The following is a 45666-nucleotide window of genomic DNA, read 5'->3' as shown; positions in this document are numbered from 1 at the left end:
GGAAATAGTACGGATTTACGGTCGGCGTTGGGACATTGAAGTTTTTTTCCGTACGGCTAAACAACACCTTGAACTGGAAAGAGGATGCCAAGGCAGGGATTTTGATGCCCTCATCGCCCATACAAGCATCGTAATGGCCAGATATATCTTTCTCAGTATAGAAAAGCGGCGGACAGATGACCCAAGAACTCTGGGCATCTTGTTCCATCATTTCTGCGAAGAAGCTGCAGACTGCACCCTGATCGATGCACTCGGCAGAATCCTCGGCACAATCGTAGAAAATCTTCATAAAATCAAACTAGTACCGGCAAATATCCTCAACAAAATTTTGGAGACAGTTCAAACTAATATGGATAATTTCGCCGGTAAAAATTCATTTATTGTCAATAAAAACATTCAATTAGTTGTCAGTGATTAACTCCGAAAGTCGAGTTAATCATAGCTCTTTACCGCAAAAAAGATCTTGATAACATGCCAAATTCTGAGTTATCAGGTTGAAATTACCTACATTCAATCTTAATTTTGTCAACGGCAAGGTTTCCTGGGGTTATCAGGAAAACATATAATAATGTTAAATATTAAATCAAACCGAATTTTAAAGGGATATAATGAATGAGGAAGTCAATAAAAATGATAGAGAAAATGAGGTTGTTCCATTTTTTAAATCTGATAAAAATCAAATAATATTTGAATTTTCATTTCTAATAATAACTTTTTGGCTAGCCATCCTTTTAACAATTCTCATTCACTTCAAGATATGGATATTTGGCGTTGACCACCATTCAAAGGTTTTGTTGTTTGCTGGGTTAGGAGGTTTTTTAGGTGGTTGGACTTTCGATGCAAAGTGGTTCTACAGGGTAACCGCCAAGGGAAAAGACAATCAATATAAATTTTATTGGGAAAGGCATAAATTCTATTGGAGAATATTTATACCGTTTCTAAGTGCGATCGTCGCATTTGCAATTTTCATTTTGGCCTCGACGAATGTTTTACCAATAAATATTGGTAAAGGCGAATCTGGCAGAGTTTCTTTCGGTCTTTGCTTTATATTTGGTCACTTTTCTGATATTGTAATGACACAATTGGCAAAATGGGTAGAATCAACAGTTCCTGTCAAAGATTCAAGTAAATAATGCATTGTTCAATATGTAATGAGTTACTTGGTGTATGTGACCCTTCCCAACATGGTCTCTATGCAGAAATTGTTGCCAATCAAGGTACAATTTTATTTTCAACAGATAATTTTTCCATAATCCCAAGTATTGGAGCAATAAACAAATCACATGTATTGATTGTCCCAAATCGACATCTCTTGTCAATTGCAAGTACAAATCTAGAGTATCACGAAGAGTTAGTTTACATAAAAAAAATACTTCAAAGATATAATATAGAACGTTGTGGCCAATCTTTGCTGTTCTTTGAACATGGCACCGGATCAGAAAGCAACAATGCTGGTGCCTGCGTTGAGCATGCTCATTTACATGGTATTTTTGATATTGAAAACTTCCACCGGGTTATTCTTGAAGAAATTGAGATGATATATTTGTCAAGCAGTAGTGAAATTTACAGCTTAGCTGATTTTGACAATGGTTATTTGTACTACGAAGATTCTTCTGCGAATTGTTGGCTAGCAAACAACCCTGATGCTCCTTCTCAATATTTTCGTTATTTATATTCTAAACTAAGCAATGTTGATTTGGAATGGAATTGGAAAAAAAATGCTAATATTCAGTCAGTTAATGAAGTAATAAATTATTACAATGATATAAAAAGTATTATATAACAAACGAGTAGACACGGACTTGATGAAGCTCACCGGTATCCCCTACCCGTTGTTGTCGGACGCTTCACGCCGGCAACAACGGGTAGGGGATACCATTACAAAACACCTAGAAGGGGAAAGATTTGGGTAGAAAAAGAATATCCTGTAGTGAGGTGGACCAGAAACATTGGGTAATTGGAAGCTACCATTAAGATCAGCCTGCTCAATTTGAGATTTGCCCATGCCACCCTGTGACGACTTATGAATATATAGTATCCTTTACATTGCTTCGTTGTATGCGAGTGCAAGCACACGCATCAACTCCGTATTGCAGGCAGTCCACTCAGCCGCATTATCCCATCTTACCGAGATCCTCCACAAATCCATCCACAGCCTTTTCCGGGGTTGCCCAGGAGGTCACCAGGCGGACAACAGCCTGATCCGGTCCGGCCTTTTCCCAGGTATGGAATGCATATTTCGTGTTCAGCTGCCGGATCAGCTCATTGGGAAAAACGGGAAAAACCTGATTGGTCTGGGGAGGGGTTGCAAAGGAAAACCCCAGGTCTTCAATGCCCCGGGCCATCCGGGCGGCCATGGTGTTGGCGTGCTCGGCAAGTCTGTAAAACAGACCGTCCGTAAAAAGCCCTGCGAACTGGGAGCCCAGGACCCTTCCCTTGGCCAGCATGCCGCCACGCTGCTTGATGTGATATCTGAAATGGGACTGAAGCTCCCGGTTGCTGATGACAATGGCCTCGCCGAGCAGGGCACCGTTTTTTGTCCCCCCAATATATAAAACATCCGTGAGTCGGGCGATATCGGCCATGGTCACATCCGAATGGGTACTCGTCAAAGCGCATCCCAGCCTGGCCCCGTCCAGATGGAGATACAATCCCAGTTCCCGGCACACGGCAGCGATTTCCTCCAGTTCATCCAGGGTATACACCGTGCCCAATTCCGTGGAATCGGAGATGTACACGGCAGCAGGATGCACCATGTGCTCGTCCCCATGCTCTTCCACCACGGCGCGGATGCTTTCGACCCGGATCTTGCCCTCCAGGGCGGGCACGCCGTGAACCTTGTGCCCTGTTGACTCGATGGCCCCGGTCTCATGGACATTGATGTGCCCGGAATCCGCGGCAATGACCGACTCGTAAGGTTTGAGCATGGAAGCCAGAACAATGAGGTTGGCCTGGGTTCCGCCTGACACGAAATGGACCTCGGCTGCGGGGTTGCCTGTTTCAGCAAGAATCAGTTCCCGGGCCTTCTGGCACAGGGTATCTTCTCCGTACCCCATTTCCTGCTGCTCATTGGTGGTTGCCAGAATCTTCAGAAGATCGGGATGGGCCCCTTCGGAATAGTCGTTGAGAAAGCTGTACACATACATGATTCACGAATCTCCAAATCTATTAAAATCTATTATTGTTCACTGCCTTGTCGGCACAGGGCCACCATGTCCGATACCCAGGCCTCCTTGGCCCGCTGCAGGGTGGGCAGGGGATGAAAATACTTGTCCACAGTGCCTTGCTTGAGCAGGCCGAGCACCCTGCGCCCGGCAATCTGCTGCATGCAGCGCCCAATAAGGGGATCAAGCTCGGAACTCACTCCCCAGGCACAGATCACCGGAACCCTTTCCTGGGGGCCGAGACGACGGGCCAGTTCCTTTTTTCTTTCTCCGGAAAACACACAATGAATTTCGCTTTGTTCCTCGGCCTCAAGAACCGTAAAGCGTTCCACGAATTTTCCGCTTTTGGGATCCCGAAGATCAGAAAGGTTCACAACCCGCACATGCTGCCATGAAAGATAGTGCATGAGTCGCATCACCTGGTACTGGGTGATGTCCGGGTGCGTGGGGACAAGGGACGCATGCATGATGTCGTGGGGTCGGCTGGCAGGGATCACCGTATCAACCTTCACAAGAGGCCGGGATGACCCGGGATTCATCATGATGCACACAGCATCGGGACATGTCTCGCTCAATCCGGACACATCCTGCGGGACATCCCTCTTGGCCACGATTTCAAGAACGCTGCGGCAGTCCACAGTCCGTCCCGAGGAAAAAGCAAGGGAATAAAAATGGCCGAGCACGTTGTATCTGCTCTTGAGTTGGCTTGCCGGAATAAAGGGAACCAACAAATCCTCCTTGGGGTATGAACATGCACATCAGAAGACGACATCATCAACAAACAAAACTTTCCCCATGAACCTTTGGCTCATGGGGAAAGGGCCGCCTTTTCCAACCGGGTTTGTGGATATGCGGGGAATGAGAGTGCGCCCCCGGCATCTGTGATTCAGGGAGATGCACCCTTGGGATCAGGATGTTTGCCCAAAGGAAATCAGCCCCGGGACCATTCCTGCCTGCTACCTCCAGCCTCATGGATTCCGAGCTCTAAGGGGTCTCCATCTCGTTGAGCAACCCGAGAAAATGCCCCACCATGGCCAGCTCCTGGTCAAAACCTCCCTGATCCGTCAATTCCTGCCAGACATATTCCAGAAGGGACCGGGCCATGTCGATCTGGTTCTCTCTCACGAGACTTTTGAACACGTACCCATAGACGGCAGCCTGCGATTTCGTGTCCAATTCAAAAAAATGTTGAGCGGTCTCATCCCAGCGATGCTGATCCGCCAGCCAGCGGACGCCCAAACGTTGCCTGGCTGCCTCATCGGAACCGTTTCTGAATTCCAGGGCAAAAGGCAGGACAGCATCTATATCCTCCTTGAGATCCAGGGGCGGTTTGGGAGAGCAGTAAAAACAGGGCTCAAGCATGCCCGGGGTCATGCGTCCATGAATATGGGCCTCCTCTTGGGAGGCATTATTCTGAACCATGCGATGCAGCGGTGTGCCCTGATAGATGCGTGCCCCAATGGTGTACTCATACCGCCGCCAGGAAGTGGGTGGCCGGTCAAGCATGAGGGACAAGGTCTCATCCAGGGTTTTCCGGGTTTCCCCGGGCAGCCCGAAAATGAGATCCACGGTATGATCAAGCCCCAGCTTTTCGCATATGTCCAGAGTGCGCAGGATATCCTCCTGCCTGTAGGACATGCCGTTTTGGGCAAGGACCGGGTCTGCAAAGCTGTCACAGGTGAAAATCAGGGAAAAATCAGCTTGCTGCAGCAACCGGGCAAACTCCGGGGTAAAGGGACGGGGCAAGAATTGCGAGGCAAACCGGAACCGTTCATGCAGCCCGGCCTGCACCAGCCCCTCCACCAGAGCGGTGGCATAGGTGAGATCGGGAATGTTGAATTCCGTGTCCACGAAAAAGATCTTGCGCACATCCGTATATGTTGAGGCATACTGCTCAAGCTCTTCAATAACCTCGGCAACGGGTCGATGAACGATCCTGCGCCCCTCAAGCATGGGCTCCACGCAAAAGGAGCACCCCTGGTTGCAGCCCCGTTTGAGCTGAACCGGCAGGGCCACATGTTCCAGGGCATAGCGAAAGCTTGGTTCCCGGTGCCAGGACAAGGGTTTGTCAAAGGTATACAAAAGACGCGGATTGCTTCCACCGCCCTGTTCGCGCCAGACAAGACCGGGGATGGTTTTCACCTTGTTTTTGTCGGGCCAGCAACGCAGAAATTCCGCAAAGGCCAGCTCTCCTTCACCGCGGATGCCAAAGTCCAGGCCCAGCTCTTCCAGCATGGCCTCGGGAGAAATGGTGAATCCCCCCCCTCCGGCCACAAGGGGCACGTCAGGCAGTTCACTTTTGAGCCAGGAACAGATGGTCTTGATCTCGGGGAGAAAATACCTGGTGGAAAATCCAGGGCCATGAAAATTGCCATAGGCTTCACAGGCCATGGTGGTATCAATGTTACGAATGCCCAGACCGATGCAATGGGGCCGGAAACGGCTGATGGTGGCGGCCAGGTTTTGGGCCACAGAGGGACCTGGAAGAAAGGGGTAATCCAGTTGAACCTCGTAACCATGAGAGCGCAGGCTTGCAGCGATTCTGTCCAGGCCCAGAGGATAGACCTGGTTCACCAGATACTGGGGGTCAGTATAAAGGAGAAGAATATTTCTCATCAGGTATCCCGCCGTGCTGTTGAAAATCCCGGGATCCACTGGGCCAGGGTGTTGCTGTAGAACATGCACAGGACACGAGCTTTCCCACCCATGGCGGATATGATTTCGGCCAGAAATTCAGCTGAATCATATCCTTTGCGAAAATGCGGACTCGGCCCATCCTGGACAACATACCCGTCCTCAAAGGTGCCGACAATGCGATGTCTGTTCAGGACCGGCCATTTTCCTTGAACACAGAGATAGGCCCTGCCGCAGGGGGCAGTGCATGTGGCAATATCCGTATACACAAGCTTTCGTTCCACAGGGGGAAGGACATTCAGAACATAGTTGCACACCACCACGTCATAAATCTTCCCGAGCACTGAACGGTCGGGAAAAAAATTGGGATCATAGTCGGTTACCGACACGGCCCCGGCATTGAGCATTGTTTTGCCGGCAAACCGGTCCAATCCCGTACCTAGGTGCAAAACCCGCTTTCCGGCGACCAGTCCGTTTTTGCAGATCCAGACCACGGGCCGGGAAGGATGTTTGGTATGGTCCAGGGCCGTGGTCCGGGACAGGGTACGTGAAGGATCAAGATTTCCTGATTCCAGGGCCTTGACGTCCTCCTGGAGCACCCGTTCTATTTCCTGCAGGGGAACCGACCAACCCGTTTGCGGAGAAAAGACATAATTCCGGGCCTTGGAAGCTTGAACCGTCCATGATCCGTTCTCCTGCCGTTGTATGATCCACCCGACCCGTTTCATGGTTTCCGACAATCTGGTCATGCTGGCACCTGGCTACCCGGCAGAATCCCGTGGGGCGTCTGCTACTGCCCATCCCCGAAAAGATGTTCATGAAATCCCATGATGGAAGAACAACCGCTGTCCCGCCCCTTGCCCGTTGTGGGACAAAACACCGGATCATACCCCAAGGTGCGGGCCTGCTTGAGCCGGACCCCCTGACCCACAACCGGCCTGACCTGACCGTTCAGATCCACTTCGCCCCAGAACACGGATCGTTCCGGCAGGGGTCGATCATAGACCGAGGAAAGAATGGCCGCCACCAGTCCCAGATCCACGCCTGGATCATTGAGTTTCAGCCCGCCGCCGATCTTGGCGTAGATATCCAACTGCCCGAGATTGATCCTGAGGCGTTTTTCCATGACCGCCAAAAGAAGATTCAACCGATTGGCGTCAAGGCCCAGGGCCGTGCGCCTGGGAAAGGTCAGGTAGGTTTTGCTGGCCAGGGCCTGAACCTCCACGGCAAAGGGACGCTGCCCATCCAGACCCATGACCACGGCAGTGCCGCTGAGTCGCTCGTCCCGGGCCTGGAGAAAAAAAGTCGAGGGGTCGAGAACAACCCGCATGCCTGATGACTGCATCTCAAAAAGAAGCAGCTCATTGGTGGGGCCGAACCGGTTCTTGAGCACCCGGAGCATGCGGAAAAGACGGTGGCGATCTCCTTCCAGGGAAAGGACCGTGTCCACCATGTGCTCCAGAAGTTTGGGGCCTGCAATCTGCCCATCCTTGGTCACGTGGCCCACAATGACCACACAGACACCGGTTTCCTTGGCCTTTTCAATAATCTGCATGGCCACGGAGCGAACCTGACTCACGGTTCCGGGAATGCCGTCCACAGCCCCCGAAGCCATTGTCTGGACCGAGTCAAGGATGATCAGATGGGGACGTTTGGGACCGTCCATGACTTCCAGTACATCCTCGATCTGGTTGGTGGCCATGGCCATGACGTTGCCCAACTCAAGGCCCAGACGGAGAGCCCGGCCCTGAAGCTGACCCAGGGATTCCTCTCCTGAAACATACACGCTTTTCTGTCCGGGCCCGGCAGCACTGGAAGCCAACTGCAAAAGCAGGGTGGATTTGCCAATGCCCGGTTCACCGCCCAGGAGCAGGACCCCTCCGGGCACAAGTCCCTTGCCCAGCAGGTTATCCAGCCCCTTGATGTGGGTGGGGAGAGGTTTGAGCCGGGTTTCTGGCGGAGGATTGTCCAGGCTGACCAGTGCTGCGCCCTCCTTGAGGGAACGAACCGGTTTGTCCTTGACTACCACATCCGGTTCCAGGGTGTTCCACTGCTTGCATCCTGGGCACTGCCCCATCCACCGGGGCGAGGTGGTTCCGCATTGGGAACAACGATAGATTTCCTTGGTTTTCATGGCGTCATTGTGATTGTTGCAAAACAAAAGGGCGACCTGAAGGACCGCCCTTTATCTGGTTGGCATGGGGAACAGCGTTGGAGCTTATACAGGAAGCAACCGGCCATGCCGGTGATGGGCCGTCACGGTCCGGACATCTGCCCGGTACAAGATCTTTTTCCCCTCATGCCCGCGCCTCCCGGCTTTTGCCTAGGCCGGCGGATCCTTGACCTCTATGGGTTCCAGGGCGAATTCACTCAATGTCTTGGGCGGATTGGGAAAAACCACCATGAACGGTACACCAGCGCCGGGCTTGAGATTGGTGTTGTTGGTCAGAATACCCACCTTGGCGGTGAGGGCAGATTCAAGCTCTTCCCGTTGCAGCACCTGCAGCTGAAAATAGGAAACAACATTGCCGCACAAGAATTCCTTGTTCTCAATGACCTTGCCTGTATCGTCGAACAGCTTGATGCGCAGTTTGATCAATTCCTTGGGAACGTCAAACTTGTTCACGGCCTTGCCTTCAACCACAAAGACCTGACCGATCTTTTCATTCTTCACAAAATACTGACGAACATTTTCCAAGGCGATTTCAGGAATGACCGCCTCGGTCTCCTTTTTCTGCTCTTCCACCTTCTTGCCCACAAAGGCGCCGGTTCCGGTATTGTCCAGAAGTTGCGGGGCATAATAATAGGTGCCAATGCCCACGCCTATGACAATAAGGACCACCAGCAACAGCCAGAGCACTATCTGTCTGGCGCGTCCTTTTTTCACGGGCACGTCGTGTTCATCAACAGGCTGTTCGCTCTCTTTGCTGGCCGGTGGCTCCAGGCCTTCCGGAGCATCGGCAGCATTGTCGAAAACATCCGGAGCCTGGCTGAAAAGCTGCTCAACGGTCTCCTCCACGGAAGAGGCCACCGGACGGGCTACTCGAAAAACATGCTTGCAACGTGTGCACCGGACCTTGCTGCCCTGGGGACCGATCCGATCTTCATCAAGATTGTAGCGGGTATCGCACTCGGGACATTGTACAATCATACCGACCTCACATCATGATTGGGAAAAGTATCGCCAGTCAACGTAACAGGTGTCATACACCCACAAGGAATTCGGGTCCTGGTTCCCGACCGGTTCAATCGTTGACTATCAACTCGTAAATACCTTCCAGACCTCGGTATTTTTCATCGTAGTCAAGCCCATATCCCACAATGAATCCCTTGTCCAAGGAGAACCCGGGAAAATCAACGGTCACGTCCAGTTCCCTGCGCTCGTTCTTGTCCACCAGGGCGGCAATGGCAATGGACCGGGGGTTGCGGGTCTCAAGGACACGGGTCAGATACTGCATGGAATGACCGGTATCCACGACATCCTCCACAATGAGAACATGCTTGTCCTCAATGGAAACCTCCATGTCCTTGGAAAAAATCATCTTGCCCTGCCTTGACGTGCCCCCGGCATAACTGGCCAGGCGCACGAAATCCAACTCCGGGTCTATATCCAGACTGCGCATGAGATCGGCAAAAAACACGAACGCTCCCTTGAGTACACACACGCAGACCAAAGGTTCGTTTCCGTAGCGTTGGGAAATGGCCTGGCCCAGTTCCCTAACCCGTTTGGCTATGACATCCTTGTCAAATACAACTCTCTTGTTCATTGATTCTCCATGCAGTGCCCATGGGACACAAATGATTGTTTCCCGAAAATATCCTCATCCTGTCTCAAAAGGTCAGCTGCATGGCCACTTCATTGCACTGATCCGGATACTTGGGACAATTGAGACAATCGGCCCAGACTTTCTGGGGCAGGGTTGCCTGATCAACCAGGGAAAACCCGAGTTTTTCGAAAAATTCCGGCTTGGCCGTCAGGGTGAACACATTGAACAGCCCAAAGGTCAGGGCCTCGCTCACACACGCCTCCACAAGCCTGCGTCCCCACCCCTGTTTGCGCAGGGGTCTGGAAACCACCAGGGAGCGGATCTCCGCAATGTTGTCCCAGGTGATGGCCAGGGCGCAACAGCCCACGATATTCCGGGTTGCATCGTCTTCAACCACATAAAAATCCCGCAACCGGTTGTACAAATCGTTGTAGGATCTGGGCAGCACAACCCCCTCGCCCGTGGCGGCCTCGTTCATGAGCAGCTCATGGATCAACCTGACATCCTTGACCATGGCCTTACGCAAAATAAATGAATCCATATCCAGTCTCCGGCACCGGCTTACGCCGTATGCACCTATTGCGTTTCCCGAGCAAAGATATCAATGGTTTTGCGGATCTGCCCGGGAAGCATCAACCCCTTGTGAGTCCAGCCTTTTGTGCCGTTTTTCTTGTAAAATACCAGCGTGGGCAACGCCACAATGTCCCGGAACCCATGGCTCTGGTCCTCGGGAACACGGTATATATCGTATGCAAAGTCCACCATATCCATGAATGCTTCAAGCTGACCGGCATCCCTGTCCATGGAAATCCCCATGATCTTGACCTTGTCCTGGGGATAGGCAGCACGGATTTCATTGAGAACCGGGATTTCCTGCCGGCAGGAACTGCACCACGTGGCCCAGTAGACAACCAGGGTTACCGCTCCCTTGTTGGCACTGATCATGGCATCCAGATCCTGCCGGGAAAGGGTCTTCACCTGCGAAGCACCGGCAGATCCCGACAGGATGGTGGTCAGGACCACCAGACCCACCAGGACGGATGCCAGGACCTTGTTGACGGGCGTCAGCATGCTCATTTCTCCCTTGTGCCGGCTCATGCCTTTGATGCGGCCCCGCAAAGGCGTTGCGCCAACCTGACCGCAGCAACAGCGTCTTCGGAATATCCGTCCGCGCCGATGCGCTCGGCAAAAGCCTGGCTGACAACCGCTCCACCCACCATGACCTTGCAGGGAAGTCCCTTTTCCCTGAGCAAATCAACCGTATCCTGCATGCGGACCATGGTGGTGGTCATGAGGGCGGAAAGCCCCACAATGCGGGCACCACTCTCTTCCACGGCCCGGACAATCGTTTTGGCCGGCACGTCCTTGCCCAGATCAATGACCTCGAAACCGTGGTTGCGAAGCATCAGACAGACAATATTCTTGCCGATATCATGGATATCCCCTTCCACCGTGGCCATGACGATACGGATTCTGTTCGATCCCCCGTCCTTTTCCAGATAGGGTTGCAACACGTTGAACCCCTTCTGCATGGTTTCGGCCGAACGAAGCAGCTGGGGAAGAAAGTATTCCCGACGCTCGTATTTTTCGCCCACAGCCGTGATCCCGGGAATGAGCTGGGCATTGACGACTTCAAAGGGATCGGCGCCATCTTTGATTGCGTCCAGAACCATGGCCTCAATGGCATCCTTTTCTCCCTTGATCACGGCCCGTTCGATGGAACTGCGACCGACATCCTCAACATCACCATCAGCCTTGCGGGCCGGTGACAGTGTCCCTCCTTTGGGTTGCCAGTCGGAAAATCTGTCAATGAATGAAGCCGCCTGAGGGTCACGTCCAAGCAGTACCTCGCTGGCGGCCAGGGCCTCCTGGAGTCGTTGTGAATTGGGATTGGCAATGAAGGCGCCCATACCCGCAGCCATGCACATGGTCATGAAATGGGTATTGAGGAGTTCGCGTGCCGGGAGACCAAAAGAGATGTTTGAAAGCCCCATAACCGTGGTCAGGCCCAATGCCTCCCGGCAGTAACGGATCACGTCAAGGCAGGCCCTGGCTGCCAGAGGCTTGGAAGAAACCGTCAGGGCCAGGGCGTCCACCAGAATCAACCGCCGGGGAATGGACAAGGAATCGGCCTGGTCAACGAGTTCATCGATAATGGCGATGCGTTCGGCCGCAGTCACCGGAAGCTTGCTTTTCTTGAGGGGCAACAGGATGAACGGGGCCCCGTAATCCCGACACAAGGGGCCAAGCCGTTCCATCTTGCCGGGCTCGCCGCTGATGGAATTGACCAGTGGGGAACCGGGGTAAACATTCAGGGCCTCGATGACCGCCTGTTCATCACTGGAGTCGATGCACAGCGGCGTCTGCATGCGGGATGCAAGCTCACGGACCAGAAGGGGCAGAAGTTCCTGTTCATCAGCCATGGGAGCGCCCACGTTCACGTCCAGTGCGCCCACACCCATATCCACCTGTTCCTGGGCCAGCTCCAGAGCACGGGTAATCTCTCCATTCTGAAACTGGGCAATGAGGTCCTTCTTGCCGGTTGGGTTGATGCGCTCGCCAATGATCTGGCTGGGGTACTCAAATCCCAGAGAAAGAGAAGTGGAACGCGAAGTCAACACAATGCACGGATGCGCGGATTGCTCGGGAAGGGTCGGGGTCAGCGCCTCGGTTTCCGCCTTGAGGGCCCGGATGTGATCGGGGGTTGTCCCACAGCACCCGCCCACGCATTGCACGCCTGCGCGAACAAACTCCCGGGTCTGCACGGCAAAGGCCTCCGGATCCAGCCGGAAAACCGTTTTCCCGTCCACCAGTTCGGGAAGACCGGCATTGGGCTGTACCAGAAGGGGTGTCCGGGTTCCGGCAAGCATCTCTTTGGCGGCCACGAGCAACTCTTCAGGACCAGCGCTGCAATTGGTGGCCACCAGATCCACGCCCATGTTCTCCACGGTGTCGAGAAAAACCCTGGGAGAGGTTCCCGTAAGACTGACCCCTTCTTCAAAGGTCATGGAAATACCCACCGGAAGATCGCACACGTGGCGGGCCGCCACCACCACGGCCCGGGCTTCGGCCAGATCAAAATGGGTTTCCCCGAGGATGAGATCCACTCCACCCTGGACAAGACCACGAATCTGCTCCTCAAAGGCCTGGACCAGTTCCCTGAAGGTCACATCACCCAGGGGCTCGATCATGCGCCCGGTGGGCCCGATACTTCCGGCCACAAACCCCTTGTCGCCCACGGCCTTGCGGGCAAGAGAAGCCCCGATGCGGTTCATTTCGACCGGATCCACATCTCCTCCCAGCTTGAACCGGGTCCCTCCAAAAGTGTTGGTGGTCACCACATGGGCTCCTGCCTGCCAATAGTCCCGGTGGATCTGCTCCACCACGTTCGGACATCGCAGGCTGAACCGTTCAGGCGATTCCCCGGGAGCAAGGCCCCGGGCCTGCAAAAGGGTGCCCATGCCCCCGTCGAAAATAATGGTTTTGCCCGATGCGAGAAATGTTCTGAAGGATTGCAAATCATGCTCCTCGTACAACATAGGTACCTTTGTAAAACCAGGACGCGCAGGCAGAAAACAGGCAGAATCCCCATCCGCTGGCCTGCGGAAAAAATCCGTGTCCAAACCATCACATCCCAGAATGCTTTTTCTGGAATGAAAAAAGCCGGTTTTTCCTTCCAACCGGCTTGCCACCTTGGTTTGCGTCCGAATCGCTTACTGAAAAAGATTGAAAAGGACAAATAAAAAATATATGTTGTTTTTTTGCCTTCACAGTATACATGGAGCAAAGAGCGGACGATTGCCGATTTCGCTCATAACCATCACGCCACAATGACTCAAAAAACAACGCCCGATCCTCCTTTGGACACAACCACCTCCCAAGGCGGGACCGGTGAGGACGATACCTTTACCCTGATGCCCGCCCCGGCCAAGAGCCTGGCGACCATTGATCCCCTTCGCCTCTATTTCCAGGAGATTAAAAAATTTCCGCCCCTGGAACCGGGCGAAGAATTTGAACTGGCGCGCAGGATACGGGACGAAAACGATCAGGAAGCCGCCTTCAGGCTGACTTCGGCCAACCTGCGTCTGGTGGTCAAGATCGCCCTGGACTTCCAGAGACGATGGATGAAAAATGTCCTTGATCTCATCCAGGAAGGCAATGTCGGCCTCATGAAGGCCGTCCAGAAATTCGATCCCGAAAAGGGGATCAAGTTCTCCTATTACGCCGCCTTCTGGATCAAGGCGTACATTCTCAAATTCATCATGGACAACTGGCGCATGGTCAAAATCGGGACCACCCAGGCCCAGCGCAAACTGTTCTACAATCTGGGCAAGGAGCGCAATCGACTCGAAGCCCTGGGCTATACCCCTGACGCCACCCAGATTTCCAAGAATCTCCAGGTCTCCGAGGACGAAGTCATTGAAATGGGCCAACGTCTCGGCCAGAAGGACCTGTCCCTGGACATGAGCGTGGGCGGTGACGATTCCACCTACACGCCCATGGACTTTATCCCGGCCGAAACAACGGATATCGAAACGGGCATGGCCGAAGGCGAAATCAGCGACCTGCTCAGGGACAAGATCAAGGCCATCCTCCCCGACTTGAACGACAAGGAAAGGGACATTCTCCACGACAGGCTCCTGGCTGAAAAACCATTGACCCTCCGTGAAATCGGTGAAAAGTACGGGATTACTCGTGAACGGGTTCGTCAGATCGAGGCCCGATTGCTCAAGAAACTCAAGATTCACCTCTCTCAGGAAATCACGGATTTTTCCGAGGAATGGATCAGTGACAACTAACCTTCAGGAAAAACTCACCCGTGAAGCCCGACCCATGGCTTCGAACGACAGCATCACTTTTTATCGGGATTTCCAAAAATTTTACCAAGCCAGCAAAACTTTTTTTTTCACCAACCCCCTTGTGGGTCGCTGCAAACGGGACGTGCTCGCCTATCTTCACGAGGATCAGGATCATTGCATCCAGCACGCCAAGCAGGTGGCCATTGACGCTGGCACCCTCATGCTTGTGGAAGGGCGGGGATGGGATCCGGCACAGATGAGACAATGGTCGTTGCTGGCCCAGATTGCAGGGCTTCTGCACGACATCCATGCTCCCCAGTCCGATCACGCCAGGACAGGAGCCCATGTGGCCCGAACCATCATTGCCTCTTATCCCCTTGAGGAAGAAGAACAGGAAGCCATTGTCTTTGCCGTACGGCATCACGAAAAACCGCTTTCCACGACCCAGACCCCGTGCGTTTGCCACTGGGTAAGCAATGCCCTTCACGATGCGGACAAATTTCACTGGAGTCTGGACTGGATGCCGACACCCCTTGGGGAAACCAGGCCGGAAACCAGGCCCTGGGCCGACCAGAACACCTGTTGCAAGGTTCCCGCTGACATGGAGACAATCCGGGCCATGGCATCGACCTTCAGAACCCGGACCGGGCAACAATACGGTCCCCAGTTCATCAACGCGGGTCTTGCCACAGGGGAACACCTGCACCAGCGTCCCAACGACCATATCTTACCATAAGGAACAGAGGCCACGCACCGTTGCATCCGGTCATGCCCTCTTGTGATTACAATGACGACAATCCGCCTCCATACGCTTCTGGCAGTTGCCCTTCTTGCCTGCGCCCTGGCCGGGTGCGCCTCCCATATTTCCTCCAAAGATCCTGTCAACTGGAATCTCTCACCCAGCGCCCAGGCCTCGTTTGCCTACCTCAAGTTCCAGGAGCTCAAGCAGCAGGGCAAAACCCAGGAAGCGATCCAGGCCCTGGACGAGGCTCTGGACACGCTTCCCAGTCCCTACCTGTACCTGGAAAAGGCCGAAATTCTCTGGCAGGCCAAGGAATTCGGTGACGCCCGGGAAGCCCTCAAGGACGGGATCGAACACTTTCCCGACACCCCTGATCTCTACATCTCCCTGTCCAAGACCTATGAGGCTGTCCGCCGCTGGGACGATGCGTCCATCACCCTGCAGGACTATCTCCGCCTGCATCCTGACAACTGGACCATGGTGCAGGAGGTGGGCGCGTTGCTCATCAAACAGCAGCAATATGCCCGGGCCCTGGACACCCTGCAGACCATTCCCGAAACAGCCCGGACCGCACAGACCTGGTATCTCATGGGCAAGTCGGCTTCCAGCATCGGCATGCAGGACCGGGCCATTGAGGCCTTTACCACCGCCTTGGCCAAGGATCCCGGATTTTTTCGGGCCAAGGCCGAGCTCGGCTATCTGTACGAACGGGACAAGCAGTATGTGGAGGCCCTCAGGATCTATGAAGATCTGGCAACCCAGGGAGAACCGGATTCCCCGTTGTTGCTGACCATGATCAGACTCCATCTCAAACTCAATGCACCGGACAAGGCCTTCAATCTGACCAGGCAGCTTCCCGGAGACATGGAATTTCAGGTGGACGCGGCCAACCTGTTTCTCAATCAGCGCTTCTACTCCTATGCCGCAGGGATCCTTGAACCCCTGGCCGACGAAAAGGAACTCCCCTCCAAGGGATGGTTCACCCTGGCCCTGCTGGCCTATGAGGGACAGGATTCCCTGCAAAAGGCCCAGGCCTACCTGGCCCATATCCCGGAAAACGACCCCTATTTCGAAAGGGCCCTTCTTTTCCGAAGCGAACTGCTCTACGGTCTGGGGAAGATCGACAAGGCCATGGAACTCGCAAATCAGGGCATGCAGATGTTTCCCCAACAACCCCGATTTTTTCTTCTCAAGGCCTCGTTGCTCAAGGCCAAGGACCAGTGGCAGGAAGCGGCCGCCCTTCTGGAAAAGGGCCGGACCACCTGGCCTGAAAATATTGACATTCTCTTCAGCCTGGGCGTGCTCTGGGATGATCAGGGAGACAAGAACAAGGCCATGGAATACATGGAACAAATCATTGCCATTGATCCCGATTACCCCGAAGCCCTCAACTATCTCGGCTATTCCCTGGCCGAACTGGGGCAGCATCTTGATCGTGCCCTGGTTCTGGTGAATAACGCCCTCAAGGCGGACCCGGACAATGGCTATTACATGGACTCCCTTGCGTGGGTTTTGTTCAAGCAGAACAAGCTCCACAAAGCGTGGGAAGCCATCGGCCAGGCGGTCAAGCTGGTTGCCGAAGATCCCACCATTTGGGGACATTATGCCGACATAGCCGAGGCCTTGGGCAAGCAGGACCAGGCCCGTAAGGGAAGGGCCCAGGCCACCAAGTTCCAGAAGCCGCAATCCGATGATTGATCCACACGGTCCCTGCCCTGTCCTGGGATCCGAAAGGCAAACCCTGCCACCAGTCGGTGAGTTCATGAGTGCTGCGACCCCCCTGAACCTTTCCCCGTGCTGCGCAGGCCCTGACGCATCTGTTGTGCCGGGCCCCGAACCTCAGGGGAGAACAACCGGTTCGACACTGACCACCCCGTGTCTCCCCCCTGGCGCTGCCCTTTTGCATGCACAGGCGCGCGGTCTACTTGCCGTGCTCCTGCTCGTGGGCTGCCTGTTTGCGTGCGCGCCCCAACCGCCTCATGGCACACCTGTTGACTCTTCCTTGTGGGCGATGTTTGTCCGGCAGCAGCAGGCCATCACTCCACTGGAACATTTTTCAATCCGAACCAGCATCAATTACTCGTCCCCACGTTCCAAACATCGCGTGATCATGCGTCTTTTCGGCAATATGGACTACCCCATCCGCATGGACCTGGAGGCAGGCATAGGACGGACCATTTCCATGTGGCGGGAAGATGCCACGATCTGGCAGGCCTATTTTCCCCAGGAACAACGCATGTACACGGCATCAAACGCCCACAAGGGGCTTCAGGGCCTGGGATTTCCCTCCCCCTTTGATCTCAGGGAGCTGGCCCTGGTTCTTCAGGGCAAAATCGCGCCCCTTCTCCCGGACCAGCCAATGCGCGAAGAATGGCAACCAACGGGCAACCGGATCTTTTTTGGTCAGGGGAGTCGGATAACATCACTGCTTCTCGATTCGCAGGGACGGGTTCTGAAACTGTGGGGAACCCGTGGATGGACGGTTGCTTTTGACTACCGGGGCACATCGCCGTATGCGCATGCCGTGCATGTGGTCATGGATGCAACCACCCGGGCCACCCTGTGGATCAAATCCATCGGACCGGGTACGTTGACCACGGATCTGACCATGTATCTCCCGGATGATACCGAAACGGTCAGTCTGGATGCTCACCGTGCCCCAACAATCCAGACAAACGGGTCCCTGGACCCCCATGCACACCATCCCGATCAATGACACGATCAAGCAACCCGCAACCAACGAGGTTACCCATGGATGCCGACACCAAAACGTATCAGGAACAATCGTTTTTCAAGGGTTTGTGGAACAATCTGCTCACCGGCTGGAAGGTCATCTTCAGTGAATGCAAGTGGCTGTTCATCAAGGCGTTCAGACGCTGGGAGATCAAGCAGCTGCACAAACGCCTCAACGAAGAATACCGGACCCTGGGCAAGGTCTATGCAACCTCTGTGGAAGAGAACAAGACATTGACCCCCGAGGACGTCGAGGCAGACATCCCCTTGAAGCAGATCTCCTTTCTCAAGGAGGAAATCGAACACATGAACCAGGAACTGGACAATTCACGCAATGAGTACGTCAAGCGACGCAGCCAGTCCTGACCCGTACGTCGCCCGGACACAATCCCCAACCCGTCTGTTCACCAAACGCTCTCACGAGGACATCATGCGCAAAGCCCCCATCATCATCGGTTCCGACCACGCCGGATTCCCCCTGAAACAGGAACTTGTCGCCCATCTCCAGGACAGGAACATTCCCGTCCTGGATATCGGCACCCATTCCCTGGACAGCTGCGACTATCCCGTTTATGCGCAGGACCTCTGCAAGGAGGTTCTGGACCAGAATACATTGGGCATTCTGGTATGCGGCTCGGGCGTGGGCATGTCCATGGCCGCCAACAAGGTGGCTGGCATCCGGGCGGCCTTGTGTACCAATGAATACCTGGCCCGTATGACCCGCAGGCACAACAACGCCAATGTTCTTTGCCTGGGCGGACGGGTCACCGGCATCGACGTGGCCAAGGCCATTGTGGATGCATTTCTGGACAATGATTTCGAGGGCGGACGGCATCAGCGCCGCATCGACCTCATGGAACCAACCATCTAACCGCTTCGTCATTACGACAAGGACCACCCTCATGAGTACGACCCCCAAAACCGGGCAGGAAATGGACGCATACACCGTCAACGTGATCAAGGGACTGATCATGGACGCGACCAGAAAAGCCAATTCGGGCCATCCTGGCGGAGCCATGTCTTCGGCTGATTACGCGTACATTCTGTTCAAGGAATTTCTGAGCTTTGATCCGGATAACCCCAACTGGTGGAACAGGGACCGCTTTGTACTTTCCGCGGGACACGAATCCATGCTTCTGTACAGCCTGCTCACCCTGAACGGCTATCTGTCCATCAAGGATCTCATGGAGTTCCGGCAGTTCGAAAGCAAAACCCCGGGCCATCCCGAGCACGACCAGACCCCGGGTGTGGAAGCAACGACAGGTCCCCTTGGTCAGGGTTTTGCCATGGCCGGCGGCATGGCCGTTGCCGAAACCTTTTTGCGCCACAAGCTGGGCCAGGACATAACCAACCACTATACCTATGTGCTGGTTTCCGACGGCGACCTGCAGGAACCCGTGGCCCTGGGAAGCGCCGCCCTTTTTGGCCAATGGGGATTGGGCAGACTCATTGCCTATTACGACAGCAACAAGATCCAGCTGGCCGGGCCCACCAAGCGAGCCGACTGCTCGGACACCAAAAAACTCTTTGAAAGCCTGTGCTGGCAGGTCATCGAGATCGATGGCCATGATCACGAGGCCATCCGTACGGCCATCAGGGAAGCCCGGGCAGAAACCGACCGCCCGACCCTGATCATCGGCCACACCACCATGGCCAAGGGGAGCGCCACTCTGGAAGGCAGCGAAAAGACCCATGGATCGCCCATGTCTCCCGAGGAAATCGTGGCCACCAAAAACAAACTCGGCCTGCCGGCAGACGAATCCTTTTTTCTGCCCGAGGACGTGATTGCCCACTTCAGGCAGCGTTTTCCCCTTCTGTCGGATCGTTCGGGCCAATGGTCCGAAGAGCTGGCCGCAAAACAGGCCCGCGATGCGTCCTTTGCCGCCTTGTGGGAAGCCATCCACACCCCTGCTTCAAAGCGCAACATCCAATGGCCGGATTTCGAACCGGGGACCAATCTGGCCACACGCAAGGCCTTTGGGGCCTGTCTCAATGGACTCATCGACCAGTTCCCCAACCTCATGGGCGGATCAGCCGACCTGGATCCCTCCAATCAGACCGTCCACTTCAGGGAAACAACCGGCATCTTCGGCAAGGACAACCCCTTGGGGCGCAGTTTCAGCTTTGGTGTCCGAGAGTTCCCCATGGGTGTTATTCTCAACGGGATCGCCCTGCACGGCGGGATCATCCCCTTTGGAGCCACCTTCCTGGTTTTTTCCGATTACGAACGCAACGCCATCCGCATGTCCGCCCTGCAGAACCTGCCGGTTCTGCACGTTTTCACCCATGATTCGTTTTTTGTGGGCGAAGACGGTCCCACCCATCAGCCTGTGGAACACGTCAGCTCCCTGCGCCTCATCCCCAATCTGCTGACCCTGCGCCCGGGCGACGCATGGGAGAGCGCGGCCTGCTTTGATGTGGCCATGAAACAGGAAACACGACCTTCGGTGCTCATATTCACCAGACAGGGGCTGCCGGTCATGGACCCGGCAACCCATCCTCACATCAGGGAAGGCGTTGGCAAGGGCGGCTACATTCTGGAAGATCCCACGGACGGCAAGCCCGAGATCATCCTTCTTGCCAGCGGTTCCGAGGTCCATCTGGCCGTTGGAGCTGCCCGGGCACTGCCCGATGCCAAGATCCGCGTGGTCTCCATGCCATGCATGGAACTCTTTGACGAGCAGGACGCAGCCTACAGGGAATCGGTTCTCCCGAAAACCGTGCGCAAGCGCATGGCCGTCGAGGCCGGAAGCCCGGACATCTGGTACAAATACGTGGGCCTGGACGGCGAGGTCATCGGCATGAACCACTTTGGCGCCTCGGCACCGGCCGAAGTCCTCAAGAAGGTGTACGGTTTTACCGTGGACCACATTGTCGAGCGCCTCAGGGAGACGTGGCTCAAATAGCCTCAAGGCACACCTTGGGGCGTACAGCTCCCTGTCCTCCAGACAACACCTGCCGGGAACAGACCATGTGCCTGTTCCCGGCAGAAATGGAACATACACCAAGGATACAGGCATTCCAGCCCCAAGCCGCATGTTTGCAGGCAATCCCGTGCCTGTCTGCAACACGGTGCGGGTATGAAATGTCTCCTGCATCTTGCACATCTCAATGCGAGGAATTCCCATGGAAGCACCCCAACGCAATCTGGCCATGGATCTTGTCCGGGTGACCGAGGCAGCCGCACTGGCCTCGGCCAGATGGCTGGGCAAGGGCAACAAGGAAGCGGGCGACGGCGCGGCAGTGGATGCCATGCGCCTGTCCTTCGACTCCGTTGACATTGATGGTACCGTGATCATTGGCGAGGGCGAAAAGGACGAAGCCCCGGCCCTGTACAACGGTGAACGCCTTGGTACCGGTAAAGGCGCCAAGGTTGATATTGCCGTGGATCCGGTTGAAGGGACCAATCTGCTGGCCTATGGCCGCCCCAATGCTATTGCCGTCATCGGTCTGGCCCCGGCCGGGACCATGTATGATCCGGGTCCCAGCTACTACATGAAAAAACTGGTTGTTCCCTCCCAGGCCAAGGATGTGGTCGATCTGGAGGCCCCTGTCGAGGATAACCTCACCAAAACCGCTCGGGCCCTGGGCAAGGACGTCAACGATCTGGTGGTTTTTGTGCTGGACAAACCCAGACACAAGGAACTCATCCGGCGCATCCGCGAAGCCGGAGCCAGAATTCAGCTGCACACCGACGGTGACGTTGCCGGTGCCCTCATGGCCGTTGATCCTTCCAGTGAAGTGGATATGATGCTGGGCACGGGCGGCACCCCCGAAGGGGTCCTGGCGGCCTGCGCCATCAAGGCCCTGGGTGGTCAGATCATGGCCCGCCTTGATCCCCAGCTGGACAAGGAGAAAAAGGCACTCCGGCAAAGCGGCCACGATCTGACCCAGATCCTGGATGTGGATACGCTCATCTCCAGCGACGACGTTTTTTTCGCGGCCACCGGCATTTCCGGAGGCACCTTTCTGGGTGGGGTGCATTACACGGGCCAGGGCGCATCCACCTCATCCATGGTTCTTCGTGGCAAGACCGGCACGGTCCGCCGTGTCCAGTCCTGGCACAAATGGGACAAACTGATGAAATTCAGCGCCATAAAATATGATTAAAAAAGAGCACAGTGCGCAGGACACAGTACGCAGAAATGCTGTGGCAAATTTTCAAGCATTGCTAGATATTGAATTTTCCCTTTGCAGGTGCATATAACACTCTCAGTAAGAACAGAACTGTGCCCTGCGCACTGCGTACTGCCTTCTCCTGCGCCCTGCGCACTGTGCACTGCGTACTTAATATTAAAGGACCAAACCATGATCGACATCCTCGGATCCCTTGAATCAGGAGAAAAGTACTCCCTGCGTATGGATGGACTCCCGTACGCCATTGAGCTCCCCTACGTGTACATCGACAAGGAGGAAGGCCGGTTCAAAATGGTTTCCCTCAACCTGGTGGGTCAAACGCGCCTCAACCGAGATATCGGCAGGCTTTTGGCCCGCAAGATCACCTCGGTCTTTCCCGATCTCACAGGCATTGGTGTCCTGACCGTTGTCGAAAAGGCCCTGCAACTCAGCCAGGTGGTTTCCCAAGAGCTCGACCTGGATGCCATGGCTGTGGCCTACAACCGGATCAAACCGCACATGGAAGCGGCACGCCGGCCGGTCATCCAGGTGGCTGTGGACAATATTGCCACCTCTGCCAAGAGCGGCTTTTTGTACATGTACGAACGGGACATGAATCTGTTGGCCCAGGCAACACGGGGTGTGATCATCATTGATGACGTTGTCAGCTCGGGCAGCACCATTGCCGCATTGAGCAGCCTGGTGGAAGAGGCCGCCCAGCTGGCTGGCCTTGCAACACCACCGGACATTCTCGGCGTGTTCTGCGTGGCCAAGGAAGGCGAAAACAATCCCTTTTTCACCACGCGAATCCATAGCCTGGCCAGACTCCCCCAGCCGGAACGCGTCAACGGCTAAGGGGGACAAGACAGCGTGCGACAGAAAACAACACGCAAATCTTGTTTTTCCAGCATCCCCACAGACACAAAAAGCTTTCCACCTCAAACATAAACCAAACCCATGACAACCCCCGCATCCCCGGTTCTTCAGCTCAAAAAGATCACCAAACGGTTTGGCAGTCTTGTTGCCAACGACCATATCACCCTGGATATTCACGCAGGAACCATCCACGCCCTGCTGGGTGAAAACGGAGCCGGCAAGAGTACGCTCATGTCCGTGCTGTCGGGGCGGTATCAGCCGGACGAGGGGGAAATCGTACTCAACAACGAAACCGTCCGGTTCACCTCGCCGTCCCAGGCCCTTGCCCGTGGAATCGGCATGGTTTATCAGCGATTCATGCTCATTGAGCCCATGAGCGTCGTGGAAAACATTGTTCTGGGGACCACCTCGGATTCCCCCTTTCTCGACCTCAAGGGCGCGGCCATCCGCATCCGCCAACTTTCGGAACAATACGGTCTTGCCGTGGATCCCAACGCCCGCATAGCCGATTTGTCCATGGGTGAACGACAACGGGTGGAAATCCTGAAACTTCTTTTCCGCAATGCCGAAATTCTCATTTTTGACGAACCCACGGCCATCCTGACCCCGCCCGAAATAACCGCCTTTTTCAAGACACTGAAAAAACTTGCCGAGCGCGGCCATCCCATCGTGTTCATCACCCACAAGCTCGACGAGGTCATGGAGCTGGCCGACCGGATCAGCATCATGCGCCGGGGCAAGATGATTACCCACATTCTTCCCCAGCAGATCCGCAGCAAACGTGAACTGGCACGACTCATGGTCGGCCGGGAAATCGTACTCAAGGTGGACAAGAAGGATATCACACCGGGGGAACCGGTTCTTGAAGTCAAAGGCCTCAAGGGGATCAATGAAGAGGGCAGAACTGTCTTTGAAGAGATCAATCTGGAGGTCAAAAAGGGGGAAATTCTGGCCATCACCGGTGTGGCCGGCAATGGTCAGGAAGCGCTCATTGCCGGACTTGCCGGACTTGCGCCCTTGCAACAGGGAAGCATCTTCTGGCAAGGAAAAACCTATACACCCCAGACCTGGGTCGGGGCCAACAAGCAGGATTTGGCTTATGTTCCCGAAGATCGTCATACCACGGGAACCATCGGGGCCATGGATCTGGCGGAAAATTACATGCTCACCCGGATCAATGAATTTTCCCAAGGCCCCTTCCTGCAGTCTGCTGCAGCACGGTCCATGACCGCCAAGGCCATTACCACCTACAACATCCGCACGCCCAGAGGCATTGATTCCAAGGCAGGACAGCTCTCCGGAGGCAATCTCCAGAAAATCATCCTTGCCCGGGAACTGGAAAAGAATCCCCGATTGATCATTGCCGAACAACCCACGCAGGGTCTGGATATCGGAGCCACCGAAGAGGTCTGGCAGACCCTCATTGCCCAGCGCGAACACGCCGGCATTCTCCTGGTTTCAGGTGATCTCAAGGAAGTCCTTTCCCTGGCCGACCGTATTGCGGTCATGTTCCGAGGCAAAATTCTGGAAATCATCCCGGCTACGGACACCGATGGCATTGCCCGCATCGGCCTGCTCATGGCCGGTACATCCGATCACAATTAATTCCACAGGCTGCCCATATGCGGCGGCCTGTTTGACTTGACCATCTCCTTTGGGAAGCAGACTTCCTCCCTGTCTCCACCGGTTCGGGCCCCCCTTTTTGGCCGTGCCGTTGCCTTGAGCGGTTGTCATGCGCAAAAAATGCGCGTATCCGCATTTATCCCTTGCATTTCACCAATATAATACAGTATCCACCTGATTCTTCGATCTATTCGTCAGTATTATCCATAGTCTCCGGTCAGACAAACCACTCTAACAACAAGACTCTCCCACCAGGCAACTGCAACCAAGCCTGATCGACAGGCGTTATGTTACAGCGTTTTACCACCATTATTCCTCCATCAGACTGCAACGTTCACCTTTTGCAAAGAGAACTCAAATGGAACCATCTCAAGGGCATTCTCATGCCCAGACAATACAATCGAACCTGACTCTTCCGGCACGCATCGATTATATTGAACCCCTGCAGCAATATCTGCACAGCCTGTGTCATATACATGGTTGTGATCAACAGGACATCCTCATGATTGTTCTTGCCGTGGAGGAAGCCGTCAGCAATGTCATACAGCATGGATATGCAGACGATGACCAGGGAACACTGGAAATAACGTTTGCCATGGGCACGGCGGACATGGAGATAACCATCCATGAACAGGGTCTACCCTTTGATCCGGCCATGCTGGCCACCTACGGGCAGGAAGCAATCAGCTCGCCTGCGGATGTGGAAAAGGGATTGGGCCTGCGTCTCATGAAAGGGGCCATGGACCGGGTGGAGTTCGTCAACTTGGGGAAAAAGGGCAAGCTTGTAAAAATGTCCAAATATTTCAAGAATCATCGCGTAGACGCCTATGATTCTTCCCACAAGCTGCAACGGGAGACAGCCCCTGACACCCCGCCCGTAACCCCTCCCTTTACCATCCGCCCCCTGGCCCGGGAGGAAGCCCTTGAGGTCTCCCGCTGTGCCTACAGGGCCTACGGCTATACCTACCGAGAATTTATCTATTATCCCCAGAAAATCTGGGAAATGAACCAGGAAGGAACACTGCAGTCCTTTGTGCTCGTGGATTCCCAAAACACGCTTTTGGGTCATCTTGCCCTCTCCCGTGCAACGCCCGGAGCCAGGTCGGCCGAACTGACGGCAGCCTTTATCGATCCCGCCTGCAGGGGCAGAAGACTTCTCAACGATCTGACCACAGCCGTGCTGGATGCCGCGCAACACCAGGGGATAGGGGAAGCCTTTGTCCACGCGGTCACCAGTCATCCAGCCTCCCAAAAGGGAGGGGCCAGGTCCGGTTTCCTGCCCACAGGCCTTCTTCTGGCAGCCCTTTTTCCTGATCTGGAATTCAAGGCCTTAACCGGCAGGGTTGTTCAGAAAGAAAGCGCCCTGCTCATGTTCAAACTCCTCAAAACCCGTCCTCCTCTGACCCTGCATGTTCCCAAACGGTACGCGCAACTGATTTTGGACCTGGCAACAAGTCTCGGCCGGGAGGTTTGCATACGGGAAACGATCATGCCCCTGCCCCACAGGTCCGACGGAGCCGGGAACCACTATTACCAGGTGGATGAATTCAATTTCACGGAAATACGCATCCGAACCTTTGGAGAAGATGTGTTCGAGGAATTGCGTCACCGGGTACGCGGCTACATCCAGCAGAAAACCGATGTCATCTACCTGTACCTGGACATGGAAAACCCCCTGTCCCCGGCTTTTACCACCCGCTGTTTCCATCTTGGTTTTTTCTTCTGCGGGTATGCGCCCGGAGAAATGGACGGACACGACGCCCTGATCCTCCAACGCACCAACGCATTGCACATTGATTTTTCGGCCATTACCCTTGCCCATGAGCAGGCCCGGAAAATTATGGAATTCATTAAGGCGGATATGCCCGCAACCTTCCAGGAGGATGTATGACAATGGCTTTTGACCACATCCGGAACTATGCCCATCAAGCGGCAGCGTTTCCTTCCACCCATGAACATGATGCCATCTTCCTGGCGGCCATGCAGGAAAATTATGCCTTCCAGTATGCGCACCAGCCCTATGTACGTGCCCTGGGCCAGCGCTATGGATTTTCTCCCGATGATCTCCAGACCCCCGAGGATGTCTACCGGATTCCCCCCATTTTTGTGGAGACCATGAAATATCACTGTTTTCTGTCCATTCCCCAAAGCGAGGTGGCCATGCGGCTTACCAGTTCGGGTACGGGAGGACAAAAGACCCAGGCCCTTTTCGATGCCCAGGGAGTAGCACGGATACAGACCATTGCCGCCAGAATATTCAAGGATGTGGGTTTTTGTTCGGATCAGCCTGCCGGCTATCTCATGTTCAGCTATGCACGTGAAGACGCCCGGGAAATGGGAACCAGCTGGAGTGATGAGCAGGAAATGGGGTGTGCGCCCGTACGGGAAGCCCGCTGGCTGTTGCGCAAGGGAACAGCCAACGGTCAGTTTGATTTCGACCCGCAGGAGGCGGCCCGGTCCCTGTATGAACTGGCCCAGGAAGGTCCCATCCGCATGCTGGGATTTCCCGCGTTCATGTTTCAGACCCTCATGGAAATGGAGCGCATGCACCTGCACGTCAGGGTGCATCCCCAAAGTTTTGTCATTGCCGGTGGAGGCTGGAAAAACCATGCCGGCACCCCCATGAGCCAAAAGGAATTTGCCCGGGAGCTGGAACAGCGGCTGGGCTTGCCCCGAAGCCATGTCCGGGATCTTTACGGCATGGTGGAACACGGTATTCCCTACTGCTCCTGCCCGGAAGGACACCATCACGTCCCGGCTTTTGCCCGGGTCGCTGTCAGACACCCGGTGACCCTGGAACAACTGCCCCACAACAGTGAGGGTCTGCTCCATCTTCTTGCTCCCTGGAACGTGGCCCAACCCAATTGTTCCGTTCTTTCCACCGATCTGGTTCGCATCAAAACCGGGTGTCCCTGCGGCATTCCAGGCGAATATCTCGCCACCATCCGGCGGGGAGGCAACAGAAAGCACAAGGGATGCGCCCTGTCGGCACAAGAAATCCTCGACCGAATCCGTTCAAGCAGAAAGGGGAACTAGGCCATGGAAACAATGCAGCACTTTTTCTTTGGAACATTTCATGAAGCGCCCAGAGACCTTGATGTCCGGGACGGGCGCAGGTTTTTTTCCGCATCAGCCATGAAACAGCGTGTTGATGCCCTGGCCAGGATCCCTTTGGACGATATCATCTCCCTGCTGGACAGGGTGGGCACCAGGCTGACCCGACCGGGAAGATACCGGGATCGTATCCTTGAAATCATGCCCCGGATAACAGGCTATTCACTCCCCATGATGGAAAAGGCCATGGAGGCTTTGCAGGGAATTTTGTGTCGGGAATCCCTGGAAGAACGCCTCTCCTGTCTTGGCGACAGAAGGGCTCTGGACGGCTGGACCATCTACCGGGGCAAGGCAGCCCGGGCCCTGCCCCTGGGGGCCATCTGCCACGTGGCTCCGGGCAATATCTTTCTGGGCTCCGTGGATTCCGTGATCACCGGAATGATCACCAAAAACATAAATGTCCTGAAGCTTTCCCGGCATGACCCGATTTTCCCCTTCCTTTTTCTGGAAGCCCTTCTGGAAGAAGATCCCACAGGTGCAATTGCCTCCACCCTGGCCATCACCTCATGGAGTCACACCAATGCGGACATGATGCATCTGGTGGGAGAAGAATTCGACGGCATCCTCCTCTTTGGCGGAGAAGAGGCCGTGCGGGAATATGCCGCCATCACCTCCCCCACGACCCGCCTTTTGGCCTTTGGCCCCAAATTGAGCTGGGGACTCATCCGCAAGGGCCTGAAAAAAGACGACCTCCAACAGGCCATAGAGGGCTTTGCCATGGACACGGCCCTTTGGGAGCAAAAGGCCTGCACCAGCTGTCAGAATCTGTTTGTGGAAGGCAGGGACCTGGCTCACCAGGTGGCTCACGGTCTGCACCAGGAGCTTCAGCGTTTGGCAGACACCCTTCCCCAGGCCGGTATGGATCTGGATGAAGGCGTGGACATACGCAAGGCCAGAGAACAGGCCTTTTGGGACGTTTTCAAGGGCCGGGGACTGCTTCTGGAAGGCAGGACGCATTCGGTCATCCTCAGGGAAGGGACCGGCGTGATCCCTTCGCCCCTGAACCGGACCATCTATGTCAATACAGTGGAAAACTGGAAGGATGTGCTCAAAGGCAACATGCCCTCCATGACAGACCACATGTCCACCGTGGGGCTGGCCGTACCCGAATCCCTGCTTGAAGACACCCTGCAGGGACTGGAACCCCTGGGCATACCCCGTTTCTGCCGTCCGGGAACAATGGGCGTGGGAGTCGATGCAGGCGCACCCCATGACGGTTCCTATCTGATCCTTGGACTGGTGAAGATGCTGAGCAAGGAAGATCTCCCCCTTGAGCGTCTGGGCCGGACCTATGATGCGCCCGCACGACGTGAGGCGCGCCTTGTGGCCGAACTGAACCGGCTGGTCAATCACGCCCTGAAAAGTCCCTTTTACAAAAAACTGTATGCGGATGTACAACTTCCCATTACCAGTCTTGAAGATTTCAGCAGACTTCCTGTGCTGGAAAAACATCATCTGGAAACCCACTGTCCCCCGGCCGACACCTCCATGCTCACGGCTCCTGCCGGGGCAAGCTATCTTTTCAGCTCCGGCGGAACCTCGGGCACGCCCCGCAACCTTTGCTGGTCCGTGGAAGAGTTCAAGCAATCCCAGCGGCTGCTGGGACAGGGATTTCGGGCTCTGGGGATTTCTTCCGGAGATCGGGTGGCCAATCTCATGCGGGCAGGTTCCCTGTACACGGGTTTTCTGGCCACCAACGGCGGACTGGAACAGACCGGTTGTCAGATCCTGTCCATAACGGCCAATCAGAGTATTGAAGAAACCCTGAACCTTGTGGAGGGGTTTCGTCCCAATGTGGCCATGGGCATGACCAGCACCCTGGTTGAACTGGCAGAACAAGCCCGCAAGGAGCAGCGCACCATTCGCTTGGAACGCATTTTCTACACGGGCGAGGCCATGTCCGAATCATCAAGAAATCTCCTGCGTACGGTCTTCCATGCCTCCCGGATCGGTTCCCTTTCCTATGGAGCCGTGGAAATCGGACCACTGGGATATCAATGCGATCAGTGCAGACACGACGAATTCCATCTTTCCGAAGACTGGGCGTATCTCGAATTCGGCGAAAACGGAGAGGTGTTTGCAACGGGAACCGGACGCCTGCTCCATCCCATCATCCGTTACCGCATCGGCGACCGGGCCGCCTGGGTGGATTCCCCCTGTGCCTGCGGCCGCACCTCCCCCAAGTTTCGTCTGCTGGGACGGACCGACCATTATGTCCGCCTGCTGTACAACGACCTGTACATGGCAGAAATCGACAGGACCCTGGCTGCTTTTCCCGGGCTGACACCGGTCTACCAGATTATTGTCAGAGACGGGGAAAAAGGCCTGGAGGCGCATCTGATCATCGAAGGACAGGATCACCAGGGATTGGAGACAGAAGTGTGGAACGCCCTGAAGAAAGAAGCCGCCGAATTCAAGGATCTGCCGGATTTTGGCTGCCATTTCACAGTCAGCATTCGTCCTCCTGGGAGTATTGAACGCATGGGCCGAACTGGAAAAATCCGGCGCATTGTGGATCTCAGGGTGGCCCCATGAACATGGCCGCCCTTGGATCTCACCCGTTGGTACGCTTTCCCGATTTCCGTCTTTTTTTCGGAGCCCGGTTCATATCGGCCATAGGAGATAAATTTTTTACCATTGCCCTGTCCTGGTGGGCGGTCAATGAAACAGGAGCTCAGGGAGCCCTCAACCTGGGGCTGCTCATGGCTTTGACCCTGCTGCCTTCGGTCCTTTTGGGTCCTCTGGCAGGAACTCTGGCGGACCGGTTTGACCGCAAACGGTGCATGATCCTTGCTGATGCCTGCCGGTTTGTACTGGCGATGGTCATGACCCTGCTCCTCATGCACGGAACCATGACCCTTTACCGCATGTACGTCCTGGTCTTTGTTCTTGCCTGCTTCATGCCCCTTTTTGAATCCTCGGCCGAGGGCTCTCTGGCCTCCCTGACCGATGAGGAAGGGCTTTTTGCCGCGGTGGCCCTGGACTCGTCGGTGGTTGCCCTTTCCAGCGCGCTGGGTGCCGCCCTAGGCGGTATCGCTCTGGCCGCAGTGGGCACGGCAGGGGCCTTTGGCTGCAACGGAGCAACCTTTGCCCTGTCGCTTCTGCTCATCGCCTGCGTCAAAACATCTCTGGTCCCCAAACCCCTGGACACGCTTCAGCCCTCCAATACGGGAAGTACCCGGGAAAGCCTCAAGGAAATCCTGGCATGGCTCAAGGGCAACCAGGATGTCTTGGGTATGCTGATCCTTTTCGGGGTGCTGAACTTCTTTGCCGCCCCCCTGATGATCTCCATTCCCCTGATGGTCAAATATGCCTTTGCCGGCGACGTGTCCTGGGTGGCGTTTCTGGAAGCGGGACTGGCTCTTGGAACCGTGATGATGGCCTGTACCCTGAGTTTTGTGGCCCAGGGACGCATGCTGCAGCGGATCATAACCGGGGTTGTGGGCCTGGGAGCGTCTGTCCTTGCGTTTGCCCTTTCGCCCACCCCCTGGCTGGGACTTCCCCTGGTGTTTGGTGCAGGAGCCGGGCTGGCCCTGGCCAGCGCCACGGCCCTGGGATTTTTTCAACGCACGGTTCCGGATGCCCTCAAAGGACGATTCTTTTCCATTCTCACGGCAGTGGCCTATTCGGTCATGCCTCTGGCTTTGGCCCTGAACGGACTGATATCGCAATATTATTCCGTACGCCTTGTCCTGGCCGTGGACGGGGCCATGGTCTGCCTGCTTGCCGGGTGCTTCATGCTCAAGCCGTTTCGAACCTCAACACGGCTGCACTAACCCCATCTGCCCGACGCGTTCTTCCCTCTTTCACCCAAATACCCTTTGCTGTTGCCTGCGTGCACAACATAAAAGGCCGATACAGGTGACATCACCTGTATCGGCCTTTGCAAAGCCCCCTTCCTCGCCTCCCCATTATTCAAACATATCTGACAATCATGGCCACGGCGCTGATGGAGGAGAGCAGAAACACGGCCGGCCGGGTGCACCGTTTGTCAAAATACTCGGCCACAGGAAACGAAAACACATAGCCAAGGACAACTCCTGGGGCCAGACAAAGGGCCAGCTGCAGTTCCTTTATCCCGAGACGCCCGACCAGGGCCAGGGCAATGGTTGACAGGATAACGGAAAGAAACCCCACGCAGGCAATGGTCCCGCGCAGCTCCGGACCGGGGCGGTTCTGCAGGGCCAAAGCCAGGGGAGGCATGCTCACCCCGCTGAGGGTTCCCATGAAACCACCCAGAACCCCGGCAGAAAAAAGTATCTTTTTGCCAGGCCGTATGGCGGGCCCCACAAGACTCATGCCCACGGCCACAAAGATGAGCCCCCCGAAAAGCAGGGCGATCTCGCGCTCCGGAAGCCGGGCCGCAATCAGGGCCGCAAGGGCTGTACCCGGAATGAACCCGCCCAGGGCCTGCTTGACGCAGGAGCAGCTGACGGCTTTGCGTTCCCTGATCATGACCATGGTGGTGATCAACCCGACCAAAAGAATGATGGGCCCTGGAAAAAAGGCGGGATTGATCATGAGCAAAAAAGGCCCGATGAGCAAAGCAAGCCCGAATCCGGCCAGACCGTTGCCAAAGGCTCCGAACACCGCGATGCAAAAGGCCAGTATGAATTGATGGGTTGTGATTCCAAATCCGTACACAAAATTACTCCTGGGGTTGAAATGCTGAAAACCAGCCTGAATCATGGCAGAAAATCATTTAACCGGTTCAAATAACGGGCAATTAAAGCAATATTCAGGCCATTTCAACAGAGATCACTGTACAATCTGGCTGCATCAAAGCTTACAATTCCCCGCGTCATCACGGCAATACGCCGCGGTACACGATGACATCTCCCCCGCCACATCCTTCACCCCAGTACAGAATCACCTGCCGGTCACGACACCCGCGGGTGATCCTGTCTCCAGACATGTTCTCTTGTATCTGGGCACTTCAGATCAGTACTGCCGGCCTTCCTGGCCCTGTCCCGCAACCACCAAGAAACGCCTTGTGCCGTTTCGATCAAACTTCTGCTGCTGATCTTTGTCCGGATGACCAAAGCAGGGAGCAGAGAGGATTGAACTCTTGTCTGTTTTCTCACATGCCATGCATCCGCCCACAATGTTGCGCCACTGCAATATACATTTCAAATCCCCGAAATTACTGACTTGAGGCCACATGGTGTTGCATTGATGCTACAAGCACATACAAACGCATGCCCACTATTCAAAAAACAAAAAAACAATATTTAATCATACATATCAAGCAATTAATAGTTTGGCACTGGTATTGCTGCTAGCGAAACATCCTGCACGTAAAAAACATCGTGCACAGAAAATTCAACGGGTTGCGTCTCTTTTTTCAAAGACGCCTCTCACAACATAATCAGGAGAACTACCATGACAGGTTGCTGCACCCTCTCTCCCCAGGAAGATCGTCTCATCAACAAGATCGATACTCGTAAGGGCCGTGAACGCGTCTACGGCATTCTTGACACGTTTCACATGACTGTACCCTCCATCGACATCGAACGTGCCCGGTATTTTACCGAATCCATGAAGACCACCGAAGGGCAGGTTCTTGTTCTCCGATGGGCCAAGGCACTCAAAAACGTTGCCGAGAACATCACCGTCTACATCACTCCCAATTCTCTTCTGGCTGGCCGTGCTGGCAAGATGGGTCGTTACGGGATCCTGTACCCTGAAATCGACGGCGATTTCTACAAGGTGGTCATGAAGGATCTGCACAAGCGGGCCAAGAGCCCCTTTCTCCTTTCTAAGGAAGACACGGATCTTCTTTTGAACGAAATCGCTCCCTACTGGGAAGGCAAGACCTACCACGAGCATCTGAATCACGCCATGCCCGAGGAACTGCGCACCGTCACCTACGATGACGACGAAGGTCTGAAGTCCAAGTTCGTTGTCAGCGAGACGTCTTCCTACCGCTCCGCCCTGCAGTGGGTCCATGACTTCGAAAAAGTCATCAAGCGCGGTTTCGAGGACATCAAGGCCGAAGCCCAGGCCAGACTGGACGCCCTTGATCCCTTGAGCCCCGTGCAGAACGTGGAAAAACGTCCCTTCTACCAGGCCATGATCATCGTTTGTGATGCCGTTATGATCTGGGCCAGGCGTCACGCTGTTCTGGCACGCGAGCTGGCTGCTGCCGAGACCGATGAAAAACGCAAGGCCGAACTTCTGGAAATCGCCGAGATCTGCGAACAGGTGCCTGCCAAGCCCGCTCGCAATTTCCGTGAAGCCTTGCAGTGCCAGTGGTTCGTGCAGATGTTCTCCCGTATCGAGCAGAAATCCTCTGCCATCATCTCCAACGGGCGCATGGACCAGTATCTGTACCCCTTCTACAAGAAGGATCTTGAAGCAGGTATCATTGACGAAGACAAGGCCACTGAACTGCTGGAAAACATGTGGGTTGAAATGGCTCAATTCCTGGATCTGTACATCAATCCCACCGGGAACGAGTTCCAGGAAGGGTATGCCCACTGGGAAGCCGTAACCATCGGCGGCCAGACTCCCGAAGGTGAGGATGCCACCAACGATCTCTCCTATCTCTTCCTGCGTTCCAAGAGAGAGTTCCCTTTCAACTATCCCGATCTGGCCACGCGTATTCACTCCCGCACTCCCGAGCGGTTCCTGCACGAGGTTGCCCTGACCATCAAGGATGGTTCCGGGTATCCCAAGCTGATCAATGACGAGGAAATTATCCCCCTGTACACGGCCAAGGGAGCTCCTTTCAACGAAGCCCTGGACTACGCTGTTTCCGGCTGCACCGAAGCACGCATGCCCAACCGGGACACCTACACCTCGGGTTGCGTGTACATCAACGCTGCCACAGCCATCGAGATGACCCTGAACAATGGTCGCTTGAAGCACTACGGCGATGAGCTCATCGGCCTGGAAACCGGCAATGCAACGGATTACAAATCCTGGGACGAATTCTACAAGGCATTTGTGGACCAGTACATGAACCTCATTTCCAAGGCCTTCTACCAGCAGGCCCTGGTGGACAAGCTGCGTCCCCAGCACTTTGCCTCCCCCATGGCCTCCGTGCTCCACGACCTGTGCATGAAGGAAGGCAAGGACCTGCAGAATGAGAAGATCGAAGGTGGCGTGGACTTCTCCTACTTCGAGATTCTGGGTTACGGCACCGTGACCGACAGCTTGTCCGCCATCAAGAAGCTGGTCTTCGAGGACAAGAAATTGACCATGGAAGAAGTCATGGAAGCCCTGGCGACCGATTTCGAAGGCCATGAAGATGTTCGCGAGATGCTGCGCAACGCTCCGGCCTACGGCAACAACGATCCCTACGCTGATTCCATTGCCAAGGAACTGGACCGCATCACCCAGGTGTACGCGGAAAAGTACTCCGAGGAACGCGGCATCAATTGCGACGTGCGCTACGTGCCCATCACCTCCCACGTCCCCTTCGGCAAGATCGTTTCCGCAACCCCCAACGGACGTCATGCATGGACCGCTCTTTCCGACGGTACCTCCGCATCCCATGGCGCGGACCACAACGGCCCCACCGCCGTTCTCATGTCCAACTACCACACCAAAAACACCGGCATGAAGAATCGTGCATCCCGTCTGCTGAACCTCAAGCTCTCCCCCAAGGCTGTTGAGGGTGAAGAGGGTACGCGCAAAATCATGGACATGATCCGGACATGGTGTGACCTGCGCCTCTGGCATCTGCAGTTCAACATCATCAACAAGGAAACCCTCCTGGCTGCCCAGAAGGACCCCGACAACTACCGTGACCTCCTGGTCCGCATCGCTGGCTACAGCGCCTACTTCTGCGACCTGTCCGAGGACCTGCAGAACGATGTCATCAACCGTACCGAGCACGCCGCTATCTAGCGTGTCCTGAACACACCAGCGGGAGGACGGAAGTGACCCGTTCTCCCGCTTTTCACACCTCCACATGGTACAAGGAAATCGCCATGACCCTTTCAGACGCCAAAACCACAGGCATAGTCTTCAACATCCAGAACTATTCCGTTCATGACGGTGACGGCATAAGAACCCTGGTCTTCCTCAAGGGCTGTCCCCTGCGCTGCAAATGGTGCAGCAACCCCGAGTCGCACAAAAAACAGCCCGAGCTGGCCTTCAATCCCAGAAAATGCCTGACTACGGAAAAATGCACGCGCTGCATCAAAGCCTGCCCCAATGGGGCACTCAGTCCTTCTGAACATCACATGCCCGTGTTCGATCCGGAAAAATGCGTGCGGTGCCATACCTGTGCCGAGGCATGTCCGTCCAACGCATTGAATGTGTATGGTGAAACCATGACCGTGGAAGAGGTCATCACCAGGGTGGAAAAGGACGACGCCTTTTACGCCCGTTCCGGTGGAGGGATGACCCTGAGTGGTGGAGAGGCCATGGCTCAGCCCGCCTTTGCAGCGGCCCTGCTGCGCGAAGCACGGCGGAAACGCATCCACTGCATGATCGAGACCTGCGGCCACTGCGACTGGGAAGCCCTGGCCGAGGCATGCGCAAGTCTCAACGCACTGATCATGGACATCAAGTGTATGGACAGCGCCAAACACAAAGCCTTTACCGGCGTGGGCAATGAACGGATTCTGGAAAATTTTGCCAGGGTCTGTGAAACCTTTCCGGATCTGCCCATCATGGTACGCACCCCGGTCATCCCCGGGTTCAATGATACCGAAGAAGACATTCGGGCCATTCTGGAATTTCTGCCCCAGCGGAAGGGACTCAGTTATGAACTGCTCCCCTACCACCGCTTCGGCCAGCCCAAATACGACTATCTGGGCAAGACATATCCCATGGGAGATCAGGAACTGGAAGAAGGACTCATGACCCGTCTCAATATCATTCAGAGTAGCTATACAACAAAATTTGCATAATGCACCTCCTCCCCTGTAAAACAGGAACACCGGGCCGCCTGCTGCGAACCCGGTGTTCCTGTTTTTCCTTTTTGAATGCCCAGAAGGGAAATCATTTCATCCGTTCAAACCGCGATCTCTCCATGCTGTGTCCGACTTTGAAAAAAGCAACTGCGGTTTCTCTCCAAACGACCCTTATGCCGTCCCGCCTTCATAACGCTTCATCTTGCGAAAAATGGTTGACCTGTCCACGCCCAGGGTGCGGGCCACGGCACTCATGTTGCCTGTCTTGGCCATGCCGTCCATGATGACCATCTGTTCCACCTGTTCCAGAATCTCCCTGAGGGTCTTTCCCTCCACATCAAGACTGTCGAGCAGGACCCCCTCGTGTCTCTCGGGTTCAGGCGATGGCAGGGCAATGGAAAGATCTCTGGCTGAAATGACCTTTTTCTCACAGGTGATCATGCACCCGAGGATGAGGTTTTCCAGTTCCCGGACATTGCCCGGCCAATGATAGGCGAGCAAGGCTTCCTCGGCATCGTGGGAAAGGGCGACATCACGTTGGTATTTATGGGCATAATACCCCAGAAACCCCCTGGCCAGGGGCAGGATATCGGCTCGGCGCTTTCTAAGGGGCGGGATGGTAATAACCGCAACCTTGAGGCGATAGTACAAATCGCTGCGGAATTTGCCTTTGGCAACCTCCTGCTCGAGATCCTTGTTGGTCGCGGCCACCACACGCACGTCCACTTTCCGAGGCGTGGTCGAACCCACCCGAACCACTTCGCGATCCTGAAGGACACGCAACAGTTTGGCCTGCATGGCCAGAGGCAGCTCGCCTATTTCGTCCAGAAACAGGGTCCCTCCGGATGCCGCTTCAATAAGCCCCATCTTGCCCTGCTTGTTCGCCCCGGAAAAGGTTCCTGGAGCATAGCCGAACAATTCGGTTTCCATGAGATTTTCAGGAATGCTGCTGCAATCTGTCTTGATAAAGGGACGTGAGGATCGCTCGCTGACCTCGTGCAGTCGCCGGGCAAACACATCCTTGCCCGCGCCTGTTTCTCCCTGCACCAGAACCGTAACGTCCGTATCCCCCAGCATGGATACCTGGGCGTACAGTTTTTTCATGGCCCGGCTGGAAATGACACGGGGAAATTTTTCCAGGTCCTTGCCCCCGCTGTGCTGCAGTTTGCGAAAGGCATCCAGAAGTTCCTTCTGGGAGCTCATCTGCTCTTTGAGCTCGGCTATCTTGGTGATGTCACGGATAAAGGTTATCACGAGAACAACCTGACCGTAGCGATCCAGGATGGGATTGCCCTCAAGGATCAGTTTCCGACCATCCGCGGTTTTCTGCATTCTGGTGGCAGGCTGCCCCGTCCTGACGACCTCGGGATTCAGGACAACATCGAAAACACCGCGTTCCACAAGCTCCAGAGCTGATTTGCCCATGATGTCCTTGTGGAGAATACCGGTCAGTTCTTCGTGTTTTTTGTTCACATGGAGCATGATTCCATTGTTATCGGAAATGGCAATGGCCTCTCCAAAGGAATCCAAAAGGTCTTCAATATGATCTTTCAGCAGGTTGGTGGGCATGAGCATCTCTGGGGTCTCAGGGATGGGAAAGGCAGGGAAAAAGCAGGAAGGTCCACAGGGCCACACCCGTTTTTCTTCTCCAGCCGGCAATGCGGCCGGGGATGCCGAAAACACAAGGGCTGTAGGTGGAGGGATGCAAAAAGTCAAAACCAACCAGGGGAGGCCCCGGTGCACACCTTGTGCGCACCAACCGGATTCCGGTCCCCGTGCACAAAGGGGAGTACAAAATGGCCCGACCGGAAACCGGCCGGGCCATTTTGTTTCACAGACAGCCTATCCAGGTCACATACCTGAACCCAGCAGAGCTGGAAGCCAGGTGCTGATGAACGGACAGTACACGATCAGCAGGATGCACAGGGTCAGAACCAGCAGATAGGGGAGAACGGCAATGGATATCTTTTCCACGGAGATCTTGGCGATGCGCGAGGAAACGAACAGATTGACGCCAAGGGGCGGAGTCAGCATGGCCACCTCATTGGTGATGACCATGATCACGCCGAAATGAATCGGGTCGATACCCAGGCTTTTGACCATGGGCAAAAGCACCGGAGCCAGAATGATCATGGTGGACAAGGTCTCCATGAACATGCCCAAAAAGTACAGAATGCCCACGATCATGATCAGGACAATTTCGGGATTTTTGGAAACGCCAAGCACCAGGTTGGCCAGCTTGAGGGGAGCCTGTTCATAGGTCAGGATTTTGCCAAAGAGCGTGGACGCGCCCACAATGAGCAGAACCGTTCCGCAGAGCATGGCGCCCTCGATGAGGGCCAGTCTGATATGTTTGAGCTCAAGGGCCCTGTTGATGACAATGCCCACGAAAAGGGCCCAGACAATGGCAACCACTGAAGCTTCCACCGGAGTGGCCATGCCCGAATAGATGGACCCCAGGATGATGAACGGGGTAGCCAGGGCAAATCCGCCCTTGGACAAACTTTTCAAAAAGACCCGCAGATTGAACGGGGGCTGTTCCCTGTCAACGGTCACGCCTTCCATCTTGGCCTTGATCATGGCCATGCCGGTCATGAAAAAGGCGACCATCAGCCCGGGCATGATGCCTGCGGTAAACATGGCGGTCACCGAAACATTGGCCAGGATGGCAAAGATGATCATGGGGTTGCTTGGTGGCAGCAGGATGCCGATGGTTCCCCCGGAAGAGGCAGCAGCCGCTGCATAGGATGGGGTGTACCCGCTGCGAACCATGGACGGGATCATCAGGGTACCAATGGCAGCAACAGTACCCGGTCCCGATCCTGAAATGGCGGCAAAAAAGGTACAGGCCAGAATGGTGGTGATGCCCAGGCCTCCGGGCAGACGCCCCACAAGCTGTTTGACCACATCAATGATCTGTTTGGTGATGTTCCCGTACTCCATGAGGGTTCCGGCAATGACAAAACAGGGAATGGCCAGAAGCGGGAAGATGTTCACCCCGTCGAACAGGGAGTTGTGGATGATGGACAGGGGCAGATAGCCGCAATGCATGATGGCCACTACCGCGGAAATGATCAGGGACATGAAGATGGGCATGCCGATGAAGAAACAGCCCACAAGAACAAGAATGGTAAGGGGAAGCGTTTCCATTATGCCTCACCTCCACCGATTTGTGCCAGGCTCATCAGATCATTGTTTTTGAGCAGATCCCAGTACTGCATGACCAGACGCACATTCATGAGCAGGAAGCTGGCCGGAAGCATAGCCTCCACATACCCTTTGACAATGCCCAGGGTGGGGGAAACCTCGGGAAAGGCAAAAGCGTCCTGAAGAACCAGACCGGACTGATAGGCGATGAAAAAGTTGGCTGCCATCCACAAAAGATCCGTGAAAACGCGAATAAGGACCCTGACCTTGGGAGGAAGAAGCAGAAACTGGGCCGTGATCCGGACGTGTTGGCCGTGTTTGACCGCCAGCACTCCACCCATGTAAACGGACCAGATAAAGCTGTAACGGGACAGTTCTTCGGTCCAGGCCAGAGACGAACTGAGAACGAAACGCATGAACACTTGCAGGGTAAGGGCCATGACCATGGTCCCCAGAAACAGGATACACACGTTTTCTTCAAAATGCGTAAAAAACTTTTTGACCATATTCATACTCGATACCGGGTAGAAAATTGCGGGTGGGCCGTGCCCACCCGTCCAAGATAATATCCTATTCCTGGCCCATGATCTCCAGGGCCCTGTCAATTCTTTCCTTGCCACCCACGGCCTCGTAATAGTCCGGCCACAAGCCGCGGGCCTTGCTCATCCAAACTTCCTCATCAGCGAGTTTGTCAAAGACCATGCCGTGCTTGAGACAATTGTCCAGGGCCTTCTGATTCTGCTCGGCAACCCATTCCCACTCGTATTCACAGGCCTCGGTAGCAGCCTTCTGCACCAGGGCCTTGGTATTCTCGGGCAGTCTCTGGAACCATTTGTCGGAAACCAGCAAGGGACCGACCCAAAGCATGTAATGCAGATCCGTGATGTACTTCTGGACCTCCCAGAACTTCTGGTCCTGGTTGATGGAATGGGGATTTTCCTGACCATCGGCAACACCCTGCTGCAGGGCATTGAAGGTCTCGGACCAGGCCAGGGGGTGGGGCTCCACGCCCCAGGAACGAAACGAATCAAGCTGAATGCGAACCTTGGGAACACGGATCTTGAGTCCCTGAAGATCGTCAATGGTGGTAATGGGCTTTTGGGAATTGGTCAGCACGCGGTATCCGCCAATGAGCCAGCCCAGGGGACGGGTCTGGCTCTGGGTGGCCACCACGTCACCCAGATCGGCCACGAACTGCTCATTGCCCAGCAAGGCATAGGCATCGTCGTTTTTGGGGAAAAGGTAGGGCAAAATGGCAATGGTCGCTGCCGGGGCAAAAGGAGTCAGGTTGCCGTTGGCCAGAACAGCCGCATGGATCTCGCCGTTTCTGAGCTGCTTGACATTGGCCTGCTCGCTGCCCATGGAACCGCCCAAAAACAGATTGACCCGGATATCGCCACCGGATTCCCTTTCGATAATTTCCTTGAATTTTTCCAGAGCCACGGCGTGCAGGCTACCGGTTGGATTGGCAGTTGCGGCCATAATCATCGTTTTCTTGTATCCTGCAGCAAACGCGGACGTGGCAGTCATCAACAGCGCTGCTACAAACAGGACCCATGCTTTTTTCATCTCTGCTCTCCAGGTAAAAAGGTGGTTGCTATTCCGGAACCTGTCGGTCGTTCAGACAGCCCCGGAATTTGGCGCCCATGGCATGGAAGCCATGCACGATGTCATGAGTGCTACATTCCCGCCTCAAGGCCCAGCGGCTCGTACGGGACAGGGTACAACCAGACCGCATCATCAAGGCGTCGATACCATCTTGTGCTTTGCGGATACGTGGCTGTACGTGAAGTCTTGCAAATGGAGCTCATTTCTTGTGAAATTTGCAACATATCAAAACAATGTCTGGCGAGCTAGCAAGACAAATGCCAGCACGACAAGTACTTGCATTGCCGGGAGATTGAGAAAAAAAACGCAAGATCGTGATTGATCCGGGGAAAGATGGGCCCCCAAACCGTGCATTCAACCACGAACATCCGTGCACCCATGCAACACAAATCCGGGAATCATACGCATGCCCAGCCCTGTCACGCATTCGCGCACCCCGAAAAGCATTGCATTTGCGCACAGCCCGTTGCCCCTATGCAACGAGCATGTAGCCTTAAGGGGTTCGCGGCCAGAGCGCAACACATTTCACATCCTGGAGACATAACGCCATATCCCACCTGAAATAAAGGGAATATCAAAATTTTTACTCCCGTCACACCCCGTACCTGCGGGCAAAGATGACCATGCGGACGCGGGGATGTCCCGAAATCCGGTCTGTTTTTCCCATGGGTTGCAGCACGTACGCGGCCCAAGGCCGCACCGGTTTCTGACAACAGCATGCCTGCAGCCGTCAGGACAACAAAAAACCGGGAACTCCCATGAGCTCCCGGCCTGACAATGACGAATGCTCGCCTCGGGGAATCATTATTGCTGGAATCAGAGCCCCAGAACCCTGGCTGCATTGTTGTACATGATATTCTCGCGCACATTGGCGGCAAAGGGGAGTTCGTTATACAGATTCATGGCCTGCCTGAAATCCACGCCCGGATGGGCACTGGCAAAGAGGATCTTGTCCGGAATGATCGTGTTGGCCGCCTGGACATAGGCCTCGGCTCCCGGATGGTGTTCGTACTCGGAAAGTTCCATGTACACGTTGCGATTTCGTTCGGTAACAATAATGGCCTCGTTGACCCAGGGGTAGCCGCCATGGCTGATGATGATTTTGAGATCCGGAAAATCACGGGCCACATAATCAATATACCGGGGTGCGGCATGTTCCATAACCGCATTGGGCACCAGGGTGGCAGGACCTGTGGAAATGACCATGGGTACGCCCAGCTCGCAGCACTTGGCATACAGGGGATAATATCTGGCATCATTGGCAGGAATCCTGGCCAGATAGGGATCAATGGAAGCGCCGTGCATGCCCAAGGATTCCACGCTCTCCTGAAGTTCGCCAACGGCCTTCATGCCCTTGTGGGGGTCAAGGCCCACAAACCCGAGAAATATCTCCGGAAAACTCTGAACAAAGTCGACCACGCCCGCGTTATTGGATGCGGCATCATAGGTGGACTCACAATCACGGCCGGTAATCACGGCCTTGACCACATTGTGCTTCTTCAGATCTTCCACAACTTCGGGCACGGTCTGCGCCTTCATGTGCGAGAGATCGATCTTTTCGAACATTCCCTTGAACATGGTACTGTTCGTGAAACCGTCAATGGTGGCCTGGGTATTGGGACGGAAGCGAAAATCAATGACCTTCATGTCAAGCTCCTTCTAGTGTTCTGCAAAAAAGGGGAATTCTCCCGCAGGGCCTTGAATCGCGTGGCCAACAGGGGAACGAGCGCCAGGGGAAACGGCCAAGCAAAAAAGATGCCCGACATGAATGACAGACATCAGGAAGCCCCATCTTCATGGCACCCGCCTTGCTTACCTGCTCCCACCAATCACCCCACTTCAAGGAACATTCGCAGACAAACCAGGAGGAAGGAGCAATGCGCATAGGATGCATCGGAACAGGCAAAATGGGAGGACCCATTGCCGGCAATCTTGCCAGAGCCGGCCATGACGTGATCATATTTCAAAGACGAGATCATTCCACCCCACCTGCCGCCCCTTCGGCGTCCAGAACCCGCAATCTCCGGGACCTGGCCCCGTGTGAGGTGGTGCTCACCTGCCTTCCCCTGCCACGGGACGTGGAAACCGTCATGACGGGTCCCAAGGGCTTGTTGGCCAGCATGGCCCCCGGATCCATATATATTGACATGAGCACTATTGATCCCGGTACCTCCCACCGGCTGGAAGCAGCAGCCCTCCGGCAGGAAATCGAATTTTTACAATGCACCCTGGGAAAAACGCCTGACCATGCGGCAAAAGCCCAGGAACCCATGTTCATAGGCGGCAGCAAGGCGTGCTTTGAACGTCTTGCTGCCCTGTGGCCGGTCATGGGCTCTCCGGTCCACTACCTGGGAACCGTGGATGCGGCCTGCGCCATCAAACTTGTGAGCAACATGATCGGCATGGCCAATCTGGTGGTCCTGTGCGAGGGACTGCAGGTGCTGCACAAGGCGGGCCTGGACATGGAGAAAGCCATTGAACTGCTCCAGGATACCGGAGCCCGAAGCTTTCAGCTGGATGTGCGCGGACCCTGGATCGCGGCAGAGGATGACAGAAGTCGATTCGGCCTGGACCTGGCCCTCAAAGATGTCCGCCTGGGATGCGAAATGGCTGATTCATGGTCCATGGACATCCCGACCATGAAAACGGTCCTGAACATGTTTCAAGAGGCCAGTGCGGCGGGCCATGGGGACAAGGACTGCTGCGGGGTTCGCCACATCATCACCTAGCAGGGAGAATGGCGTTCCCAAAAGCGTGGACGCCCGGCTGCCCGGTTCAGGATCGGGATCCTTTCGGAAAACAACCCGAAAAACAGGCAACATGCCCGCTTTCCCGGGAACACATACCCGTATCTTTCCCCAATTCGGACCATGTTGCCTGTTTTTGGATATTTTCTTTTGCTTCCAAAAGGGATACCTCGTCCTGTCTTGTTCACCACAAAACCGGGAAAAACATGGACACAATCGCCCCCATCATCCCCTTTGCCAAGGTTCTGCTTGCATTTGCCGTCATGCTGGCCGGCATGCGCTTCAAACTGTCCCTGGGAGTATCCATCCTGACCGGAGGGATCGTCCTGGGGCTTCTCTTCGGGATCGCTCCCATGACCATCGGCCAGGCAGGAGCCAGGGCCCTTGTGGGAGACAAATTTCTCTTTCTGGTGGCCATTGTCGGTCTGATCCTCATGCTCTCGGACGCACTGGAACGTTCCGGCCAGTCCAAACGGCTCATGGATGCTCTTGCCGGCTATCTGACCAGCCCACGGCTTCGACTGATCTTCTTTCCCGCCCTTATCGGCCTTTTGCCCATGCCCGGCGGGGCTGTTTTCTCCGCCCCCATGGTGGGAACCGTGTCCGAGGATCTGCATATTTCCAGCCGGGACAAGGCCCTGATCAACTACTGGTTCCGCCACATCTGGGAGCTTGGGTGGCCCCTGTATCCGGGAGTCATCCTGACCGTGGCCCTGGCGGACATCCCCATTGGCGCCCTGATTTCCCGCACCTGGCCGGCCATTATATTCATGCTTGGTGCGGGATGGATCTTCTTTTTGCGCCCGGGCGTTCTCAAGGTGGATGCCCATTCCTCCTTTGCCCGGGACACACACCGCTCACCGAGCAGGGTCCTTGTACAGGGGCTTCCGCTTCTGGTAGCCATTGTCGGCGCTGTGGGCCTTGAAAGTCTCATCCCCATCATGGCTCCGAAGGTACCCTTTGAGCTGGGCGTGATCACCGCCCTCATTGCATCCGTGGCATGCATCATGGTCCAGAACCATCTCGGCCGGGCCTTCCTCATCCAGGTCCTGACCAAGAAAAGCCTTCGGGACATGCTCCTGGTGGTGGCCTCGGTCTTCATCTTCAAGGAAATCATGGAAGCCGCGCAGGTTGTCGAGGCCATGGCCCGGGCCGCCGGCGGAGATGCGGCCCTGTTCGCGGCATCAGTCTTTCTCCCCTTTCTGGTCGGGGCCATTGCCGGCATCAACGTGGCCTTTGTGGGCTCGACCTTTCCCCTTCTTCTGGGGCTTTTAAACACCCTTGGCATGCAAGGCCAGATGATTCCCTATATCGTCCTGGCCTCCTTTGCCGGATTCACCGGGGTGATGATCTCCCCCATCCACATCTGTTTCATCCTTACCTGCCAGTTCTTTCATACCGAACTGGCCGCCACCTGGAGAAGGCTGGTGCCTCCCTGTTTGCTGTTTGCGTTTCTGGGCACCATGCTTTTTTTCCTGCTGCAGTGGATGTCCTGATGGCCCCTGGGTGACCGGGAGCTTTTTCCTGCCGTTCGAGCCAAAAAAAGGTCCATGATGCAACCGCACCATGGACCAGCCACGCATGAAGAAAAAGTATATACCTAGGTCACGTCCAACTCCAGACCAATGGGACAATGGTCCGACCCCATGACCTGGGGTTCGATCCAGGCCCTCTTGACCTTGTCCCGCAGTTCCTCGGACACGAAAAAGTAATCAATCCGCCATCCTGC

At 55.2% G+C, this 45666-nt stretch carries 37 protein-coding genes and 1 pseudogene (1 of these 38 running past the window's edge); 21 read left to right on the top strand and 17 right to left on the bottom strand.

Going from position 1 to position 45666, the window contains the following annotated elements; all coding sequences use genetic code 11:
- The 3 genes and pseudogenes from DPF_RS14010 to DPF_RS13880 all read left to right on the top strand — a co-directional run.
- Positions 1-418, top strand: a pseudogene (locus tag DPF_RS14010) (hypothetical protein); the annotation flags it as partial.
- 190 nt (positions 419-608) lie between these two features.
- Positions 609-1133 carry a hypothetical protein gene (locus DPF_RS04800; protein WP_069857718.1) on the top strand — a complete coding sequence of 175 codons (525 nt, stop codon included), beginning with the start codon at positions 609-611 and terminating at the stop codon, positions 1131-1133.
- Positions 1133-1783 carry an HIT family protein gene (locus DPF_RS13880; protein WP_141721056.1) on the top strand — a complete coding sequence of 217 codons (651 nt, stop codon included), beginning with the start codon at positions 1133-1135 and terminating at the stop codon, positions 1781-1783. Before DPF_RS04800 ends, DPF_RS13880 begins: the two co-directional genes overlap by 1 nt.
- 331 nt (positions 1784-2114) lie before the next feature.
- On the opposite strand, the gene DPF_RS04795 is transcribed toward DPF_RS13880, so the two are convergent.
- The 10 genes from DPF_RS04795 to DPF_RS04750 all read right to left on the bottom strand — a co-directional run bounded on the left by DPF_RS04795 (position 2115) and on the right by DPF_RS04750 (position 13083).
- Complete coding sequence (locus DPF_RS04795) at positions 2115-3146, bottom strand: threonine aldolase family protein (RefSeq protein WP_083254472.1); 1032 nt, start codon at positions 3144-3146, stop codon at positions 2115-2117.
- A 32-nt stretch (positions 3147-3178) separates the two neighbouring features.
- Positions 3179-3892: a hypothetical protein gene (locus DPF_RS04790; RefSeq protein ID WP_069857717.1), complete on the bottom strand. Its 714-nt coding sequence runs from the start codon at positions 3890-3892 to the stop codon at positions 3179-3181.
- 256 nt (positions 3893-4148) lie between these two features.
- Positions 4149-5780 carry a B12-binding domain-containing radical SAM protein gene (locus tag DPF_RS04785; protein WP_069857716.1) on the bottom strand — a complete coding sequence of 544 codons (1632 nt, stop codon included), beginning with the start codon at positions 5778-5780 and terminating at the stop codon, positions 4149-4151.
- Positions 5780-6547 (bottom strand): class I SAM-dependent methyltransferase, encoded by a 768-nt coding sequence (locus DPF_RS04780; RefSeq protein WP_069857715.1) that lies wholly within the window; start codon positions 6545-6547, stop codon positions 5780-5782. Before DPF_RS04780 ends, DPF_RS04785 begins: the two co-directional genes overlap by 1 nt.
- A 41-nt stretch (positions 6548-6588) precedes the next feature.
- Positions 6589-7932, bottom strand: a complete 1344-nt coding sequence (radA, locus tag DPF_RS04775; protein WP_069857749.1) for a DNA repair protein RadA — start codon at positions 7930-7932, stop codon at positions 6589-6591.
- Between the two features lie 189 nt (positions 7933-8121).
- Complete coding sequence (locus tag DPF_RS04770) at positions 8122-8949, bottom strand: DUF3426 domain-containing protein (RefSeq protein WP_069857714.1); 828 nt, start codon at positions 8947-8949, stop codon at positions 8122-8124.
- Positions 8950-9043: 94 nt separating this feature from the next.
- Positions 9044-9565, bottom strand: a complete 522-nt coding sequence (gene hpt / locus DPF_RS04765) for a hypoxanthine phosphoribosyltransferase (RefSeq protein WP_069857713.1) — start codon at positions 9563-9565, stop codon at positions 9044-9046.
- Between the two features lie 64 nt (positions 9566-9629).
- Positions 9630-10106 carry an N-acetyltransferase gene (locus DPF_RS04760; RefSeq protein WP_069857712.1) on the bottom strand — a complete coding sequence of 159 codons (477 nt, stop codon included), beginning with the start codon at positions 10104-10106 and terminating at the stop codon, positions 9630-9632.
- A 35-nt stretch (positions 10107-10141) separates the two neighbouring features.
- Positions 10142-10636, bottom strand: a complete 495-nt coding sequence (locus DPF_RS04755) for a TlpA family protein disulfide reductase (RefSeq protein WP_069857711.1) — start codon at positions 10634-10636, stop codon at positions 10142-10144.
- 23 nt (positions 10637-10659) lie between these two features.
- A complete protein-coding gene (locus tag DPF_RS04750) occupies positions 10660-13083 on the bottom strand; it encodes a homocysteine S-methyltransferase family protein (protein ID WP_269433408.1) in 2424 nt (807 codons plus the stop codon).
- Positions 13084-13395: 312 nt separating this feature from the next.
- Between DPF_RS04750 and DPF_RS04745 the strand changes: the two genes are divergently transcribed.
- The 14 genes from DPF_RS04745 to DPF_RS04680 all read left to right on the top strand — a co-directional run bounded on the left by DPF_RS04745 (position 13396) and on the right by DPF_RS04680 (position 31344).
- Positions 13396-14364: a sigma-70 family RNA polymerase sigma factor gene (locus DPF_RS04745; RefSeq protein WP_083254470.1), complete on the top strand. Its 969-nt coding sequence runs from the start codon at positions 13396-13398 to the stop codon at positions 14362-14364.
- Positions 14354-15100, top strand: a complete 747-nt coding sequence (locus tag DPF_RS04740; protein WP_069857710.1) for an HD domain-containing protein — start codon at positions 14354-14356, stop codon at positions 15098-15100. Before DPF_RS04745 ends, DPF_RS04740 begins: the two co-directional genes overlap by 11 nt.
- A gap of 51 nt (positions 15101-15151) precedes the next feature.
- Complete coding sequence (locus DPF_RS04735; protein WP_069857709.1) at positions 15152-16804, top strand: tetratricopeptide repeat protein; 1653 nt, start codon at positions 15152-15154, stop codon at positions 16802-16804.
- A gap of 64 nt (positions 16805-16868) precedes the next feature.
- A complete protein-coding gene (locus DPF_RS04730) occupies positions 16869-17822 on the top strand; it encodes a hypothetical protein (protein WP_141721055.1) in 954 nt (317 codons plus the stop codon).
- Positions 17823-17857: 35 nt separating this feature from the next.
- Positions 17858-18205, top strand: coding sequence for a hypothetical protein (locus DPF_RS04725; protein ID WP_069857707.1), 348 nt, complete (start codon positions 17858-17860; stop codon positions 18203-18205).
- 64 nt (positions 18206-18269) lie between these two features.
- On the top strand, positions 18270-18710 hold the full coding sequence (gene rpiB, locus DPF_RS04720) for a ribose 5-phosphate isomerase B (protein WP_069857706.1): 441 nt from the start codon (positions 18270-18272) through the stop codon (positions 18708-18710).
- A gap of 31 nt (positions 18711-18741) precedes the next feature.
- Positions 18742-20745: a transketolase gene (tkt, locus tag DPF_RS04715; protein ID WP_069857705.1), complete on the top strand. Its 2004-nt coding sequence runs from the start codon at positions 18742-18744 to the stop codon at positions 20743-20745.
- Positions 20746-20965: 220 nt separating this feature from the next.
- Positions 20966-21949: a class II fructose-bisphosphatase gene (gene glpX / locus DPF_RS04710; protein ID WP_069857704.1), complete on the top strand. Its 984-nt coding sequence runs from the start codon at positions 20966-20968 to the stop codon at positions 21947-21949.
- Positions 21950-22147: 198 nt separating this feature from the next.
- The gene (locus DPF_RS04705) at positions 22148-22810 is read left to right on the top strand and encodes a type I phosphoribosyltransferase (RefSeq protein WP_231702131.1); all 663 of its coding nucleotides are present in this window, start codon (positions 22148-22150) and stop codon (positions 22808-22810) included.
- Positions 22811-22912: 102 nt separating this feature from the next.
- Complete coding sequence (locus DPF_RS04700; RefSeq protein WP_069857703.1) at positions 22913-24436, top strand: ABC transporter ATP-binding protein; 1524 nt, start codon at positions 22913-22915, stop codon at positions 24434-24436.
- A gap of 376 nt (positions 24437-24812) precedes the next feature.
- Positions 24813-26345 (top strand): GNAT family N-acetyltransferase, encoded by a 1533-nt coding sequence (locus tag DPF_RS04695; protein WP_069857702.1) that lies wholly within the window; start codon positions 24813-24815, stop codon positions 26343-26345.
- Positions 26342-27490, top strand: coding sequence for a LuxE/PaaK family acyltransferase (locus tag DPF_RS04690; protein WP_218069959.1), 1149 nt, complete (start codon positions 26342-26344; stop codon positions 27488-27490). Before DPF_RS04695 ends, DPF_RS04690 begins: the two co-directional genes overlap by 4 nt.
- Positions 27491-27493: 3 nt before the next feature.
- Positions 27494-30103 carry an acyl-CoA reductase gene (locus DPF_RS04685; protein ID WP_069857701.1) on the top strand — a complete coding sequence of 870 codons (2610 nt, stop codon included), beginning with the start codon at positions 27494-27496 and terminating at the stop codon, positions 30101-30103.
- Positions 30100-31344, top strand: a complete 1245-nt coding sequence (locus DPF_RS04680; RefSeq protein ID WP_218069958.1) for an MFS transporter — start codon at positions 30100-30102, stop codon at positions 31342-31344. The genes DPF_RS04685 and DPF_RS04680 overlap by 4 nt, the downstream gene beginning before the upstream one ends.
- Before the next feature lie 139 nt (positions 31345-31483).
- Here the strand turns inward: DPF_RS04680 and DPF_RS04675 are convergent, their stop codons facing one another.
- A complete protein-coding gene (locus DPF_RS04675; RefSeq protein WP_176724165.1) occupies positions 31484-32212 on the bottom strand; it encodes a sulfite exporter TauE/SafE family protein in 729 nt (242 codons plus the stop codon).
- A gap of 738 nt (positions 32213-32950) precedes the next feature.
- Between DPF_RS04675 and hpsG the strand changes: the two genes are divergently transcribed.
- On the top strand, positions 32951-35422 hold the full coding sequence (gene hpsG / locus DPF_RS04665; RefSeq protein WP_069857699.1) for a (2S)-3-sulfopropanediol dehydratase: 2472 nt from the start codon (positions 32951-32953) through the stop codon (positions 35420-35422).
- An 83-nt stretch (positions 35423-35505) separates the two neighbouring features.
- Positions 35506-36432 carry a (2S)-3-sulfopropanediol dehydratase activating enzyme gene (gene hpsH / locus DPF_RS04660; protein WP_069857698.1) on the top strand — a complete coding sequence of 309 codons (927 nt, stop codon included), beginning with the start codon at positions 35506-35508 and terminating at the stop codon, positions 36430-36432.
- Between the two features lie 174 nt (positions 36433-36606).
- On the opposite strand, the gene DPF_RS04655 is transcribed toward hpsH, so the two are convergent.
- The 5 genes from DPF_RS04655 to DPF_RS04630 form a co-directional block, all read right to left on the bottom strand.
- The gene (locus DPF_RS04655) at positions 36607-38004 is read right to left on the bottom strand and encodes a sigma-54 interaction domain-containing protein (RefSeq protein ID WP_231702130.1); all 1398 of its coding nucleotides are present in this window, start codon (positions 38002-38004) and stop codon (positions 36607-36609) included.
- Positions 38005-38286: 282 nt separating this feature from the next.
- On the bottom strand, positions 38287-39585 hold the full coding sequence (locus tag DPF_RS04645; protein ID WP_069857696.1) for a TRAP transporter large permease: 1299 nt from the start codon (positions 39583-39585) through the stop codon (positions 38287-38289).
- Positions 39585-40094 (bottom strand): TRAP transporter small permease, encoded by a 510-nt coding sequence (locus DPF_RS04640; protein ID WP_069857695.1) that lies wholly within the window; start codon positions 40092-40094, stop codon positions 39585-39587. The genes DPF_RS04645 and DPF_RS04640 overlap by 1 nt, the downstream gene beginning before the upstream one ends.
- A gap of 58 nt (positions 40095-40152) precedes the next feature.
- Complete coding sequence (locus DPF_RS04635; RefSeq protein ID WP_069857694.1) at positions 40153-41151, bottom strand: TRAP transporter substrate-binding protein; 999 nt, start codon at positions 41149-41151, stop codon at positions 40153-40155.
- A gap of 855 nt (positions 41152-42006) precedes the next feature.
- Positions 42007-42837: an amidohydrolase family protein gene (locus DPF_RS04630; RefSeq protein ID WP_069857693.1), complete on the bottom strand. Its 831-nt coding sequence runs from the start codon at positions 42835-42837 to the stop codon at positions 42007-42009.
- 230 nt (positions 42838-43067) lie between these two features.
- Between DPF_RS04630 and DPF_RS04625 the strand changes: the two genes are divergently transcribed.
- On the top strand, positions 43068-43919 hold the full coding sequence (locus DPF_RS04625; RefSeq protein ID WP_069857692.1) for an NAD(P)-dependent oxidoreductase: 852 nt from the start codon (positions 43068-43070) through the stop codon (positions 43917-43919).
- A 224-nt stretch (positions 43920-44143) separates the two neighbouring features.
- Positions 44144-45433, top strand: coding sequence for a DUF401 family protein (locus tag DPF_RS04620; RefSeq protein WP_069857742.1), 1290 nt, complete (start codon positions 44144-44146; stop codon positions 45431-45433).
- A gap of 104 nt (positions 45434-45537) precedes the next feature.
- Here the strand turns inward: DPF_RS04620 and DPF_RS04615 are convergent, their stop codons facing one another.
- A protein-coding gene (locus tag DPF_RS04615; RefSeq protein WP_069857691.1) for an exodeoxyribonuclease III crosses the window boundary here: on the bottom strand, positions 45538-45666 show its 3' end. Its footprint extends 639 nt past the window's final position; the window shows 129 of its 768 coding nt (coding positions 640-768); its start codon lies beyond the right edge, outside the window — the gene reads right to left on this strand; its stop codon occupies positions 45538-45540.

Origin of the sequence: Desulfoplanes formicivorans (assembly GCF_001748225.1) — a bacterium.
In the GTDB taxonomy this organism is placed as follows: domain Bacteria; phylum Desulfobacterota; class Desulfovibrionia; order Desulfovibrionales; family Desulfomicrobiaceae; genus Desulfoplanes; species Desulfoplanes formicivorans.
Note: the sequence above shows the minus strand (reverse complement) of the source record. Positions and strands in the feature narration are given on the sequence as shown.

Bases quoted from the DNA above. Each gene is read 5' to 3' on its own strand.
- DPF_RS04800 (WP_069857718.1), top strand. From the start codon at position 609: ATGAATGAGGAAGTCAATAAAAATGATAGAGAAAATGAGGTTGTTCCA.
- DPF_RS13880 (WP_141721056.1), top strand. From the start codon at position 1,133: ATGCATTGTTCAATATGTAATGAGTTACTTGGTGTATGTGACCCTTCC.
- DPF_RS04795 (WP_083254472.1), bottom strand. From the start codon at position 3,146: ATGTATGTGTACAGCTTTCTCAACGACTATTCCGAAGGGGCCCATCCC.
- DPF_RS04785 (WP_069857716.1), bottom strand. From the start codon at position 5,780: ATGAGAAATATTCTTCTCCTTTATACTGACCCCCAGTATCTGGTGAAC.
- DPF_RS04780 (WP_069857715.1), bottom strand. From the start codon at position 6,547: ATGACCAGATTGTCGGAAACCATGAAACGGGTCGGGTGGATCATACAA.
- radA (WP_069857749.1), bottom strand. From the start codon at position 7,932: ATGAAAACCAAGGAAATCTATCGTTGTTCCCAATGCGGAACCACCTCG.
- DPF_RS04770 (WP_069857714.1), bottom strand. From the start codon at position 8,949: ATGATTGTACAATGTCCCGAGTGCGATACCCGCTACAATCTTGATGAA.
- hpt (WP_069857713.1), bottom strand. From the start codon at position 9,565: ATGAACAAGAGAGTTGTATTTGACAAGGATGTCATAGCCAAACGGGTT.
- DPF_RS04760 (WP_069857712.1), bottom strand. From the start codon at position 10,106: ATGGATTCATTTATTTTGCGTAAGGCCATGGTCAAGGATGTCAGGTTG.
- DPF_RS04755 (WP_069857711.1), bottom strand. From the start codon at position 10,636: ATGCTGACGCCCGTCAACAAGGTCCTGGCATCCGTCCTGGTGGGTCTG.
- DPF_RS04745 (WP_083254470.1), top strand. From the start codon at position 13,396: ATGACTCAAAAAACAACGCCCGATCCTCCTTTGGACACAACCACCTCC.
- DPF_RS04735 (WP_069857709.1), top strand. From the start codon at position 15,152: ATGACGACAATCCGCCTCCATACGCTTCTGGCAGTTGCCCTTCTTGCC.
- DPF_RS04730 (WP_141721055.1), top strand. From the start codon at position 16,869: ATGAGTGCTGCGACCCCCCTGAACCTTTCCCCGTGCTGCGCAGGCCCT.
- DPF_RS04725 (WP_069857707.1), top strand. From the start codon at position 17,858: ATGGATGCCGACACCAAAACGTATCAGGAACAATCGTTTTTCAAGGGT.
- rpiB (WP_069857706.1), top strand. From the start codon at position 18,270: ATGCGCAAAGCCCCCATCATCATCGGTTCCGACCACGCCGGATTCCCC.
- tkt (WP_069857705.1), top strand. From the start codon at position 18,742: ATGAGTACGACCCCCAAAACCGGGCAGGAAATGGACGCATACACCGTC.
- glpX (WP_069857704.1), top strand. From the start codon at position 20,966: ATGGAAGCACCCCAACGCAATCTGGCCATGGATCTTGTCCGGGTGACC.
- DPF_RS04705 (WP_231702131.1), top strand. From the start codon at position 22,148: ATGATCGACATCCTCGGATCCCTTGAATCAGGAGAAAAGTACTCCCTG.
- DPF_RS04700 (WP_069857703.1), top strand. From the start codon at position 22,913: ATGACAACCCCCGCATCCCCGGTTCTTCAGCTCAAAAAGATCACCAAA.
- DPF_RS04695 (WP_069857702.1), top strand. From the start codon at position 24,813: ATGGAACCATCTCAAGGGCATTCTCATGCCCAGACAATACAATCGAAC.
- DPF_RS04690 (WP_218069959.1), top strand. From the start codon at position 26,342: ATGACAATGGCTTTTGACCACATCCGGAACTATGCCCATCAAGCGGCA.
- DPF_RS04685 (WP_069857701.1), top strand. From the start codon at position 27,494: ATGGAAACAATGCAGCACTTTTTCTTTGGAACATTTCATGAAGCGCCC.
- DPF_RS04680 (WP_218069958.1), top strand. From the start codon at position 30,100: ATGAACATGGCCGCCCTTGGATCTCACCCGTTGGTACGCTTTCCCGAT.
- hpsG (WP_069857699.1), top strand. From the start codon at position 32,951: ATGACAGGTTGCTGCACCCTCTCTCCCCAGGAAGATCGTCTCATCAAC.
- hpsH (WP_069857698.1), top strand. From the start codon at position 35,506: ATGACCCTTTCAGACGCCAAAACCACAGGCATAGTCTTCAACATCCAG.
- DPF_RS04655 (WP_231702130.1), bottom strand. From the start codon at position 38,004: ATGCCCACCAACCTGCTGAAAGATCATATTGAAGACCTTTTGGATTCC.
- DPF_RS04645 (WP_069857696.1), bottom strand. From the start codon at position 39,585: ATGGAAACGCTTCCCCTTACCATTCTTGTTCTTGTGGGCTGTTTCTTC.
- DPF_RS04640 (WP_069857695.1), bottom strand. From the start codon at position 40,094: ATGAATATGGTCAAAAAGTTTTTTACGCATTTTGAAGAAAACGTGTGT.
- DPF_RS04635 (WP_069857694.1), bottom strand. From the start codon at position 41,151: ATGAAAAAAGCATGGGTCCTGTTTGTAGCAGCGCTGTTGATGACTGCC.
- DPF_RS04630 (WP_069857693.1), bottom strand. From the start codon at position 42,837: ATGAAGGTCATTGATTTTCGCTTCCGTCCCAATACCCAGGCCACCATT.
- DPF_RS04625 (WP_069857692.1), top strand. From the start codon at position 43,068: ATGCGCATAGGATGCATCGGAACAGGCAAAATGGGAGGACCCATTGCC.
- DPF_RS04620 (WP_069857742.1), top strand. From the start codon at position 44,144: ATGGACACAATCGCCCCCATCATCCCCTTTGCCAAGGTTCTGCTTGCA.